Origin of the sequence: Paenibacillus sp. p3-SID1389, from assembly GCF_025151705.1 — a bacterium.
GTDB lineage: Bacteria > Bacillota > Bacilli > Paenibacillales > Paenibacillaceae > Fontibacillus > Fontibacillus phoenicis.
On the sequence record NZ_JALXVO010000010.1, the window covers coordinates 55,917 to 106,018 of the forward strand.

Genomic DNA, 50,102 nt, shown 5'->3' on the forward strand with positions numbered 1-50,102 from the left:
CGGCCTGGATATCGCCATCGTTGATGCCTCGGCCTCCTGCCATATGCCAGACGTGCTCGAGATGCCGTACCGTCCGCCGCTGTTTGGATCGGGCGAACCTGGCGAGAAGCCGTACACGTACCGGCTGGGCGGACCAACCTGCCTATCCGGGGACAATATCGGCGACTACTCGTTTGATGAGCCGCTGAAGCCCGGCGACCGTCTGGTGTTCGGCGACATGGCCATCTATTCGATGGTGAAGAACACCACCTTCAACGGCATGCCGTTGCCGGCACTCGTGTTGCAGCACAAGGACGGCGACTGCGAAATTTTGCATGAGTTTGGTTATGAAGATTTCAAAATGCGGTTGGCGTAAGGCGCCTCGATCGCTTAATCGGGGACTGCCCGGTCAGTGGACTGACGGGTGGTCTCTTTTTTTGTCCAAAACCATAATCCTGCACACCATTTCCATAGAAATACACCTTTATTTGGAAACGAATCCTCCTTACGATGGAAGTGCAGTACTTATACCGATCCTTGGGAAGAGGGGGAATGCGCCTTTTTGTGATATCGCTTACATTGGTATATTGAACAGAATTCGTAAACCGTGCCGCGGGGCTCACCACGACAACTCTGCCAGATGTAAGAAAGGGAGAAATCTTGAATCTGAAAGGAGAATGAATGACGTGAAAAGCCAAAGACGCATCATCGCATGGATATGTATCGTCGCTATGTTCGCCACAACCTTCTTTACTTCAATGGGGTGGTCCGCACCGGTTCAAGCGGCAGGAGGGGCGAACCTGGCTGCGGGCAAACCCACGACAGAATCCGGGCACGCCGATGTGTATCCCGCCTCCAACGTCACAGATGGCGATGCCAATACGTATTGGGAAAGCACGAATCAAGCTTTTCCCGGGTGGGTGCAAATCGATCTCGGCAGCACGGTTCAAATTGATCAGGTCGTTTTGAAGCTGCCTTCCAGTTGGGAAAGCCGGACACAAACTTTATCCGTGCAAGGCAGCACCAACGGGTCGAGCTTCACCGATCTGAAGGCTTCCGCCAGCTATACCTTTGACCCGGCTTCGGCCAATACGGTGACGATCAACTTTACAGCAGCCAGCGTTCGGTACGTGCGGATTCACATTACGGCCAATACCGTCTGGCCGGCGGGTCAACTCTCCGAAGTGGAGGTGTACGGCGCTGCACCAGCCGCGCCTTCCGTGATTCCGGGCAAGATTGAGGCGGAAAATTACTCCGCGATGAACGGCATTCAGACCGAACCTACCACGGATACGGGCGGCGGCCTGAACGTCGGCTGGATTCATGTCGGAGATTGGCTGGACTATAACGTCAACGTCGTTAGTGCGGGCACCTATACCGTCGAGTACCGGGTTGCGAGCAATGCAAGTACAGGCGAAATCCAGCTGAAGTCCGGTGGAACGACGCTGGCTACAACGACGGTGCCCAACACCGGAGGGTGGCAAAATTGGCAGACCGTGACGGCCACCGTGACGTTAAATGCCGGAACGCAAACTCTTCGCGTCTATGCCAGCGGTTATGATTTTAATATGAACTGGATCCAATTTACCCAGGGAAGCTCCGCAGATACGCAGCCGCCGACGGCTCCGACCAACCTGGCCTTCACTCAACCGACCTCCGGCTCGATCAAGCTGACTTGGAACGCCGCAACGGATAACGTAGGCGTAACCGGGTACGACATCTACGCCAACGGTCAGCTTCGCGACAGCGTCAACGGATCGACGCTGACTTATACAGACTCGCAGCCGGCGAATGTTACCGTCTCTTACTATGTCGTCGCCAAGGATGCGGCCGGTAACGTTTCGCCGCCAAGCAATACCGTGACGCGGAACGGCTCCGGAGGAGAAGCCGGAACCAATCTCGCCATCGGCAAGACGATTACCGCGTCCTCCTCAACGTATATTTTTGTTGCCGCCAATGCCAACGATAACGACGTCTCGACCTATTGGGAGGGCAACGGCCATCCGAGTACGCTCACTGTAGATCTGGGTGCCAATGCCAACATTACGTCGATTGTCCTGAAGCTGAACCCTTCCAGCGAATGGGCAACACGTACCCAAACCATCCAAGTGCTGGGCCATGATCAAAATTCCACAACCTTTACGAACCTGGTCTCAGCCGCTTCCTATACGTTTAATCCTACTACACAGAACACGGTCACCATCCCCGTCAGCGCCACGGTAAGCCAAGTGCAGCTGCGGTTTACGGCCAATTCCGGGGCCCCCGGCGGGCAAGTGGCGGAGTTCCAGATCTTTGGAACACCTGCACCCAATCCGGATCTGACCGTAACCAATCTCTCCTGGTCGCCGGCCTCTCCGGATGAGACCCAAGCCGTTACACTCAACGCGGTGGTCCGTAATGCGGGGACCGTGGCATCCGGCGCTACGAATGTGAACTTCTACTTAGGAAGCACCCTTGTTGGTACGGCTCCCGTTAGTGCGCTTGCCCCTGGTGCAACGGCGAACGTCTCCACCACAATTGATGCAAAAGACGCTGGTTCTTACGCCGTGATCGCCAAGGTGGATGAGGACAACGCGGTTTTTGAAACCGATGAAGCGAACAACACCTACACGCATCCCACGCCGCTCACGATCAACCAGGTACAAAGCTCCGACCTGATCGCAACCGCGGCTTGGACGCCTTCGAATCCGAGCGCAGGCAATACCGTCACCTTTACCGTGAACCTGAAAAACCAAGGCACGATCGCTTCCGCCGGCGGAGCGCACCCGATCACCTTAGAACTGAAGAACAGCTCGGGGACAACCGTACGAACGCTAAACGGTTCCTATAGCGGGACGCTTGCTCCGGGAGCATCCGTCAGTGTGACGATGGGAACGTGGACTGCAGTGGACGGCAGCTACACGGTAACGACAACGGTAGCTGACGATGCCAACGAGGTCGCAGTGAAGCGGAACAACAACAGCAGCACTGTCAGCTTATATTCCGGTCGAGGGGCTAACATGCCATTTACCGTGCTGGAGGCCGAAGCTCCTTCGAACAGCACCAATGGAACGCGGCTGGCGCCGAACTTTACGCCGGGTGATTTTGCCGGTGAAGCCTCCGGACGTTCGGCCGTTTATCTGGATGCCACAGGCGAGTACGTGGAGTTTACGCTGACTCAGCCGGCCAATGCGTTTGTGCTCCGGAATGCCGTAGCTGAGAATACCAACGGTACGATCAGTATCTATGTGAACGGCGTGGATAAAGGCAATTTTACCGTGACCTCCAAATTCTCTTACGTGTACGCCACACCTTCCACGCTTGGAGAACTAGGGTACAATAACTCCGGCTCTAAGGCTTACTGGCTGTACGAAGACTCCCAGCTCTTGCTCGACCAAGTCTATCCGGCTGGCACGAAAATCCGAATCCAGAAGGATGCTGGGGACGTTCCCTGGATTTACGTAGATATGATCGAGACGGAGAACGTAGCGCCGCCAGCCTCAAATCCGGATCCTAGCAAATATGTTGAAGTTTCGACGACGAAATCGATTGAACAAGCGCTGAACGAGTTCCGCCAGGATCCGTCCAAGAAAGGGATTTTCATTCCGGCTGGGGAGTGGACGATTTCGTCGAAGATTTTCCTGTACGGCCGGGCAACGGAAATCATTGGAGCCGGTCCTTGGCACACCAAGCTGGTTGCACCGCAAAATCAAACGAACACCGACGTTGGGTTTAACATCAGCTCCACCGCAAACGGATCCACCATCAAGGACTTGTCCGCCTGGGGGAACTACGTCTACCGTCAGGACGGTCCAGGCAAGTTCATTGACGGGAACGGCATGCAGAACGTCAGCATTGAGAACATTTGGGCCGAGCATTTCGTTTGCCTGTATTGGGGCGTGAACTCTTCCTACAATACCTTCAAGAATAACCGGATTAAAAATATGTTCGCCGACGGCATCAACATGACCAACGGCTCTTCCTACAACGTGATCGACAACAACTATGCCCGCGGCACGGGCGACGACGCATTTGCCTTGTTTAGCGCAATTGACGCCGGCGGCTCGTACAATGTGGGGAACAAGTACACGAACCTCACCGCCGTCAACGTACGCCGGGCTGCCGCCTTCGCCGTCTACGGCGGCCAGAACAACCTGTTCCAGAACCTGTATGGCGCGGATACGCTCACTTACCCCGGCGTCACCATCAGCAGCTTAAGCTTCGGCTATAATACGCTGGGCTTCGGAGACCAAGATACCGTCATCGACGGCGTCACGCTGGACCGTACCGGCGGTGATTTCTGGACCAGCGTCGGAGCGGACGACAAGATTAACGATTATCAGAACTTCGGGGCGATCTGGTTCTTCGGCGGAGACCGGGACTTCAAGAATATCCTGGTGAAGAACGTGGACATCAATAATCCGGTGTACTTCGGCTTGATGTTCCAATCCAAATCGCCGGAGAATCTGCCGATGCAGAACGTACGGCTAGAAAACATCACGATCAACAACCCAACCCGCTACGGGATTAAGCTGGTCGTGAGAGCGGAACAAGGCCAAGGACCTGTTGTTGGCGAAGCCCGCTTCACCAATGTTAGGGTCAACAATCCGGGAATCACGGCCATCTATGGCGAGAACCAGACGCCGAATTTCAATGTGATTCGGGTTTCGGGCAATAACTGGTGATCCCAAAAAAGCACACAAAGGCGGTACCTGTCCAATGACGGGTGCCGCCTCTGTGCTGAAGGAACGGGATAATTATGAAAAAGTCGATCAGGAGAGAGATTCCTGACTTAAATCGGCAGCAGCTTCATGCGATCCTGCGCTTTCAGGCCTTCCACCATGTCGTACCACGCTTGCGGCTTGTTCGGCAGCACCGTGTAATACCGCTCCAGGAATTGCACGATCAGCGCCGTTTCCAGGCTGTCATCGTTGCCGTCCATCGGCAGGAAGCAAAGATCCAGCCCGCTGACCGCTTCTCCGTCATTGTTCCAGGACGGATGCACGTACGGAAAGTCCAGGCGCATGTACCCGAGGTGGGACAACACTTCGCGGCGTACGTATGGATCCATCGGCTTCACGCCGCCGAATTCGTGATGCTCCACCCGGTAAGGATTGTAGATTTCCGCGAACATCCCGCGCAGCTTCTTCCCGTTCGCCTCCGCCAAAGCGTGCAAATCGCGCAGCCGGCGATCCGCCAGGAACCGACCAATGCCAAGCCCGGCTTGGCCGATAATCGTGAAGTCGGTCATCGCCACGTTGAAGTCCTCATAATAACGGTACTCCGTCGCCCCAACAACCTGACCTTCGTGCACCGCGACGAAGACGCGAATGCCGGGGTCTTCCAGCGGCTCTTTCCATAGATCAAATTCCAGCACTTCCTCCGGCGGGAATACGTTTTGCATCAGCTGATGCATCGATTTGAACAAAGGATCCTGAATATTCGTGATTCGGATATATTCCATAACCTTATAACGCCTCCTATTCAAAATTGCGCTGGAGAAACGGATTTCTCCATTCCATCAATGCGGCGTAATTCCGCGATTCCTCATCTTCCAGATAATCACGCACGACCGTGACCGGCGTACGGCCGCAGCGCAGCAGGAAGGTGATCACCGGATCCTTCAGCTCACCTCTCACAACGGCGTTCAGATATTGCTCTGCCGTCATTTCCGCCGCGTACTTATGGTAGCCCGGCATTCTGCCGCCGCCCAGCAAACGCTGGAGGCCTTGGTGCACCACCAGCTCATACATGGACAACATCAGCCATTTGCCTAGGCCCCATTGCCGGTAGGACGGCCGGACGCTGATATCCACGACGTACAGCGTGTTCCCATCGGGGCGGTGGTTGCGGATGTACCCGTTATCGGTGATGTCCGCCCAAGAATGCTCCGGCTTGCCGGGGTCGAAATCGACCTTAAGCCCGGTCATGGAGCCTGCCAGCTCCCCGTTGACTTCGACGCATAACGCGCCTTCCGGGAACAACCGCACATGGTTGCTTAGCTGTTCCTCGTTCCACCATAATTCCGAAGGAAAAGGAGGCGGGAAGCTCTCCTGCTGAATGCGGATCAACCCCGGAAAATCCTTCTCTTCGTAGTTCCGAATCACGGCCGGCACCGGCCGACCCTGATCATTAAACACGTACCATTCTTTACGATACATCGCGTCTCTCCTCCATGGGCAGCCTGCGTTCTGCTTGGTTTAGTTCCAGTCGGTGTACAGATCGGTCCGACGATCTCGCCAGGTGGTGACGGAGCCTTTCTCCCGAACCTGATAGAGCAGCTCCAAATCCAGATCGGCGGTAACGATCATATCGTCATTGATCTCGCCTTCCACCAAAATGCCGCGCGGCGGAAACGGTACGTCGTTTGGCGTGATGACCGCCGCCTGCCCGAAGTTGCCCCGCATGAAGTCCACCGTCGGCAGCGATCCGACCGTCCCCGTGGTGACGATGTACACCTGGTTCTCGACCGCTCTCGCATGGCAGCAGTAACGAACTCGATGGAAGCCATGGCGGTCGTCCGTGCAGGATGGACAGAAAATGACGTCCGCGCCTTTCGCTTTGGCCATCCGGACGATCTCCGGAAACTCGATGTCATAACAAGTCAACATGGCGATTTTGCCCTTGTCGGTTTCAAACACTTCCAGGCCGTCGCCCGGCGTCATGTTCCATTCCGTCACTTCGGTAGGCGTAATGTGCAGCTTGGCTTGCTCCGCGATTCGCCCATCTCGATAAAACAGATGCGCCACGTTGTACAACCGGTCGCCTTTGCGCAGCACATGCGTGCCGCCGATGATATGCATTCCGGTCTGCCGAGCCAATCCGCTAAACAGAGTGCGGTATTGCTCTGTAAAATCCGGCAGCTCCTGGATGGTCAACGCTCTGCCGTCCGGCGAGCCGATCGACATCAGCTGCGTGGTAAAAAACTCGGGGAACAGCACGAAATCCGAGCTGAACTCCTCCGCGGTTTTGATATAGTGTTCGGCCTGACGGGCGAACTCGTCAAAGCTGCCAATCGTATGCAGATGATATTGGACAGCGGATACTCTTAATTTCATGGGGCTCCCCTTCCTTTTCTTGTTCCGTCTTCGTAAATTTCATCATAAAGTCATTAAGAATGCAATTCCGTCGCCCTGCCGTGAGCCCATCTCATAGATGAACCGGGAGACCGCCTCCCAACACGATCTCTTGTTCCGTCACGACGGATTCATAAGCCAAAATCCGCACCCCTTGCCGGGAGGCCTCTTCCAAGGCGTCCGCAAAGGCCGGATCCATGTCCCGGTAAGGCGTAAATTCGCGGCATCCCTGCATTTGCACCACAAAAAGCACCGTCCCGGTGTATCCTTCCTGAACGGCCTTAGCCAACTCCAACACATGTTTGGTTCCCCGCGCCGTTGGGGCATCTGGGAACATAGCGATACATTCCTGCTGGAGCGTGACGCCTTTGACCTCGATGAACCCTCGTTCCTCGTCTTTTTCGTAGTAGAGATCAAACCGGGAATCGCCGTAGGTGACTTCCCGCTTCACGCAACTGACCAGCCCGATCTCCGCGATCCGCCCTGCCTTCAGTGCCTCGAACGCTACCGGATTTGGCGCTTGCGAATCGACGTTCACCCAGCCTCCGTCCTTGGCAGCCGCAATCAAGGAATATTTCGTCTTCCGCTCAGGCCGATCAGAAACCTCCAGCAGAACCTCTGTATCCGTTAGCAGGAGCTCCTTCAGCCGACCGGTATTTTTCACATGCACCTGTTCCAAGGCACCGTCCACCACAACCTCGGCGATAAACCGGTTCACCCGCCGCTGGAGCTGTCCGTGTACGATGTTCCCATACTTCATCTTTCTTCACTTCCCTTAGGGATTACCAAGCCGCGATCATGCCGTCCGTCCGGGATTCCGTCCCGCCGGCCAGCACGCCGGTTTGCGGATCCCGCCAAATGATTTGGCCGCGTCCGAAGCCTCCTCCGTCCAGCATCACTTCGATGGCATGCCCCTTTTGCCGGAGCGCCTCGATGAGCTCGCCCGGAAACTCCGGCTCTACCTGCACCTTCTTGCCGCCAACCCATTGCCAACGCGGGACATCCAGTGCCGCTTGAGGATTCAGCCGGTAATCCACCGTATTCATGATAACCTGCATATGGCCTTGTGGCTGCATGTAGCCGCCCATCACCCCAAACGGTCCGACCGCTTCTCCATCCTTGGTCAGAAACCCGGGGATGATCGTGTGATACGTCCGTTTCCCCGGCTTCACGAAGTTTGGATGCCGTTCATCCAACGAGAAGTCGGCCCCGCGATTTTGCAGACTAATTCCCGTCCCGGGGATCACGATACCCGAGCCAAAACCCATATAGTTGCTTTGAATATAGGACACCATATTGCCTTCCTCATCAGCCGCAGCCAAATAGACGGTCCCGCCCTTCGGCAGATCCATGGGTTTCGGGTCAAGCGCCGTGTCGCAGATCTCTTGGGTCCGTAACGAGGCGTATTCCCGGGACAACAGATATTCGGTCGAGACCGGCATATCCGCCGGCTCCGTGATCCAGGCCTGGCCATCCGTAAACGCGAGCTTGAGCGCCTCGATCTGACGATGCACTGTCTCCGCGGAGAGCCACTCGGGCTGCCCCAGCTGCTCATAGATATTTAAGGCCATCAACGCGACCATCCCCTGCCCGTTCGGCGGAATCTCCCAAACCTCATAGCCCCGGTAATTCGCCGAAATCGGTTCAACCCACTCCGGCCGGTAGGCAGACAAATCGGATTTTCTTAAAAAACCGCCATGCTCTACCATAAAGTCGTCGATCCGCTGGGCCAGCTCCCCTTCGTAAAAATCCCGCGCCTCACTGACAGCAATCCGGCGCAAACTCTCCGCATGACCTTTCGAACTCCACACTTCCCCAATCTCAGGGGCGCGGCCTTGCGGAGCGAAGGTGTGGAACCAGGCTTCAAACTCCGGTCCCTCCTGTTTGCGGTACGCCTGGTAAGCCCGCGCCCAATATTTGCCCAAGATCGGCGTCAGGGGGTACCCTTCCTCGGCATACCGGATCGCCGGCTTCAAGCTCTCCGTCAAAGGACGTCTGCCGAACTTCTCGGCCAGCTCCGCCCAAGCCGCGGGGACTCCGGGGACCGTGATCGGCACCAGCCCCAGCTTGGGCATTTGCTCATGTCCCCGCCGCTTCACGGCCTCGGCCGTCAGCAGGGCCGGCGCCGGCCCGGAGGCGTTCAAGCCGTGGAGCTTCCCCTTCGTCCAGACGAGGGCAAACGCATCCCCGCCAATCCCGTTGGAGGTCGGTTCGACGACCGTCAGCGCCGCCGCAGCCGCAATCGCGGCATCAATGGCGTTCCCCCCTTGCTGCAGGATCTCAAGCCCGGCCTGTGCCGCCAATGGCTGGGACGTAGCTACCATTCCTTTTTTCGCGAATACGGTATAACGCTTGGACGCAAACGGGTGATGCAAGTAATCCATTGACCTCACTCCTTTGGCTTAGGGTTCATGCAGAAGTGTCTAGGTGCAATGTAGTCTTATCTCATGCTGGTATAATAACATAGAACATTTCGCAGGAATAGAACGGTACAAAAAAGACCCCCATAGCACCATCAGACGAACGTCCTCCAGGTAGGCCGCGTCCACACTCACCATATCCTTGTATCCGTTCAGAGTCACATTTTCCTTAGTTATCGGCAGCTGTTCAAGGGAAATTTGGATATACGGCTTACCCCAATGATTCTTCACATCGGTAAAGCTTACCGTATCGCGCCTAGGACTTTGCCTTCGGGCATACGGCTTGCAAACGCCGCCAGGATGTCCTTGTCGTCGGATTTGCCGGTCAAGGTGATCTTGAAGCTGATATCCTCGGGTTTCAGGTTGTTTGCGGCAAGCAAGTCCATCAGCCCCGAAATCAGACCTAATCGCCGCCAGCTTTGTTATCGTTGGCCATCGATCCGCATCAAGGAACAACTTGTAAAGGGCATTCCACCACAAACCGTGGTATAATAGCCTCTGGCATAAACGATAGGAATGAAAGTTCCTCGTTTGATGCGGGTGGGAGAGGGATATTTTGAAAGTGTGATTTCATCATGAAAGGAGTTTTTAAGCTTAAGCAACACCAAACGAACGTGAGAAGAGAGCTTGTCGCTGGATTGACCTCGTTCTTCTCTATCGTGTACATTATCGCCGTCAACGCCAACATCCTGAAGGATGCAGGAATTCCGCTGGAGGCCGGGATTATGGCCACCGTGCTGTCTTCGCTTGTCGGCTGTTTGCTGGTCGCGTTCGTTGCGAACGCACCGTTAATTCTCGTCCCCGGCATGGGGATCAACGCCTTGTTTACTTATACGATTGTAGGTTCGATGGGACTCAGCTACCAAGAAGCCTTGGGCGCAACGGTGCTTGCGGGCATCCTGTTCGTCGTGGTTGCCTTTACGGGCTTGTCTTCCCTGATCTCCAGGGCCATTCCGGCTTCCCTGAAGGAATCGATTTCCGTGGGAATCGGACTGTTCATTGCCTTCATCGGCTTGCAGAAGAGCGGCATTGTCACCGGCAACACCAGTCACTTTGTGGCGCTCGGCGACTTATCGGCGCCGCTGGTTCTAGCTTCGATCATCAACCTGATCGTTACGCTGTTCCTGTTCTTGAAGAAGGTTCCGGGGAATTTTCTGATCAGCATTATTTTAGGGACACTGGTGGCTTGGTTGTTCGGAATCGTTGACTTGGGATCGTTCGCATCCGCATCGCTGTCGTTTCAAAGCTACAGTGACGTCTGGATGAGCGCAGACCTCCGCCATATCGCCAGCGTACCGTTCTTGACGGCTTGTTTCTCACTGGTGCTGGTGCTGGTCTTCGAAAATATCGGGCTTGTCCACTCGCAAGTGGATGGCATGCTGAATGCTCCGGAGAAGAACGGGAAATCGATGAAAGCCGTATCGATTTCCGCAATGGCTTGCGGCCTCTTGGGCACTAGCCCAACGGTTTCGACGGTCGAGACAGCTGCCGGCATTACCGCAGGCGGAAGAACCGGGTTAACTTCGGTGACGACCGGGCTGTTGTTCCTGGGCGCACTGTTCTTTATGCCCTTGATCAAAATGATCCCGGACGCCGCAATCGCCCCGATCTTGATCATCATCGGCGGACTGATGCTGACGAATATTACGAAGATCGATTTCAGCGATTTTTCCGAGGCGTTCCCTGCGTTTCTTGTGATTCTGATGATCCCTTTAACGTATAGCATTGTTGACGGCATTGCTTTTGGCTTTATCGCTTATCCGCTGCTCAAGATGTTTTCGAAGAAGCGGGAACAGCTGTCGATCTCCATGTTCGTCATCTCGTTCCTGTTCCTGGCTAACTTCCTGCTGCAGTCGGTTTTATAAAATAATCATTCATGAAAAAAAGTCGATCAGGATATACTCCTGACCGACTTTTTCTATTTATGTTATGGCCTCATCGGCTCATTAATCATGTTCCCGCAAAACGGGCGAACGCCGCGATACAATCCAGCGTACCTTTCGGGGAGGCAAAAGCTGCAAAATCGCGGTTATACAAGCGGAACGGTTCGCTGACCAGATCGGTTCGGCCTCCAGCTGTTATATTGTCAACAATTAAATTGTAAAAAATATATATTCTTTTTGAATCATCTGCTATGATGAAGGCAAACCCTATAAATAAAGCCAATCGAGGTGCATCGTCTTGGAAACGAATGAGCAAAACTTGAAATTGGGGGAACATCTTTGTTTTTCGCTATACGCTTGCTCCCGGGCCATCCTTCGGATGTACCGCCCTTATTTAGATGAGCTGGAACTGACCTATCCGCAGTATCTGGTCTTGGTCACCTTATGGGAGAAGGAGAAGAGCACTATTAAAGAGCTCGGAGAAGCTTTGGATCTAGACACCGGCACCTTAACGCCTTTGCTCAAGCGGATGGAAGCTGCCGGACTCATTGAACGACAACGCGATTCCATAGACGAGCGCGTGGTAAATGTGCTGATCACGCCGAAGGGGAAGGCGCTGCAAGCGAAAGCGGCCTGCGTTCCGCAGTCACTGATTGACGCCACGGATATGAATCTCGAGGAGATCAACCAGCTCAATGACAGCATCAATCTGCTGCTGCAGCAAGTGAATGCCGCCGCTAGAAAATAAAAGGTCAAACTAGAGATTGAATATGGATATAAGCCATCAGCTCAGCGATTCCTTGATATTGGATCCTGAGCTTTTCATTGAGCTTCTCAAGCGCAACCTGGAAGGAACGATCGATTTTGGACAACCGGAACATGTCCAGGTCCTGCAATAGCTCCCGCAGATTCTCGATATAATATACCGTTCTGCGCAAACTGCTGATCACCAGAATCTTCCGCAATTCAGTCACCGAATAGATCCGATACCCGCTGACCGGATGCCGGGTCGAGGTAATCAGCCCCTCCTTCTCCCAGTGCCGAATAGCGGAAGGATTTACTCCCGCCAGCTCCGCCACCTTCCCGATCGTCATCGCATTTGTCAGCTTCCGGTTCTTATACATCCTGAAGTCCGCATGGCGAACCATCGTTAACAACTCCTCCACCCGCTGCTTCTCATCTTCAACCTGGGACAGTTGATGATTAATCAGCCACAGAGCTTCCATGACGCGGCCGGCCTTGATTTTCCGCATCACTTCATAGACGACGGGAATTTCATAACCCGCTAACAAGGACCGGATGGCGACAAAGGCTTGGTAATGCACCTTCGTATAGATTCTATGGTGGCCTGCCGTTCTCAAGACCTCCGGAATCAACCCTTGTTTCTCATATCTTCTCAACGTTGTTGTGCTAATATTCAACCGCTCAGCGATTTGTCCAGGCGTATAAGTCTCTTCCATAACCTCACCCCTTACTTTAAGTAAAACCTTCAAGTGCTACGTTAATTTGTTGGTCTAAAATCACTATAACATCGGGGATTCCATGCGACAAAACCGAAAGATTGCATGAATGTTATATCCTGTAGGTATCACATGTAAGGGAGCGATCTGAATGAGTCAAATCAAGCTTGTCACTCTATCCGACGGTTCAACGTTAGAGGTCGGCCTGACCGGGAAACCCAGTGGCCCTATCCTCATGTTGCCCATCGCCAAAAAATCCGTCACCGGCCAAGAAGCGGAAAGTCTTAAAATGTGGGGCGTCGACCCCGAGCTAGGAAAACATTTCGTGGAGGGCTTGTCTGATTTGTTCCAGGTGCTGCATTTTGATTATGAAGGCCATAGGTTTCAGCATTACCAGCCCGATCGGTTGACAGCGGAGTATATCGTACTTGATTTCTTGCATATCGCTGATCAAATGGGAGTCGATACGTTCAGCTACTACGGCTATTCCTGGTTAGCCTTAGCCGGCCTGCAGCTGGCGCTCCGGACAAATCGACTGGAGAGCTTAATCATGGGAGGATTCCCGCCTTATGAAGGCCCTGGCTGGCTACTAACTTGTTGAAATAAACAAAGGTCGCCGCCCTCAATGCCCCTTCTCACGCCTCTTTCCCACCATTATCCCTTTCGTTCAGTGCTTGCTTGCATGACCTGATGCAACGGGATAATCCTCAAGGGAGGGCGCAAAAAATAAAGAGCTAACCGCAGATTGACCACGGCTTAGCTCTTTTCTAATCACCTAGATAAAATTATGATACTGAAGCTTCTTGCTTGGTTCCCGATAATCCAAGGGCCAGCGCAGTTGATTGTTGTAGAGTACGGAAGAGTTCCGGGTTCTCCGACAGCGACAAGCCGTACGAAGGAATCATCTCTTTGATCTTCGGCTTCCAAGCTTCGAGGTGCTGCGGGAAGCATTTCTCAATAACCTCCAGCATGACGTGCACCGCAGTCGAAGCTCCCGGGGAAGCGCCAAGCAAGGCGGCAATCGAGCCATCCGCAGCGCTGACAACCTCGGTGCCGAATTGCAACGTGCCTTTTCCGCCTTCCACCGTATCCTTGATGACCTGCACCCGCTGACCGGCGACGATCAGATCCCAATCCTCGCTCTTGGCCCCTGGGACAAAATCCCGCAGTTCCTCCATCCGTTGTTCCTTCGACAACATAAGCTGCCCAATCAGGTATTTGGTTAACGCGATCTCTTTGACCCCCGCCGCCAGCATCGTCAGAAGGTTATGCGGCTTAACAGAGGTGATCAGATCAAACATGGATCCAGTCTTGAGGAACTTCGGCGAAAAACCGGCAAACGGTCCGAACAACAGCGATTTCTTGTTGTCGATGAACCGGGTGTCCAGATGGGGAACGGACATCGGCGGTGCTCCCACCGAAGCTTTGCCGTAAACTTTGGCATGATGCTGTTCCACCACTTCCGGATTGTTGCACACCATAAACAATCCGCTGACCGGGAAGCCTCCAATCCGCTTGCCTTCCGGGATGCCGGATTTTTGCAGCAAATGCAAGCTCCCGCCGCCGGCACCGATGAAGACGAATTTGGCGGTATGGCGCTTGGTGGCCCCGCTGTTCAAGTCTTTTACCTTCAATTCCCACAACCCGTCCGGCGTCCGTTTCAGCTTCTTCACGCTGTGCTTGTAGCGGATGTCCACGCCTTTATCCTTCAAATGATTCAGCAACATCCGCGTCAAGGCGCCGAAGTTGACGTCCGTACCCGAATCGATCTTCGTCGCCGCAATCGGCTCGTCAGTCTTCCGATCCTTCATCATCAGAGGAACCCATTCTCTGAGTTTCCCCGGGTCCTGGGTGAACTCCATCCCTTGGAACAGCGGATGGGCAGACATCGCTTCATAACGTCTTCTCAGAAATTTGACGTTCTGCTCCCCGCGCACATAGCTCATATGAGGCAGCGGCATAATGAAATCCTGCGGATTTCGGATCAGTTGGCGCTGAACCAGATAAGCCCAGAACTGTCTGGATACCTGGAACTGTTCATTCACCTTAATTGCTTTGCTAATATCAACGGTTCCGTCCGACCGCTCGGTGGTATAATTCAATTCGCACAGAGCCGCATGACCGGTTCCCGCATTATTCCACTCGTTTGAGCTTTCCTCCCCTGCCCGCGCAAGTTGTTCAAACACCGTGATGTTCCAGTCCGGCGCCAATTCCTTCAGCAGGGTCCCCAACGTCGCACTCATAATTCCGGCACCAATCAAAATAACATCTGTACTTGTTTGTCCGTGATTCATGTTTACCGTCCCTTATGACCTTATTTTGCTGAAAGGATGTAAGCGCTCTCGATTTGTCCTCGCTTCAAACTTCGAGACGAGCTGGCCCACACCTTTTCCGTAATTATTGATCTAATTCAAGTGTAACAACAATAGTGAGGGATTGAAATATTTATTTCTTAGATATTAATAATTGATTTTTTTAAGCCATCCAAAAAGAACTTATCGGTTAAATCCTCCAATTTTATTCTTTTTCGATATATACACCTCATTTATTAATAAATATTTATTGATTATCAATAAAAAACATGCTAAATTAACCTCACACTAATCCTACGCGAGGTGCTGTTGTGATATGAAACGTGAACAAGGCTCTACCCTGTTCTTAAGGGGCGTCGTATTCCTGATGGGCATCGCGATCCTTGCCGTCTACGTCTTCGGGGTCCCTGAGGTTGCCAAAGAAATGGTGGAATATTATCCGCCATACATCTATCTGACCCTGCTTATTCCGATGTATGCTTCGGCCATTCCGTTCTTCTTTGCGCTTTACCAGACGCTGAAGCTGCTAAGCTATATCGATAAAAATACGGCTTTCTCCGAAGCCTCGGTGAAGGCTTTAAAGAGCATTCGAAACTGCGCGATCGCCATCTGTATCTTGTATGCGGTCATTTTGCCGATTCTGTTGATTATTGCGGAGAAGGATGACGCACCGGGACTCGCCGCGATCGGACTGGTCATCTGTTTCGCTTCGCTCGTCATCGCCGTCTTTGCCGCCGTGCTTCAAAGGCTCTTAAGAAATGCCATCGACATCAAATCGGAAAACGATTTAACGATCTGAGGTGAGGAATCCATGGCCGTAATTATCAATCTTGATGTCATGCTGGCAAAACGGAAAATGAGCGTCACGGAGCTTTCGGAGAAAGTGGGCATTACGATGGCGAATCTGTCGATTCTGAAAAACGGGAAGGCCAAGGCCATTCGTTTCTCCACGCTGGAGGCGATATGCAAGGCGCTGGATTGCCAGCCCGGAGATATTTTGGAGTATCGAGATGATGAAGAGTAGCTCAAATTCGATACAAAATAAAAGGGTGTCCTCTATGGGCGTACAATTGGGATATGCTCTGCAACAGTTGGTTCGCTTTGGTTGGCAACAAGCGTTGTCCTGCGTTTTTCCCGTCGTCATCTTCGCTTCGCTGGCTTTCACGCAGTGGTTTCCTCTCCCCTGGCTGCCCCGCTATGACTGGCTGCTGATCATCTGCCTCGCCATGCAGGTATGGATGGTTCGTTCTGGACTGGAAACCCGCGACGAATTGAAGGTTATTACCGTATTCCACTTGATCGGCTTGGCGCTGGAGTTGTTTAAGGTGCATATGGGGTCTTGGTCGTATCCCGAGGAGGGTTGGACGAAGGTGAACGGCGTTCCCCTCTACAGCGGGTTTATGTATGCGAGTGTGGCCAGTTATCTGTGCCAGGCCTGGCGGCGCCTGAAGGTGGATCTCGTTCGCTTTCCCCCGCTCTGGCTGGTCGTCCCGCTTGCTGCCTCCATTTACCTGAATTTCTTCACTCATCATTATTGGATCGATGTTCGGTGGTGGCTGTCGGCGCTGGTGCTGATCGTCTTCTGGCGGACTTGGGTCACCTATGAGGTCGGCGGCAAGCCTTACCGGATGCCGTTAACCCTTTCGTTTGTACTGATCGGGTTCTTCATTTGGATCGCGGAGAATGTCGCCACCTTCTTTAGCGCCTGGAGGTATCCAAACCAATCCGACGGCTGGCATCTCGTCCATCTTGGCAAGATCAGCTCTTGGCTGCTGCTGGTCATTATCAGTTTCCTGATTGTGGCGGCATTAAAGCGGGTGAAGGGGCGGAAGACACAATGAAGGGGATGTCCCAAAAGTCATCGTAGATGACGGAGGGACGTCCCCTTTCTTGTTTCTCTTGCTTATATAAGGTTTAAGCGGAGGCCCCGAGCGCCTCCTCCGTTGCGGAAACCGGCTTGACGAGCGCTTTCTTCTCCCAAGCCCGGCTTCTCCAGCGAAGCAGCATGATCAGTCCGCGCAGCCATTCATCCACGGCAAATGCAATCCATATCCCAAGGAGTCCAATCTCCAGGTGAATGCCCAGCAGGTAGGCCAGCGGAACCGAGACGCCCCACATCGAGCATACGCCCATCAGGACGGGGAACCGCGCATCCCCGGCGGCGCGCAGCGAATTGATGATGACCATATTGAAGGTCCGGCCAGGTTCAAGCACGATCGACAGCAGGAAGATGCTAGCTCCGGTTGCGATAATCGCAGGATCTTCGGTGAACAAACCGATGAGGTCATGGCGGAAGATCGAAGCCGCACCAACAATGGCCAAGGTGAGCAGGAAGCTGATTCGTACGCTTTTCATCAGTCGCTTATAGGCGGCCTTCATCTCCCCTGCTCCAACCATTTGACCGACGATAATCTCTGTCCCTGCCCCAATCGACGCGGCCAGTGCCATAAAATAGTTGGAAATGTTCATCACGTAAACATGCGTATTTAGGGCGGTAATGCTAATCATGTTCACGAAACCCATGATCATCAGGTACTGCGATTGCCAAGCCAGATGCTCTCCCGCCGCCGGCAGCCCAACGCTTAGAATCTGCTTCGCATAAGTCCCGTTCCAAGTCACATAGTCCTTCCCGTGAATCGGAGCAGGAACCCGGCGATACAAAATGAAGAACAGAACAATGATGCCGACAAAACGGCTGACGACGGTCGAGATCGCCGCACCGGTCACGCCCATTTCCGGAAAGCCGAGGTTCCCGAAGATCAGCAGATAGTTGCCGGTGACGTGGAGAAGATTCACGCCCAGCGTTACATACATGACGCTTTTGGTATTGCCGCTCGAACGGATGACCGACGATACTGCGTAAGACAGCGCCTCGATCCACATAAAGCCGCCGATGATCTTCAGATAATGGCTGGCGATGCCAATCTGTTCCTCATTCAGGTTGAGCAACCGCAGGAGCGGCTCTCCAAAGCCAACGAGGACCAGGCTGACGAAGATCCCGAAGATCAGGTTCATCGAAATCGCAAGCGCCGAGACGCGGCTCGCTTCTTTCTCTCGCCCAGCACCGATATACTGGGAGACGGCCACACTCGTCCCGATGCCAACAAATCCAAACATCAGAATGCAGAAATAGATAATCTCATTCGCTAAGCCCACCGCCCCGGTAGCTGTATCGGAAATTCGGCTGAGCATAAACACGTCGACGGTGCCAAGCATCATCCGTAACACCGAATCGATAAAGATCGGCCAGGTCACGGCAAATAGGCTAAGTTTCTTCCATGATGGTATACGTTCAGTTAAAGTCACGTTTTTACAAGCTCCTACTAGGTGAATTCTTTGTCGCCTTCCCTAGTGTAGCTCTCATCAACTCATCCGTCTATGGGAAAAATTATGTTTAGACAAGTTGCCCTAAAGAAAAAAGGTACCCCGTCGGGTGCCAGTTTCGTTTCTTAGGATTTGCTTGGACGACCAGTCAAAGACATCCTTCAAAATCAATACGGCCCGTTGACGAGGAGGCAAAGTCTGCAGAAGCGCGATGAAGCAGAGTTGCAGGGTATCCTTGCGGATGAGCGCCTCCTCGGGATTCTCACCAAAATCAGGGGCCAGCCAAATCCAAGTGGAATCGGGCAACGTCTCCCGAGGTTCCACGATGGAGCTCGCCGGATCGGACAGATCGACGGGAAGCACCCGACGTTTCGCTTGCCTCAGTTTATCCAGACAGAGGTTGGAGGCGATCCGATAGATCCATGTCTTCGGCGAGGATTCCTGCCGGAACGAGCTCCAGCTGGAAAAAAGTGAGGAACCTTTAATTATATTCTTTTCCCCCTCCCGAATCCCTTTCAGAGGAAGGTCCCCTTCCACAAATTATTTAAAATTTTCGTTACTTGGTTGCTCTCCCAAAAAAAGAGCACCTCACCCGAAATCTGGTGCCTACTCATCAGATGACCGGATTGTTAGAATGAAAGCGTTCTCTCATGTAAGTAAGTATTTTCCTTGGTGTGCATAGGTTGGGAGGATGAGAATAATAAAGGGAGGGTATTTATGAAACGGACTCACTTTGCAGAAAGGCGGCTCGCTCGAAACGTATTCAGCTTCTCCTGGCGGTCATCATGGCAGTTGGCGTCAGTTTCGTGCCGACGCCGAAGGCTCAGGCAGCAGGGACAACGATTACTTCGATGAGCTACTTCTCACCGGCAGACGGGCCGGTCATCACCAAGTCGGGGGTCGGACAAGCGAGCTACGGCTTTGTTATGCCTATTTTTAATGGCGGTTCGGCTACCTGGAGCGATGTGGTGCAGGATTTAGGCGTCAAAGTGAAAGTTAATGGCAACTGGGTCGACATCGACAGTGTCAGCAGCTTTGTCTACAACCAGAACTGGGGGCACTGGAGTGACAGCGGCTTTAACGGTTATTGGTTCGTCCTTTCCGCAACCACAGAGATTCAACTGTACTCCAGAGCAAACGGGGTTACGCTTAATTACACTCTCGTCTTTCAAAATATCAACAAAACCACGATCACGGCGATGACACCAACGCAAGGTCCGGTTATTACCGCAGGATTTACGGGCGGGGCTGGCTTCACCTATCCCGTATTCAATAACGATCCGGCCATTCCTTATGCCGCGGTTGCCGACGATTTGAAGGTGTATGTGAAGCCGGTGAACAGCAGCACCTGGATCGACATCGACAACAATCCGGCCAGCGGCTGGATCTATGACCAGAACTTCGGCCAATTTACCGAGGGCGGCGGCGGTTACTGGTTTAACGTCACGGAATCCATCAACGTGAAATTGGAATCGAAAACTTCGTCAGCGAACCTCGTGTATACGATTATTTTTAATGAACCGGTAAGAAATTCGTACACCCTGACGCCTTATGAGGGAACCACATTCACCGCGAATGAAAGCGGCGCTATTGGGCTGCCGCTGCCGAAAATTGACGGAGGTGCCCCAATCGCTTCGGAGTTGGAGAACTTCGTTTATCAAATCAATGTCAACGGCCAGTGGGCGGACCTCGCGGATTCCAGCCAAAGCGGATTCGTCTATTCCGCGAATGGTTACAATAACCTGTCCAGCGCCAATCAATGGGGCTATTGGGCCGACTATATTTATGGCCTGTGGTTCCAGCCGATCCAGCAGGATATGCAAATCCGTATCGGATATCCTCTAAACGGGGAAAAGGGCGGTAACGTTGGCAACAACTACGTCACTTATACCTTCATCGGCAATCCGAACGCCCCGCGGCCGGATGATTCCGACCAAGCGGATATTCCGCTCAGCACGCCAAGCAACCCGAACATTGATGGTCTGACGCTCATCTGGCAAGACGAATTTGACGGCTCTCAGCTGGATACGAGCAAATGGAATTATGAATTGGGCTACTACCTGAATGACGATCCCGGCACTTGGGGTTGGGGCAATGCGGAGCTGCAGCATTACACGAACAGCCCGCAAAATGTCTTCGTTCAAGACGGGAAACTCAACATCCGGGCCTTAAACGATCCGAAATCGTTCCCGCAGGATCCGAACCGCTATGCGCAATACTCTTCCGGTAAAGTAAACACCAAGGATCACTTCTCGTTCAAATACGGCCGTGTGGATTTCCGTGCGAAGCTGCCTACGGGGAACGGCATTTGGCCGGCGCTGTGGATGCTGCCGCAGGATCAAGCTTACGGAACCTGGGCCGCTTCCGGCGAAATCGACGTGATGGAAGCCAGAGGGCGTCTGCCCGGCAAGACTTCCGGCGCGATTCATTTCGGCGGACAATGGCCGGCCAATACACATCTCTCGGGCGAATACAACTTCCCGTCCGGGCAAACCATCGCCAATGACTTCCATGTCTACTCCGTCGTTTGGGAAGAGGACAACATCAAATGGTACGTGGACGGCAAGTTCTTCTTCAAAACAACCCGGGATCAATGGTATTCCACGGCCGCGCCAAACAACCCGAACGCGCCTTTCGATCAGTCGTTCTATCTCATCATGAACCTGGCGATCGGCGGAAACTTCGACGGCGGCATCGCTCCAGGCCCCGGCGATATCCCGGCCACGATGCAAGTCGATTATGTGCGTGTCTATGGCAATGGCGGCGGCGGTCAGAATCCCGGAAACCCGGGAGATCCGGGCACACCCTCCACGATTGTGATCGGCGATCAGGTGAAGGGGCTGAAGAAAACCGGCGATAACCTGCTGTTCTATGTCAACGGAGCTACTTTTGCGGATCTGCACTATAAGATCAATGACGGTGTGCAACTCAATGTCGCCATGACCCCGGCGGGGAATGGCAACTATACCTATGCGGTAAACAACCTGAGCCAAGGGGATGTGGTGGAGTATTTCTTCACCTATAACCCTGGGCAAGGGGCGCTGGATACTCCATGGCAAACCTACATTCATGGGGTTACACAAGGAACGCCGGAATAAACCGGTGAGACTGCTCAATAGCCAATCATCAATACTAGGGCTCCCTATCCGGGGCCCTGGTTCTCTTTTTGCATGCGTACGAAGTTCGTCGAATACAATAAATGGGATTTGGGGGATTATCTAAACAGTGAGCCGCCTTATATTTCGAGCCGCTTACGCTTTGATGTCACGCCCAAGGGGCAATTTCTGGGTCTACCTGTCAATGGCAGAAGTGTGTTGCTCTATGAAAATGTCATTTACAAGTACGAAGACGGGAAAATCAAGCAGGTGTGGTCCGTCATCGACAAAGCGGCGATTGAAGCTCAAATTTTTGATCCCGCTCCCTTGTCGCGGAAGATGAAAAAGGCCGCTCACGTTGAACGGCCTTCCTTTCAGCTTTTTTTAATACTCGCCCTTAATCACGAAGAACGAGCCCCGGATCGTACCAGCCAATTTCGACTTCTGTCGGGCAAACTTAAACTTCTTCTCCTCCAGTTCCTTAGGGACCTCCATCCCTTCAGACAGCTTAAATCCCACGGCCCGCTTCTTCGGATCGTCCAAGGTGTACATGACGTTAACCCCTAAGCCATCCTCATAGAAGACGAACGCCCACCGGATGTTTTCCACTTGAAAAAACGACGTTTCTAACGGCTTCGCCGAGAACTCGATCCCCCGTTCTTCTTTTAATATCCGGTTCACATAATCCAGGGTTTCCTGGCTTTCGCTGGCCGGTTCAACCGTAAACACATGCTTATATTTGTTCATAAAATAACGCGCCTCATTGGCTCGCAGCCCGGCTAACGCCTCTGCTGCAGGAGAGGATTCTAAACCGATGGTGGATACATTTTTGAAATCAACGACATAGGACATGCTTAACCCTCCTCTTCTTCTCTATTTCCTTACGACGGGGATCCACATTTCTCTCACGACGCGACCATTCTCTTGCTCCATCAATACCGAGGCGTTTGGCCCACCAACATAAGCGACATGATTCAATTCCGGCAGGACTTGGCCAAAAGCGATCCCCGCCAGCTGATTACTGAATTCATCCGCCGTTGTGCCTTCCCCTTTGACAATCAGGTACTCCCCCTTCGGGAATTGAATGACCCGAGAGTCTTCCGAGTCCGGCAGCGTTTCGCGGCTCAATACGCCGACGTAATACATCATTTTGTTATTGACCGCTTCATTTACGGCAAAGACGTAGTCGTTCTCCGCGATCGCTTTAAGCTGATCGAGTCGGCCGTCCTCGGTGACGGCTTGCCAGAAGCTCGACTTTTCCTTGTTGATGCCGGCGAAATCCGTGTAATGACTTTTTAATTCCGTACCCAGCCCAAATACCGTAAAGCTATCCTTCTCTTCCAAAACATAATTTGCCATGTTTCAAAACCTACTCTCATTTAAAATTTGTTTTCTGTTCTTGATGGGTTTATCATAACTTTAAATCATGTCAAAAAATGAACCTGTTTAGGAGTCCCGATGAAAAAAGTTGAACGGATTAACACCATCATGCGCTATATCAACAACCGGTCCCAACAGATAGAACACGCTGTCCCGAGGGCAGCTCGAAAACGAGTCGCCGTCCAAATCCGAGTAGGGATTGGGGACGGCGATATTTTTTAGGTGGCTGTGAGAAACCCATTGTATAGTTAAGCCCAGCTTCCTTATGCTATACTATATTTTCCGTATCCAGTTGAAAATGGGTGATACGGGGTATTCTTATAGTGATTGCCGCTTAGGGAGGATATGACAGCATGACGGATTTAACCAAACAACAAGTGGTGGAGAGCGTTCCGCAACGAGGATTTTTTGGACATCCCAAGGGATTGTTCACTCTGTTCTTCACGGAGTTTTGGGAGCGGTTCTCCTATTATGGAATGAAAGCCATTCTGACCTACTACATGTATTACGAATTGAGTCGAGGCGGACTTGGCATGGAGGAGAGCGTGGCTCTCGCCATTATGTCCATTTACGGCTCCCTGGTGTACATGTCCGGCATTATTGGCGGTTGGTTCGCGGATCGGATCTTCGGTGAGTCGAAAGCGGTATTTTACGGCGGCATCCTCATTATGTTGGGGCACATCGCCTTGGCGATCCCGGAAAGCGTCCCCTTATTTTTTGTGTCCATGGTGCTCATCGTCTTGGGGACAGGCTTGCTGAAGCCCAACGTATCGAGTGTGGTCGGCGAGCTTTACAGCGAGCATGACCAGCGCCGGGATGCAGGCTTTAGCATCTTCTATATGGGGATCAACCTGGGGGCGTTTATCGCTCCGCTGATCGTAGGTACCGTCGGCCTGGATTACAATTTCCACCTGGGCTTCGGCATTGCCGCCGTGGGGATGTTCCTTGGACTTGCTATTTTTGTCTTAACTCGAAAAAGAAATCTCGGCCTCGCCGGCACGATCGTTCCTAGCCCGCTTTCACCGGCGGAACGCAGGAAAGTGTTCCTGCAAATCGGCCTCGGCGTATTGCTTCTTGCGGTGATCGTCGCCATTACCATCCCGCCCGGTTGGTTAACCTTCGATTCGTTTATCGTGATCATCGGCATCCTGGGGCTCTTGGTCCCCACTGCCTATTTTGTGGCCATGTACCGCAGTCCACGAACGAGCAAGGTGGAGCGCTCCAGACTGATCGCGTATATTCCGCTGTTTATTGCGGCAATCATGTTCTGGGCGATTCAAGAACAAGGGTCTACCATCCTGGCGAACTATGCAGATAAGCGGACGCAATTGGATTATGCCGGATTTCATATTTCGCCGGCTTGGTTCCAATCGTTAAACCCTTTATTTATTATTACCCTGGCCCCTGTCTTTGCCTGGTTCTGGCTCAAGCTGGGCAAGCGGCAGCCTTCGATTCCAAAGAAATTCGCTTTGGGCTTGTTGTTCGCCGGCTTATCATTCCTGGTGATCCTTTTGCCGGCTTACTTTGGCGGCGAGAATTCCTTGGTGAATCCGCTATGGCTCGTGCTGAGTTATTTCATCGTTGTGCTGGGAGAGTTGTGCTTGTCTCCGGTAGGGCTGTCGGCGACGACCAAATTGGCGCCTTCCGCCTTCTCCGCCCAGACCATGAGCTTATGGTTCTTGTCCAGTGCGGCAGCCCAATCAATCAATGCGCAAGTGGTTAAATTCTATTCGCCTGCCACAGAAATGGCGTACTTTGGGGTCATTGGAGGAGCGGCCATTGTCCTCGGCATCCTGCTCTTCGCTTTCTCCTCGAAAATTCAGGGGTTTATGAAGGGAATCCATTAAAAATAAACCACGCAAAATTACAAAAACGGCGATTCTCCAAGAACGGAGGATCGCCGTTTGCGTGCATTGACCTACCCCAATCCCTTCACGCTCGTCCGTATGTTCAAAAACATAATGAGGGCGAAAAGACATAAATCCGATCACTTGCTCTCGATCCAGTACCAGCAAAAACGCTTGTTCCTTTAACCTTTCAAAGTATCACTTCAGTAAAGTGGTTGCCGCTGCGCCAGCGGTCAGATCGGACTGGTAGGTATGCTCACGAGCGGATAAGGGCGGGATAAATTCATGATCGTAACGGCACAGCAAGTCCCATACCCCTTCCAGGAGAGCGGGGTCCGTCAGCAAAGTGGGTTCACTCCTCTAGAGTTCCTAAGATGTATTTATCTATCATACTTTATCCTTTGAAACCTTTGGCGATTAAACATCGTTTGAATTTCATCCTCCGCGGCTGCAGACCATCTGTAACAACAAATAGAGCTATCCCTAGAGGGATAGCCCTTGACCTTCATTATAACATTCTGGAGGCGGACACGCTGGAATGCGCCGGATGCGACTTCAACGCCTCAGCCGTTTCAAAGGAATGGATGCAATCCAGAGCAAGCAGCTTATCGAATACCCGAAGCAGATCCTTTGAGCGCGGCTTATGCAGCTTGATTCGCAGCGTTCGTACGCCTTCATCTTCTTGATCATCGTTAGGAGCGTCTAAGGACATATGCACAATGAGCAGTCCCTCCTGCTCGAACAATTCCGCAACCTTAGCGACGCCGCCCTCCTTATTCAGGATCCGAACGGTCACTTCATTTCGGCTGCGTTTGTTATGGAAGCTCTTCTCAAACTTATTGAGCAGCACCAGAATAATAATGACCAGTACTGTCACAAGCACCGCTCCAAAAAAGAAGCCCGCCCCTACACATAAGCCAATCGCTGCCACAACCCAAATGGAGGCCGCCGTCGTTAACCCTGAAATACTGGAGCCGTTGCGAATGATAGCCCCCGCGCCCAGGAAGCCGATGCCGGATACCACTTGAGCAGCCAGCCGCGCCGGGTCCATCCGAACGTTATATTCGTTGGAAAAGTCGCCAAACCCATAAATGGACAGCAGCATAATCATCGTTGACCCTACGCAGACCAGAATATGCGTACGGAAACCGGCTGCATGGTTATGCCATTCCCGTTCTAACCCAATCAAGCCGCCTAACAGAAGCGAAATCACGATTCGCAGCGATAAGTCCACATAGGAAATATTCCACAAACCCGCGTCAATCAGCTTCATCGCAAAGACATCCCCTTATCTACTCGTGATGGTCACTACAACGGTGACACCTCGGCGATCACGGGATAATGATCCGAAGGATATCGTCCTTCATATAGCTCTCGATCGACCCTAACGTTCTGGATCTGCAAGTCAGGGGATACGAAGATATAATCAATCGGCTCTCCGGATTCGCCACCTAAAAAGTGATGAACCGTCGCCCCCACTTCCTTCTTCTCTTGCTGCAGAACGGAATAAGCATTTCGATATCCCTCCTGCTCCAATCCCGTAATGACAGCGTTTGCCGGTTCAACGTTAAAATCGCCCGTTAACACGACCGGAAGACCCGTCTGCGTACGAAATTCCTTCATTCGCTCTCGAATTAATTCCATACCTTTCTGTTGAGCTTCTTCACTAATATGGTCTAAATGCGTATTAAACGCAGCAAATTCAGCGCCCGTCTGCGACTTAAACGTCACCCAAGTGCACATGCGCGGGTGGGAAGTGCTCCAGCTTCTCGCACCTAACTCCTCCGGGGTTTCCGATAAACTGAAATGCCCCGCCTTTCCTACAGTCCAATTCTTCTTTTTATACAGAATGGCAGCATATTCGCCTTTGTTCCCGCCTTCCCGGCCTTCTCCAATCCAAGCATATTCCGGAAGTAACGGCTCCAAGTCCGTAAGCATGTCATGTAGACCCTCTTGAATGCCAATGATGTCCGCATCATGGCGTTTAATCACTTCAGCCACCGCCTTCGTACGATACGGCCATGCATTCTCCCCGTCTGACGCCACATTCAGTCTTAAGTTAAAAGTCATAATTTTCGCAAACATTGATTTCCTCCACTTCTGGGAACATCCACGCCAGATTCTAGTGATGCTTATTTATCTTTATTACCTCTACCGTAAACAAAGTACATCGTAATTCCAGACATGATCATCAACACGACAGAATAAACCAGTGACATCGCACGCGCCGCAACCCCTGCTTCTGCGTCCGTACTGCTCTTGATCACAATTCCCAGTGTCTGATACACGGGGTGATATAAGAAAACGGTCAAATCGTAGTCGTCCAATATTTTAATAAAGTTTAACGCAAGGACAGCGAGGGTGGACGGCAAGATGATCGGCAGCAGTACCTTTCTGAAGGTATAAAACGATTTGGCCCCCAGGTTCTTGGAAGCATCCTCTAAGTTGCTGTCCAAACTAAAGAAAGAGGCTTTGACCATTCGCATCGTAAACGGGATGTGGATGATGACATAACCAATCAATAGCATCCAAAGCGTACCGGTAAGTACCGTGTTCCCCGTCACTAAGCGCGGCACATTATAAGTGACCACCAAGCCAATGGCAATCAGCGTGGACGGCAGAACCCATGGAATCAGCAAGGAGTATTCCAGCGCTGCTGCCAGCTTGCTATTCTTGTGTTTGTGCAGGATTCTGGATGCAAATAATGCAAGGGCCACCACTACTACTGACGCTGCCGCAGCATACAAAATACTTACCAAGTAAGGCTTAAACGCGCTCATCGTGGTAAACAATCTGCCGTAATTCTCCAGCGTAAAGCTATCGAAATGAATCGTCGATGTAGCAATGCTTTGGGAATCGGTAAATGAGAAGATGACAATTAAGGTTACCGGAATTAAGTAAATCACAAATAACACATACCCGATCAAGTGAGTGATGAAGTTACCGAACTTATGATTAATCTTTTGTTTGACCAATACGGATTTGACTTTAGACACGGACATATAATTGCCTTGTTTCTCAAACCGGATCATGATCGATAGCAAGATAATCGTTGCTAGGCCTAGAACAAGGGCCAGTAATGCGGCCAGATCCTTAGACGTTGAACTCTTCGAGAACGTCAAGATCATAGGCGTAATCGTCTGGAATTCCGTACCGCCGAGAATAAGCGGAGCCGACATCGCCCCAAGTCCTGTAAGGAAGGTGAGGATCGTCAGAGCAAAGATCGTTGGCTTTAATACGGGCAGCACAACCCGCCGCAAAATATAAAAGGTAGACGCCCCCATGCCTCTAGCGGCTTCAATGGTTTGAAAATCCACCTTGCGGATGGCGTTCCCCAAAAACAAGATGTGATTCGAGGTACAGGCGAACGTCATTACAAAGAGAACAGCCCAGTACCCATGAAACCAGCCTGTGTTAAAAGCCGGAAAGAGAGCGGATAACACTTTCGTGATAAATCCATTTTCGCCATAAGCAAACTTGTAACTCGATGCTACAACAACCCCGTGGTACAACAAGGTGGTAAAGAAACCTAGCTTTAAAATTTTCGCTCCCTTAATCTGAAAATACTCCGTTAGCAGGACTAACGTAATCCCAACAACATTCACCGTAATCACTAGGGAGATCGCTAATATAAAACTGTTGGATAAGCTGGACATCGCACGTTTCGATGACAAGAGCTTGTGAACGGCATCCAGCGAGAAGCTTCCATTTTTGAAGAAGATCTCATAATAAATGTTCAGGTTCGGGTAAATGAGAAAAGCGATAATGAACCAGGCCAGCAGGACATATAATAGAAGCTGTCCATAATGAATGGATCGGAATCTGTGCTTTAACGTTTGTACGCTCAATTCCCTCCCTCCGTCCGATCATATTGCATAATATCCGCAGGTCGAATGTACACTTCGGTTTCCGTTCCGACCTCATACCCCACATGACCGCTTTCCTTTTCGATCGTCTTTAGCAAACTGCCGCCCGCCATTTCCAGCACATACTTGCTATAGAGTCCGTAAAATTCCCGATCCACGACCTTCGCCTTCAGGCGCACAACATCGCTGCCTGACACGGGCGATAGATTCACCTTCTCATTGCGGATATAGGCAACTTTGTTCCGTGGAACGAACTCCTTTAAGGGGCTGTTAGCGATCAATCCCGGATCCAACTTATTAATGTCGCCGATAAAATTACATACAAACTCGGTTTTAGATGAATTGTAGATCTCATAAGGCGTACCCACTTGTTCCAGAATCCCATTATTGAAAACGGCGATCCGGTCGGATAACGTTAACGCTTCCTCCTGATCATGGGTCACATAGATGGTTGTGATGCCAAACTGCTTTTGCAATTCCTTCAATTCATTTCTGAGCTGGACGCGCAGCTTCGCATCCAGATTCGACAACGGCTCATCCAAGGCCAAAATCGACGGCTTTAATACGAGTGCTCTGGCAATCGCTACACGCTGCTGCTGCCCGCCCGATAAATCCGATACACGCTTATGCAATTGTTCTTCCTTTAAGTCGACCTTACGCGCAATGTCTCGGACCTCCTGGTCGATCTCGGACTTTGATGCTTTCTTGACGCGCTTGCCGAAGGCAATATTTTCGTATACCGTCATCGTCGGAAATAACGCATAACTTTGGAACACCATACCGATTCCGCGTTTTTCAATCGGAGCATGTGTAATCTCTTTGTCGTTTAATAGAATGCTGCCGCCAGATGGGGTGATGAAACCGGCAAGACTTCGAAGAATGGTAGTTTTACCACAGCCTGAAGGGCCTAAAAAGGTGAAAAATTCCCCCTCGTTGATTTTCAGATTAAAGTTCTTAATGGCATGGAAATCTCCAAAATGAATTTGTATATCCTGAAATGTGATCATCACGTTCACCTTTTCTATTTAGGTTGTTGTAAGAAAGAACTGCATAGCCTGAACTAGCGCTATGCAGTTCCCCATCCATGCTGTTTAGTTCATGATTTGCAATTCAATTTTCTCTGCCCAGGCATCCAGATGTTCTGCAATGAAGCCCCAATCCAACGGCTGCGCCTTCAACTCGGCAAACATAGCTTTAGCTGAATCCGGAGCTTGTTCGGCTGCTTCTGCGATAACGGGCATTGCATTAAATTCCTTCGCAAAGGCTCCTTGCATTTCAGCGCTGCCAAACCACTCCACAAACCGTTCTGCCGTATCCTGCTTCTTCGTGCCATTAACAATGGCGATATGTTCGACAACCATAGGGACACCAATTTCAGGAATGACATAACCTGTTTTGACGCCGTATTCTTGTTCTCGCTTGGCGCGTTCGCCGGATACGATCGTTCCGATGGGAACTTTTCCGCTGGCCATATTCGCATACAGCTCCTCGCCTTCAATGACCGGAAGCCCATTATCGTAGAGTTGCTTTAACGCGTCCCAACCTGCATCAGAAATGCCCAGGTCTCCATTGGCGTCTTGATGGGGCGACAAAATCCCTGCGACAACCAGACGCATGGTAGCTCTATCAAGTCGGGTAGGCGCTTCATATTTCCCTTTAAACGCTTCGTTGGTATATAAGTCAGTCCAATCTTTCGGAGCCGTCTCCGGGGTATACATGTCCGCATTATAGCCAATCAGAATCGCTTGTTTTACGAGGCCATGATAGTAGCCTTCCAGATCGTTTAAGCCCTCGTCAACTTGCGAAGCCCACTGCGGGACGTATTTCGTTAGAACTTCCTCTTTCTTCAGATTTTCATAGAAAATATTATTTAAGCCGAATACCACGTCAGCAATCGGGTTATTCTTCTCTGCAATCAAGCGATTGGTTAAATCCGCACCGCCTGCACCCACGATTTCAATATCAAATCCCGCTTTTTTCGCTTGCTCCGTCCACCACTCACCGCGGCCGTCCGAATTTGAATTGGTATATACGATCAATTTCTCATTTTTGACCTGGCTCCCCGAATTTTCGCCGGATTCCGCCGAGTTTCCGCCGGCATTTCCACTATTATTACTTCCGCAGGCCGTGATGACTAAACAGCTAAGCACCACCATTGCCAACGCTTTCATCATTTTCGACATCTCATACTCTCTCCTTATCAAGTGATAATAAGTGGCTTCGATCGAAGACCGATTTCCTTTCAACAATGTTCGTTTGTATTTTGATCGTGAGATGTTGTTCCTTCGAATGATTGATACGCTTCATGAGCAGATCTACGGCTGCTGCGGCAAGCCGATCTGTATCTTGACGAACTGTAGTTAATGGGATGGGTGTTAATGCTGAAAGATAAGTATTCGAAAATCCAACGATAGACAGCTTCTCCGGGACGGATATGTTCATATGAAGTGCAGAAAACAAAGTAGAAATGGCGACTTGGTCGTCCGCACACATGATCGCCGTCATTTGCGGATTGCTTCTAATAAATTCCCCTTGTTCGGCATCATACTCATGAAAGCGGCCCGGTTCACAGCGTTCCGTTCTAAAATGAATATATTCGCTCTTCACCGGAATCCCATGATCAAGCAAAGCTTGAATGTACCCCTGATATCTTTCCTCTCGACTTGTGATGTTCTCAAAAATGTTAGACGAATACCCAATGTCCCGATGACCCTTCGCAATCAAATACTGTGCCATTTCATAGGAGCCTTGAAAATGGTCGTGATAGACGCAATCAAACGGAATCTCACGAAAAATCCGGTCGATGATCACACTTGGAATTTGTTCCGTTTTTAATCGAAGCACTTGATCACTGCAGGTTCGACTTCCCCAAGGAAATAAGATGATTCCGCTGATCCCTGCAGCCACAAGCTCCCGTAAGCATCGGTCTTGGTCGTCTTGGTCGCTGCTAATTTTTAAAATGAGCTCAAATTGATGTTTACGTAACTCATGCTCGACTGCCGAAATGATTCTTGACGTATAATCGGACATGTGGGGAATGATGAGCGCAACTTGTTGATTGACTTTCTTCTCAACCGCAGGTTGTACCGGTTCCTGCAGTCTTTCACTGCTCCCTTCATACCGATTGCCTGAGAGGAACGTGCCTCGTCTCGGCAGACGATAAACTACCCCCTGCTCCACCAGTTGTTCCAAGGCCAATTTACTCGTCATTCGGCTGACGCCAAACAACTTGGCCAGTTCACCCTCTGAGGGTACAGGATCATGCGCTTGAAGTCCCCGGGTCTCGATGATCTCCAGTACTTTCTCCGCGACCTGCAAATACAGCTGTTGTTTCTCCTTCTTGGAAGTGCTTTCAGAACTCATGTCCGGACATTCCTTTATTATTTTTTAGTTGGTAAACCGCGCGTGATCTACCAAGCCATTAGCTTAAGCTGACATAACCATACAATATGTCACTGACACATTCAATGATATTGAGCAAAAGAATTTTGCGGGAAATTATTGCCATTTTGCAAAAATACAACTCTACTATTGTTCGAAAGCCTAGTTTGTTGAAATATGCTAGGGACAAAGTTTTACGATCAGTGACATATTTCAAAGGTAAAAAAAGTACCCTGCACGAAACACTTTGGTTTAAGTGTCCCGTGCAGGGTACCCGGTAATGTGGGATCCCCTTCACTTTTACTGTACGGGTTTACTTAGCGGCGCAGGAGTTCCCTTCTCCGGCTTCTCACTTTCATGACTGGTATCATAATAAGTTTTCATATTCCGTAGCACCGGGAACAGGTGCATCCAGAGCGCGGCCACAACGAGCGTCCCGATTCCGCCGATGACGGTGGCAACCACTGCACCAAGCCAATTGGCCATGGTGCCGGATTCGAATTCGCCGAGCTGGTTCGAGGTTCCGATAAACAGCATGTTGACAGCGTTGACACGCCCCTGCATTACACGAGGCGTATTTAACTGAACCAGCGTAGAACGAATGACGACACTGACCACATCCGATGCGCCGATCAGGAACAGGGCTACCAAAGATAATATGAGATTTTTGGAGACGGCGAACAGCACGGTAGCCAAGCCAAAGATCGCCAGCGAGCTGAACAAATACTTGCTGATCGAATTCTGAATCGAATACCGCGTAAGAACAAGTGACATCAGCAAAGCGCCAACTGCCGGAGCTGTCCGAAGCAATCCGAGTCCCCATGACCCTGCAGGATGTCTTCGGCGAAGATTGGCAGCAGCGCCGTAGCCCCGCCGAGCATAACGGTGAACAGATCAAGCGAGATCGTGCCTAGAAATCGCTTGATGGGTGTATCATAACCATGAATCATGTCAAAAGAGCCCAAATTGCGTTAACGAACTGTAAAAGCTACCGTTAATTTTGGACAATTTCATGGTTTTGTCCAAATTAGCGGTAAATCCTGCTGTTATTTTGATCGAAATCAGCAATTTGGCGAGGAAACATAAAATTTAACGGTAGGTTTTACTTGTAATTGGTGCGGAGAGATCTAACTTGCGAAATTAACGGTAGGTTTTGGAGCTAAATTTAGTTTATCGGAGGTTCGCGGCGGGCTTGCGGAGGAAAAAAGCGACAGAAAAGAGGGGATAAAGAAGTACCACTTCATTCGGCTATTACTACTGTTGGCGAAAAAGTAAAATTATATCTTCGAGGAATTGTAGGTTTAGGTGATGTAATTATTCGAATTATTACTACTCGTGACTCAGAATTATTGAAATCTCAACTTGCTGAACAAGACTTTTTAAATAGATGGAAAAGTAAGCATACAACTACTCCGACGTTGAAATCAAAATATGTACATGAACGTAATGCCCATTTGAAAAGACTAATTCATCAAGTATATTAGTACAGTAGCCTTGCATGAGTTAAATGCTAACATATTCTGATAAAAATTTATCCCTATTTTGTGATACGGTTCGCCACGGCTTCTACGAGGGCAAGTTTTCGGCCATCCCATGTGGGATGGCCTTTTTCATCATACAACTATCAGATTCGCTCTCCATGACACACTTATACTTAACAGTAAATAATCAATCATCATTCCGACAATACGAGGTCAAGCCAGGATTGGGCCTCACGGTACAGAACGGGGTTGTTTTCTGGCGTATAGTAAGCCAGTATGGCCACTGCCTGGGATACAACCCATCCGCGGGCTCTCGTCCAGGTCGCGTCATCCGTCGGAAGATATTTGCGGAATGCGTCACGTGCCTCCGGCGAGTGTAACTTCCATGCGACCATGACATCGCATGCAGGATCACCCACGCCCATCGTATCCCAATCGATCACACCGGTAATTCGTTGATTACGCACGAGCCAGTTGCGCATATCAAGGTCGCCGTGATGCCAAACTGGCGGGCCGCTCCACGGAGGCGCAGCAAGCGCGGATTCCCACACCTTAGACACCGCCGCAACGTCGCCATCAAACCGTGCCAACCAGTATCGGAACCCCTCATCCCGCTCCGCCAAAGGAACACCGCGTCCCAGCGGCCCACCCGATGAATCGATTTGCTGCAGCGCTGCAACGAACCCCGCAAGATCACGCGCTGCCTGCATCGCGTCAATCTCCTCAATCGGCACCGACTCGCCCTCAACCCAGGTGTAAATATACCAATACCAAGGATATTCGCTGCTCGGATGCCCTAGAGCGATGGGTACAGGGACTTCTAGCGGAACCAACGGAGCAAGCTTGGGCAGCCAAGTAAACTCGCGGCTTTCTGGTGTCGCAGGCCCTTCCCGCCGCGCGAGCCGAACCGAATATTGGTTACCTAATCGAAAGATGGCGTTCACGGTGCCAGCTGGCTCGACCCGCCGCAGGGATAGATCTGACCATTGGGGAAACTGGGCAACCAGCAGACGGCGAACCAGCGCCTCATCCATTTCTATTTCGTCAGCATTTTTTCAGCCATGCGTCCCTACCTCCTTGGGGTTTTCCAAGAATTAAGGTATCAAAGAAATCACGAAATAAACAGATCATATCCAGTTATAGTTAAAAACCACCGCGTATTCTAATCAAAAAAAAAGCCAGCCTCATCATGTGAGACCAGCTACACTTTCTTGATGATATTCCCCCCACTTGACCATCATCTCTAAAACAGGGAGGAACGTCTTACCATGTTCGCTAAGTGAGTACTCCACTTTCGGGGGAACATGATTATAGACTGTTCGAATAACCAGTTTATCTCGTTCCAGGTCTCTTAGTTGTTCTGTAAGCATCTTACGCGTAATTTTAGAAATGGAGCGCTCGAGTTCATTAAATCGCTTGGGTCCTCTGAAACCGTCCGCCTGCTTGCAAAGCAACAACACCCTGCACGCGCACTAGTTCGAGACTTATCTCGTACGCCGCGTGAGTTCTCCGAGAATGGGATTGATATCGCCGTTGGCAACTTCGATCGTCCTGAAACTCTTGATGCAGCCATGCATGGCATTGAGACGGTCGTTTTAATTAGTCCTGCTGTACCGGACCAGGAAATCGCCGTGATTGACAGTGCTGTTCGCAACGGAATAAAACATATTATAAAGATCACGAATCATAAGGCTACGGCAGATTCCCCTGTTGATCGACGGCGTGGCCATGCGCGAGTTGAGGCGCATCTGAAGGCGACGGGGATCGACTATACTTTGCTTGCGCCGAATCTCTACATGCAGAATCTCTTCGCTGTCGCGCAGATGATTAAACAAACGAGAGGCTTCGTAATGTCTGCCGGTGATGGCAAGTTCGCCATGATCGATGCTCGCTACGTGGCCGCCACGGCCGCAACTATTGCCGTATCACGATCCACGCATGCAGGCCGTACTTATCTGCTCACCGGACCCGAATTGATTACTTATCACGATGTCGCACGTAAACTGTCTGACGCTCTGGGGTATACCGTCGAATACCGGTGAATCTCTCCCGCCGAGCATCAGAAAGCGATGATTCAGGCAGGGATTCCCGAGCCTGTTGCCACATCCAACGCCCAATTATTCGGTTTGATTGCCGAAGATGACGCCGCATGGATATCCGATGATGTGAAACGAGTTACGGGGATGTCCCCTCGTAATCTGGACCTCTTTCTCGCCGAGAACCTTCCCGCCTTCAAATAAGCGCAAAAACAGCACCAACTTAAAAGAAAAAAGGAGCGATCACCACGCGATCCGCTCCTAAAAACCTAGGGAGTTATTCTCTGCTCGATCCCATCGAGTAATAAGAGAATTCCCGAGTCAAAGAGTTCATCAGAACCAATTAAATTAAACATCCCTTCTTCGTACATCCGACGAAGCAGGTTGAATTGCGAGAAATCCCCGTGAATATCCTCCTTATTCCCTAACGATATCTGTACCATCCGTTGTTCATATTCTTCAACGACGAAGTTGATGACATAGTTAAGCAAATGGGTGATATATGAAAATTTTTGTTTATCCGTCAAGGAAGTAGGTTCGATCATCTGCAAGAGGCATTCGAGCAGTTCCATAAAATCAGCCTCTGGCTTCGACTTCATCAGAAGTTGACCCGAGCAGGGATACTGCTGGAGTTTCTTCCGAATCACCATGGCGCTGGTTTGAAGCCTCTCCCGCCAGTCACCTTGCTTGGGAAGATCACCTATGATCTCTCTTGAAACCAGGTTGGCTAAGGTTTGAATAAGGACCTGCTTACTCTCGAAGTACCAATAGATCGTAGGGGCTTGAACATTTAGCTCTTTACAAAGGCTTCTTATGGTAAAGTTTTCGATTCCTTGGTCGGAGAGAAGCCGCCACGAAGCTGCGATGATCTTCTCCTCGCTGATATGTGGCCTGCGTTGAGGCATAACAGACAATCCAACTCCATTCCATAGATTCTTATACAACTTATTATACTCGATTTAGAAAGGAGCCTAGTCAAGGATAAACGTAAAAACAAACCCCTATTCCTCCAACTCTACATCTTCCTCAGGCAACGGCTTCTGGTTGAACATGCTTTCCCCTGCTTTCGAGGAGAGGCGAACATCCCGCATCCCACGTTCAATCGCAGCCACCTCATAATCACGTAACGCTGACAAAAGTTCCTTTTTCCCGTCTTTGACGTTGATTAATTCTTTCGATAGCTCATAGGCATCAAAAAGTGCCGCGTTCCCGCCAATTCCAGCCGGTGTCATCGGATGCAAGGCGTCCCCCAGCAATACCAAAGAGGTGGTTTCTTTCCAAGGCTTATATGGCAAAACATTACGCAAGTGATAAACAGCCGTTTTCTCTGGCTCTGCGAGTTCCAACATCCGTTTGACTTGGGGATGCCAATGTTTGGTTTTCTCTTGAGCAAGGGACAACAATTCCGAACCATTCAATTGGAAAAGCTGCTCGTCAGGCATCCCAAACCACTCAGGCGAGCACGCAAACACAGCATACAAGTAATCCTGTTGTGGAGTAATTTTCACATTCAGGGACATGGATTCCGGCAATCGTTCCATATTCGGCTTGAAGGCCATTTCTTCAAGAAGCAGGGAAACCGGAGCCTCTCCTTCCGGGCTAAAAAGGCCTCTCATGCTGCCGTCCCCAATGAGCTGATCGAGTTCTTTTCTCCGAGTATCATCCAGAAATACTTTTGTATAAAGAGCTCTTCCCAAGGTATCAAAAATTTTCACCCCAGGTTTATACTGTTGGCGAACCTTCGATCCTCCCCCGTCAGCGCCAACAAGGACATCCGCATCGATATACTCTCCATTCTCAAACCAAGCTCTCAAGCGGCCGTTTTCCAACGTTTCATAATGGGTAAACCGATATCCGTAACGGATATGGTCATTGAGTTCACCAAGCAACACTTCTCTGAAAGTAAAACGATTGACGCCAGGCGTGATTTTCGCCTTGTTGTACATTGGGTGCTGTTCTTCCATCAGCTCGAGAGAAATTGGATTTAAGAAAATCGGGTGTTCCGGTCCCATGACGGAGGTTTCCATAAAGAGATCGTAAAGCTTCTCAGGCAGACAAAACCGCAGCGCACTCATTCCGTTGTCATTGATTTTGATACGATAACCGGTTTGAAGAAATTGTCCTTCCTGCTCGCGTTCACAAACTACAAAGTCAATGTGATGCTTCTTCAGACTTTGCGCTAATGCAAGTCCTCCGAGACCGCCGCCGACAATAACTGCAGAGAGTGATGTCATACGAGTCCTTCTTTCTATAACTTAGTTATATTTATATAACACCGTTATATTAAACCCGTTCTCCTCTGTTTGTCAATAGTTGTGTTCCTGGTATACTTCCCATCACCATGAGCATGATGATAAATATCGAAGTGACTCTTTTCACTGTATTTTTCATATCAGTCCTCCTCATCAACAAAAACAGACATCATATGCTAAAAAAATCAATCAATATAATACCACGGTTGAAAATCTATATATTGAAATGTAAAGAAAACTTTAAGTTTGTGCCTGCCTTCGCCTTATTTATGATACGGTTCACCGTATCTATTGATATGGTAAACTGAATAAAGCTGAAATACAAAGCTGAGGGGCCCGGAATGTATCCAAGGCCCCTCATGCTCATATCTTTACCACAGCTTCAGCTTGCTGAATTTGCTTGGTCAAATTAGCTATCTCTGCTTCTCTGTCCCACATTACACTTGAACGTCCTGCTATTATCATTTCTGATTTTAACAATACCTCATCTTTATTATACATATACCTGAATTGCAGCGGTTCACCTGTTTCTTCATCTTTGCAGTACATATCAACGATGATCATTTGATCTCGTTTGTACAGGGAAATCTCATCATAATTTGCTTCGCTAATATTGTTCGCCAACACAAAAGGAGGAACCCCCTTATTGGCAAGAACATGTGCTAACTTCACTTTTAATTCCTGCACATTAAGCAATTGTTACCCTCCTTTCGGTTAATAAACTCATTCTAAAGTCTTTCCGCTAAATACGCCACATATTTTTCTGCCAGTGGCCTTGCTTGCTTGAAGTCGGCGATAGACCATTGTTTTCTTGGATACCCAATTGCTTTTAGCAACTGGTCATTAATTATTTTGACGCATAGGCCGTCTAAAGCCAGATTCGTATCGCGATAGTATCCCAACTTGATAGCAATCTCTTCTGCTTTCCCTTTAGGATTTAGACCCTTTGCAGTTAATATTTCCGCAATCCCGTTTTCAATGTATGTTTTTAACTCTTGTCGCCGCTCTTTTAATTCAAGGTCAGGTCTTTTTGACTTCGCAATATCTTCAAACGTAGACCCTTCAATAAGCTTGATCATTTCGTCAGTAATCGGAATGCCCTTTGACCTTAACGCGTCTAATGCTTCTTCCGTTTTATTTCTGCTCTGACGAATAGCCTCTTCATATGCTTCCAATATGGTTTCATCGCCTATAAATGTCTTAAGTTCTTCTCTGAAGGTTCCCGACTGCCTAGCTTCCCCAACGTCAGGTTCTGAATGACCGTCACTTTCAGACCCTCCACCTTCATTTTCCTCAAATATTTTTTCCAACCGGTCAATGATCTCTGCTTTTTGTTGTTCTTTACTGTAGTATTCCCAAAGCTCATCTAGACCAAGTGCATTGTGATATACGAGATGAGCAACATTATCTATCGCGGGTTCCTTCGCATCCGGAATTGAGCGTAGTGCTCTTCCTGCAAATTGTGCATACGCTGATAAGCTCTTAAACGGGCGGAATATCGCAGCAACAGAGATATACGGGTGGTCATATCCTTCACCAAGCATACCTACGTTTACAATCACTTGTGTGCGATCATTGTGAAAATCGATTCTTTCCCGGTCCTGCTCTGAAGGTTCCATGTCACTGTGTACAATGGATGCGGGACATCCAACAGCTTCGTATAGCTGCTTAATCTCCCTAGCATGTTCAATGGAACAAGCTACAGCGATAATCTTGTGAGGTACTCCTGTCGCCTCCCTCTTCTCCGTCATAATTTGAAGGCTTCTTCTTACAACCGCTTCGCTGCACTGAGTCGAATACGCTACCGTTCTCTCCACCCAGTCACTGTCTTTTAATTTTAATACTTCTTCCAATGTAACTTCTTCTTCGTAACCTTGTACTTTGAAAGTCAATTGATCTGGAATGTACTCTTTTTTAACAAGCTGCTTCACATAACCTTTTATCATCGCTCGACTTAGCGGATATGAGTAAACGTCCTCAGCATAGATTTCCTTCTTATCCGATCTAAAAGGAGTGCCAGTTATTTTAACGATTTTTGCCGAATTGAAGTACTCTTCCATCTCTACCCATGATGCTGCTGGAGAATGATGTGCCTCGTCGATAATAATCATATCGAAGAAATCCCGCGGCACCTTCTGCAACAATGAACTTGCATTGTGGGACTGAAGTCGATGAATATTGGTAATCACAATTTTTGCTTGTTCCAGCGTTCGAGGATCACCTTCGTATTCAATAACTTCAGGTAAATTCGATGGAACATTAATGACCTTTCGATTCCACCAAAAATTATGTTCATATCTTGGGTCAAGACTATCAGTAACAGTATTGCGGATTGTCCGATTTGGAGTAACGATTAGCACCCTATTTTGTGCTATGCCGTATGGCAGGATGGCCATTAAACCCGTTTTACCAACTCCTGTTGGTAGAGTAACTAACGCCGGCTTGTGATCAACTGGTGACTCAAAATATTCCTTCACTCTCAAGTACCCCTGCACTTGTGGCTCTCGTAGATTAGGATTTCCCTCAATATGAGCAAATGTATTTTGGAAGTACATATAAGCCCCCCTCCGGCCATTTGTTATATTACACATTTCCACATTATCCCTTGAATTCCTGCCATCTTAGATTGATAACCCAAAAGAAAAGCCGGTGTTCAGCAACGATTGAACCCCGGCTCAATGCTAAATTATTACCCCTTTACAATTTCCAATAGCTTCTCATAACTGTTTACCACATCATACTTCAACTGCCCTGTATTCAGCTTAGCAAAGTGCTTGCGTGCACATTCAATCTTCGTCTTCTCCACTTCACGCAGTTCCATCGAGTCCATAGACCCCTTTGTTTCTGCGATGAAGTAGATATGCTTGACATCGCCTTCTTTGAACACAATCGCCCAGTCCGGGTTGTAGTCGCCAACTGGAGTAGGAATATAGAATCCTCGCGGCAGCTTAGCATAAACCTGTACCTCTTTGCTCGTATCAAGCTCTTTAGCAAATGCCCGCTCAATCTTGGAATCTGTTACGACGTAATCATAAATATGCTTTTCAACAGAGATGGCGTTCAGACCCAGTTGTCCCTTCAAGTTGTTCTTCGTAAACACATCCGTATGGAACGTATCATTAATTACATCGTAAGTTATGGATTCAATAATCGTGGTAGCCTTCTGTTCGTTAATAAGCTTGGACGCCCGAATAATAAACTCCTCCGGATTCTTCCGGAACAACAGGAAGGTAGACGGTTTAATACCCTTCAAGATGGCGACAATTGTCTTCCGGGTCAGCCGCGTTTCATCCATCATCTTGCCGATCAAGTCGTACTTGATCTTTGATATAGCAGGCCCGTTCACGTACTCCGTTTGCGTTTCCCGTGTTACAAATGCCTCGCCTTGCTTGAGTTGCTCCCGAGACTCTATTTCCTTCATTTCGCCGTGTTTAATTGCGTAGCGGATGTCTGGCACCTGCAAATTCATGTCTAATGCCAGGATACACTTCCGTACCAACTCATCGGAATCAAATCGAACGGTATAGACAGATTTTTTGTTGATCCGGTTCCACAACTCCTTGAACTCTTGCTTATAGAAGTTGTTGTTAACCTTCACCGAAACGATATTGCGATTCCGATCATTCTCCGCCATATCTGCCTTGCCTTCTACGTAGATGGATTTAACCAGTTCGATGAGCGATTCTTGAAATTCACGCAGTTCATCGGGCAGCTTGACCGTTTGATCGTTAACGGCGGCAAAGTAGTCGTCCGTCAAACGAAATTCATCATCGACATAGCCATTTTTTATAAAGGCAAATTGCAGCTTGTTTGCCAGCTTCTCATCGATACTTAATTGTTCGCCGCGGGCATTGGTAAGCACTTTATTCAGGAAGAAATCCACGTTAGCCTTACGTGGCCGATCCGACAATGTAGCGGCAATCTCGCTTTGTAGCTGCTTGGCAAACTCTTCGTAGGACTCGCTTGCAACAACGGTAAGTGAATTAATTTCGTGAACATCAATACCGGGGATGCTGGAGTCGATCCGTTCACCGTATTTATTCACGCACAGTCGCAGTCCACGCCCAACTTCCTGCCGTTTCTTGATCGTGGAGTCGCTATGTTTGAGCGTACATATCTGGAATACGTTCGGGTTGTCCCAGCCTTCCTTTAACGCCGAGTGCGAGAAAATAAACCGTGTCGGTTCCTCGAAGCTGAGAAGCCGTTCCTTATCCCGCATGATCAAGTCGTAGGCATCAACATCATCAGAATCCGTCTCTCTTGCGGACACTTTGGAATCAACAAACCTGTTGCTTTTCTTGTCAATGGAGAAGTAGCCTTTATGCGTACTCTTTACCTGAATCGAATTCAAATATTGAATGTATGGGTCATCCGCAAACAACGACAGCTGTTCATTTAGAAGCTCCATATATTCTTCTTCAAAAATGTCAGCGTACTCTCCATTCTTCTCGTTGCCGTCTTTATCATATTGCCGGTACTTGGCGACTTCATCAATAAAGAAGAGTGAGAGCACTTTGATTCCTTTATGGAATAGCACCCGCTCCTTTTCGAAGTGAGATTTCAACGTCTCTCGAATCTGAATTCGGCGGAAATGAAGCTCGCTGACATCGCCCTGTACATCACCGGCGTACAGCGTAACACCATTGATGAAACTGATGCTGTTATTCTGTCCGTTAATTTCCGATACTTTATAGCCTTTATATTGCTCCAGATGATCGGACAACTGATAGAGGTCATCGCCCGTCACGATTTTCTTGGAGACTTTGGTTAATCCTGTCTTGGTTCGTTTTTCATATTCAAGACGGGCTACAGGAGCGTGCTTATCACTGACATCTACGCCTTCAAGATATAAATAGCTGTTGATTCCACTGGTTCCTTTTACAGAGATGCCTTTGACGCTGATCTTCTTGACCAGCTTCATGTTATACGCATCCAGAGCATCGAGGCGATAAACCTTGTTATAGTCCTCCCGGTGTGTTGCCGAATACCGCAGCGTAAACAACGGTTTGAAATCTTTAAGTGCTTCCTTCGTCTTCTGACCTTCCACCGATTGAGGCTCGTCGATTATCAATATTGGATTTGTGCTGGCGATAACATCAATCGGACGCCGAGAGTTAAAGTCATCCAGCTCCATGGAAATTCTTCGTGCATCTTTACCCCTCGCATTAAACGCTTGTGAGTTGATGATCATGACATTGATCCCAGCGTCGCTGGCAAACTTCTCGATTTGATGCAATTGCTTTGAATTATAGACAAAATACCTAGCCTTTGACCCGTATTCAGACATGAAATGGTCTTCGGTGATCTGAAACGTCTTCAGCACACCCTCCCGAATGGCGATCGACGGGACAACGATGATGAATTTGCTCCAGCCGTATTTTTTATACAGTTCGTACATCGTCCGAATATAGGTGTAGGTTTTTCCCGTACCGGTTTCCATCTCAACTGTAAGGTTGTATTTGCCTTCAAGCCGTTCGGACAATTTCAAGCCATTTTGCCGTTGTATGGCCTGAATATTACTCAACACTTCCTGATCAATAAGTTTAATAGGATTGTTCTTGAAGCCATAATCAGACTCACCGCTTGTGGTTTGAAACAAATCTCCCATTTCCACGCTTTTCTGCCTGCGTCCTTTATCAAGCGTAAACCGAGAGGATTCGTTCGGCTGCCCTTGGAACACGTCTACAATACTCTTGACCGCATCCAATTGAAATTGTTGATGTTTGAATTTGATTTTCATCGCTGCTCACCTTCCTTACAGCACTTGAATTTCGGTGCTCGGAGAGAGCAGCTTGAACAGTTCTTCCACATTGATGCGGGCCGAATCATCCCGGAACGAACTATCGCGGAATACAACCCTGAGCGGTTGATCCGCCGCGATTTTCTTAATGACCGATTCTGGAACCTCTTCATCGAAGCAAGCGATTAAGGAATTCTCGGCAACGTAGTGGACGGTTTTGCCTTCGATTTCCTTGGTCTCCATTGGCAGGGAAAGCTCTAACCCGCATTCCAGCATCACCTGGATGAGCAAATCCTCGCCTGTACGGTCTTCCTTAATGTTGGATGACAGATCGTCCAGATTCATCTGACCCAACTTGTCCGGCGTGTAGTACACGTCCTTCATGTTGCTGGAGTCTACACGGAACACGCGAAAACCGTAATCGATGTCTGCCCCTGTTTCTTCTTTGATCTTTTTCGCGGCACGGCGAATACGTTCTTTGCCGATTTCACAGATGTTTTTGTATCCAGACTTGTATGCATCTGATGTTTCGTCCGTGCTTTCAGGCAATTGAACCATGATGAATTTTCTGTTACCACCATCTTCTGCGTTTATCTGCATAACCGCATGAGCTGTAGTGGCCGAACCTGAAAAGAAATCAAGTACTATCTCTTCATTTTTTCCGTTGGTGGACAATTCCAAAATTCTTTTAATTAAACCTACTGGCTTAGGTGTATCGAAGGGAACTGCGTTATCAAACAAATCTTTAAGGCATTTATTTCCGTCTCTTGTTGTTCCAACTTCCTTCCCAAACCAGATCGTCTCTGGAGCCCTGCCTTCCAAATCATCTAGGTATATCTTGCGTATGATTTTAGTTTCATCTTGGTTAAAAATGATTTCGCCGGTGCTAATTTTTTTCTCTACTGTTTCCTTACTCCACCTCCAGCCGTTTGCAGGTGGGCTTATTATTTTCCCAGAGGGAGTTACGATATCATATATCAGATTTGGTCTATAGAGTGCATTCCTAACGTCTCCTGATCTCCAAGGGCCTCTTGGATCATTATCAGGGTTTGAATAAGCTTTGTTGTGTTCCTCTGTTCTATCCAAAGACTCCAAAGAGTAGTCCATTGATTTTGCATAAATGAGTATATAATTATGGTGAACTGAAAATTTCCCCAAGTAACCTTTCGGTTGTATACTGTGTTGCCATATTACGTTTGCAATAAAGTTATCCATTCCATATATTTCATCACACATTTTTTTCATGTTGTCTACTTCTTTATCATCGATACTGATAAAAATAACTCCATCATCTCTTAGCAAATTTCGAGCTATTTTCAATCTCGGGTACATCATGGATAACCAGTCGCTATGGAAACGTCCATTTGATTCTAAGTTTTGAACAAGTCTATTTCCGTTTTGATCCACCTGGCCGGACTCTTCGATATACTCATCCAAAGATAACTTAAAAGTATCCTTATAAATGAAATCCTTACCTGTATTGTAGGGCGGGTCTATATAAATACATTTTACTTTGTTCAAGTACGATTCTTGCAATAGTTTTAACGCTTCGAGGTTGTCACCTTCGATGTACATATTTTGGGTACTATCCCAATCAACACTATCAGTTTTGATAGGTCTTAATGTCTTATCAATAGGTGTATTCGCGTTGAGAATAGCCTCTTTCTTCCCTGGCCATGTCAGTTGATACCGTTCTTTTTCACCTTCAACCAGGACATCGGAAAGTTCCTGTTTCAACAAATCAAAATCGACCGCTCGTTTGATTTTTCCTTTTTCATCTCTGGCTTCGGTAATCACGTTGGGGAACAACTCTGCAATCTTGTCGATATTGACTTGAGTCAAATCAACCGATTTCATTGTCAATTTGTTCATTGGTTTGACCTCCAGTTACTTAATCAAGAAGTTGATTCAGTTCTTTTCTCTTGCGTTGTAGTTCCATGTTTAATTCGACTTTGCGGTTGAATTGTTTTTCAGCCCGAATCTTGGACTCTAGCCGGTGGCATTCTTGCGTCAGCTTGTCAATTTGGGCTTGCCGCTCCAAAACGGCTGTAAGCTCGATTTCCGGCTTCACCTTAATGGGAAGCAGTTGACGGATGATGTTCTCGTAAACAGCCTTTAGATTGAGTCCTTGGAGAATGTCGAGTTTGATACTTTCGATCGGCTGCCAGTCCGTCTCATGGTAAGAACGGACGACAGACCGATTTTCGTCGGTCTGATTTCGTTCTTTATACGCGATGGCAAGCTTGCCCTGCCCCTCATACATCAGTACATGCAAGATAGGATAGGGAATCGCCTTATCTATGCTCCGTAGCAATTCAAGGGAGTAAGATTGCTCCTTCAAATGAACTTCAAATATCTGAATTTCTTCAATATTCTCTTTCGGTTCAAGACGAATCGTGTCCTTGGATAGCTTGTGCTTCCAGATGATCGATTCGACTTGTTCGGTAAACAGTTCTTTGAGGTGATGATTTGCTTGCAACTTCTCATAAAATTTGTTCTTCGGAATTTTACGGTTTACAAGCGTGCTTGAAGGCAATTGAAACATCACGCATTCACCTGCCTGATAACGACAAAGGTGATGAGTTCAAAGTCCTCAAGCCCTTTAATCGAGTCGATTAGTGCCGTCGTCCCGCCGCTACTGAACAAGCTGTCCAGATCGTTTTCTTCTTTCACCTGTACAATCGAGCGGATGGTTTCTTGGAGCAGCAAGGAATACATGTCCATCTTCTTGCCGTCTTTCGTCGCTTGATTGAAGCTGCGGCAAGCATCCATCATTGGTTCGGATTGGCCTCTGCACATAGCTCGCAGGATATCAAGTGTCTTTTTGACATCCATATGATTGGTGACGACTTCACCATCTTCGCTCATGTAGACGAGATAGAAGGGATGCAGCCGGTTCTGCTTGTCGGGATTCAGTTCCTCATTGACGTTGCGAAGAACAAAGATGACGCCGGGCTTTGCTCCCTTCTCTTCGTCAGCAGCCACAACCGCATGCAGTCCGCTCGGAACGGAATCAAGTTCTCCGTTCTCCTTGACATAGTTCACCAAGTCCATGCGAAAATCGTTCAGGCCCAAATCGGTGATGGAGACGCCCGTGTTCATATCATCCAGATCGACGACTTCCTTCTGCAAACGATGAAGCTGCTGCTTCCGATATTCCAGATCGCTGGATTGATTGAACAGGACGTTATCATCGCCAGTCGCCGTCATATCCATGATGACCATCCGATTCTCGACCCGCTCTTTTAACTGAATGTATTCATCCAGCGTCATGTTGGGCCAGAAGTTCACCAATTGAATCTCCTTGTTCTGCGACCCGATCCGGTCTATCCGACCGAATCGCTGAATAATTCGCACCGGATTCCAGTGAATGTCATAGTTGATGAGATAGTCACAATCTTGCAAGTTTTGCCCTTCGGATATGCAGTCGGAAGCGATAAGCAGATCAATCTCGCCTTTGACATCCGGCATGGTCAGTTTCTTCTCCTTGGATCGAGGCGAGAAGCAAGTCAGCAATGTGCTGATATCATTCCGCAAACCGGTGGTGTTTTTGTTCTCGTCGCTGCCGACGATTTTGGCCGTATCGATATTGTACTTGGCCTTCATATACTCCGACAAATGCGTGTACAAGTACGCTGCGGTATCCGTGAATGCACTGAAAATGATGACCTTGCGGTTACCGGGATTGATCGGGTGATTGATTTTGTGATCAATCACCTGCTTCAATGTGTTTAGCTTCGCATCGTGTTCAGGCGTTACTTTCCGCATTTCAGACAGCAAGGCAGAAAGAATGTTGTGGTCGTTCATCAAATCTTCTTTCCAGCGAAGAACATCCATATCGGACAAATTGATCTTGATCGTATCCCCGATGCTGAAATCATCGTCCAGCCAATCGTCATCGTCAAGATTGGCATCCTCAATATCGGTATAACCTACAGCATCGGACTTCCCGCTTCGCTCGAATGCTTCGATTTGCTGAAGCGTCTGATCGATTTTGGAGACAATCTTGGAAAGGGTCAATCGGAACGACTCCACCGAACTTTCCAGGCGTTTCAGCAGGTTGATCCGCATCAAAATCTGCAAACTGCCTTCGCGATCCATCTGCCTGAAGTTCCCGCTCCCGCCCCTTACGCTGGTGTCATACAACTCTTCATAGAAACGCAGTCGGCTCGGTTGAATATATTTGAATGGTGCATAGATGCCGAGATTGATTCTGGATAACTCTATAAAAATTTCATTATACCCGATAACATCCGCTCTGTCGGTCAAATCGCAAAACTTCGAGAGAGGCGGCAGCCGTCTGGGGAACTCGCCGATCTCCTCCGCTTTGTAATACTTCTGGATATGCTTGCGTGACCGAGCGATCGTCAAGCTGTCCAGCAGCTCAAAAAAGTCGAAGTCGAGCATACCAAGAAGCGTCTCCGTTGTACGTTCAGCAACATCCATCTTAGACCACTGGTTAAACGCGGACTGGGCTCGTTTGAAGATGTCGTTAATCCCCCGCTCCGTGCCCAACTTGCTGTTGATTTCCTCTGGATTTCCTTCATAAGCCAAGGCAAGCTGGTTGCGAAGATCTATGAACTTGTTGTTCACCGGAGTAGCGGAGAGCATGAGCACTTTCGTTTTCACGCCGCTTTTTAACACTTTCCGCATCAGCTTCTGATACCGCGTCTCTTTATCTTTCTTGGCTTCGTTGTTACGGAAATTATGCGACTCATCAATGACGAGCAGATCGTAATTACCCCAGTTCAACCGATCAAGGGGGATTTTATTCGATTCCCCTCTTTCCCGCGATATGTCCGTATGGTAGAGTACATCATAGCGGAATCGGTCAGCATACAAAATATTGTTGGTTACATTCTGTTTATAGGTAAGCCAGTTGTCGCCGAGTTTTTTGGGACATAGCAACAACACGGACTTGTTGCGAAGTTCATAGTATTTGATGATACCAAGAGCCGTAAATGTTTTTCCCAGACCAACGCTGTCTGCAAGGATGCATCCGTTGTACTTTTCCAGTTTATTGATCGCACCAAGAACCGCGTCTTTCTGGAAATGATAGAGACGTTTCCAGATTTCCGTCTCTTTGAATCCAGTTGCTTCGTTGGGCAATATGTCTTCTGTGATGTCTGATAGGAACTCGTTGAAGATATTGTACAAAATGACGTAGTAAATGAACTCCGGAGAGTTCTCTTTATACACCGATGAAATATGCTCCACAACTTGGTTCGTGACATCTTCAAGCTTGCTTTTGTCATTCCATACCTGATCGAACAGATCGAAATACATTTTGGTAAACGGAGCTTCTGTGAACTTGTTCACCATCTTGGAGAGAGCATTGCCCTTTTCATAACCAAGATCAACGGTCGTAAAGCCATCGATTGGCATATAGGTGATCGGCTCGTTTGCATTCTGCAAATTCAGCATGCCTTGCATCGAGCCGGAAGTACGGTTCGATTTGAACGTGACTTTTTTACGAATCCAGTCACTGCATTCTTTTGCAATCGCTTTGAGTGTCAATTCGTTTTTGAGCCGGATTTCAAATTCGGTGCCGTACAAGCTTTTTTCCCGGTTCCGTTTCGGAATATAAAATTCCCGCTTCTCCTTCTTTATACTATCCGCAATAAAGGTGGGAGAGGTGAAGATGAACCGGACTTCTTCCACCTGATTCAGTTCTCTCATTAAGGCTTCGTATGCATAAATGGAGAAGCATGATGCAGCAATCAATACCTTGCTTCCTTTACGAACCTCTAGTTTCAAATTTTCGCCGAGAAGATTGTCGATATTATTGATGATTTCCATAGTTCACCTCTTGTTCCGCCCGAAACCACGCAACTTTTCCTATTCGACATCCCCCGTTGAAATTCCTTGTTTGAAGTAGTTCTGATTTCCTATTTGAGGAAATATATTGTTCGATGTTATGATCGAGTGGTCCCCTCGCATCGATGGAAAGAATTCACGACTAAATACGACTGACTTTCAAACAACTGCTAATGTTTATTCCCACGTTACGAAGAAGCTTGCTGATGAAGCAGTAAGCAAGCTCGAAAAATTTCGTCCCCAATCCGTCTCCAATCCAGATTATTTATGATATTTAATCCCTTTATTTATAGTAACTACGCGGTATATCTGTTCCGCCAACACCAGGCGCATGAGCTGGTGGGGCAGCGTCATGCGCCCGAACGACAGCCGCTGCTGCGCGCGGCGGAGCACCGCATCGGCGAGCCCGTGGCTGCCGCCGATGACGAACACGACATGGCTCGTCCCGTAGGTGCCGAGCCGGTCCAAACACGCGGCCAGCTCCTCCGAGCTCCAGAGCTGGCCGTCAATCGCGAGCGCGATAACATGCGCGTCGCTCTTGATCTGCGCGAGGATGCGTTCGCCCTCGCGCTCCTTGACGCCGATGAGCTCCGCCTCGCTCATCGTCTCCGGCGCTTTCTCGTCGGGGACCTCCACGACTTGAAATTTCACGTAAGGCGCCAGGCGCTTGGCGTACTCCGCAATGCCCTGGACCAGATATTTTTCCTTCAATTTGCCGACCGCCACGATTTGAATCTGCACCGTAACATCCTCCGTTATCGTCCGTCCGAAGTG

42 protein-coding genes and 4 pseudogenes (1 of these 46 only partly in view) are annotated in these 50,102 nt (G+C 49.3%); 12 read left to right on the forward strand and 34 right to left on the reverse strand.

All coding sequences use genetic code 11. The annotated features are described in order from the left end of the window. On the forward strand, window positions 1-355 hold the end of the coding sequence (gene nspC, locus M3G15_RS06480) for a carboxynorspermidine decarboxylase (RefSeq protein WP_260070418.1). Its footprint begins 773 nt before the window's first position; the window shows 355 of its 1,128 coding nt (coding positions 774-1,128); the start codon falls outside the window, past its left edge; it ends in the stop codon at window positions 353-355. 301 nt (window positions 356-656) lie between these two features. Beyond that, on the forward strand, window positions 657-4,643 hold the full coding sequence (locus M3G15_RS06485; protein WP_260070419.1) for a carbohydrate-binding protein: 3,987 nt from the start codon (window positions 657-659) through the stop codon (window positions 4,641-4,643). Window positions 4,644-4,750: 107 nt separating this feature from the next. On the opposite strand, the gene M3G15_RS06490 is transcribed toward M3G15_RS06485, so the two are convergent. From M3G15_RS06490 to M3G15_RS06515, 6 genes are all read right to left on the reverse strand, one after another. Beyond that, window positions 4,751-5,422, reverse strand: a complete 672-nt coding sequence (locus tag M3G15_RS06490; protein ID WP_009223435.1) for a GNAT family N-acetyltransferase — start codon at window positions 5,420-5,422, stop codon at window positions 4,751-4,753. A 16-nt stretch (window positions 5,423-5,438) separates the two neighbouring features. Beyond that, a complete protein-coding gene (locus M3G15_RS06495; RefSeq protein ID WP_009223434.1) occupies window positions 5,439-6,119 on the reverse strand; it encodes a GNAT family N-acetyltransferase in 681 nt (226 codons plus the stop codon). A 39-nt stretch (window positions 6,120-6,158) separates the two neighbouring features. Next, complete coding sequence (locus tag M3G15_RS06500) at window positions 6,159-7,016, reverse strand: carbon-nitrogen hydrolase family protein (RefSeq protein WP_260070420.1); 858 nt, start codon at window positions 7,014-7,016, stop codon at window positions 6,159-6,161. Between the two features lie 91 nt (window positions 7,017-7,107). Continuing rightward, window positions 7,108-7,794, reverse strand: a complete 687-nt coding sequence (sfsA, locus tag M3G15_RS06505) for a DNA/RNA nuclease SfsA (RefSeq protein WP_260070421.1) — start codon at window positions 7,792-7,794, stop codon at window positions 7,108-7,110. 22 nt (window positions 7,795-7,816) lie between these two features. Next, on the reverse strand, window positions 7,817-9,418 hold the full coding sequence (locus M3G15_RS06510; protein ID WP_260070422.1) for a gamma-glutamyltransferase family protein: 1,602 nt from the start codon (window positions 9,416-9,418) through the stop codon (window positions 7,817-7,819). 278 nt (window positions 9,419-9,696) lie between these two features. After that, window positions 9,697-9,834 (reverse strand): hypothetical protein, encoded by a 138-nt coding sequence (locus M3G15_RS06515; RefSeq protein WP_260070423.1) that lies wholly within the window; start codon window positions 9,832-9,834, stop codon window positions 9,697-9,699. A 195-nt stretch (window positions 9,835-10,029) separates the two neighbouring features. On the opposite strand from M3G15_RS06515, the gene M3G15_RS06520 reads away from it, so the two are divergent. Further along, on the forward strand, window positions 10,030-11,319 hold the full coding sequence (locus M3G15_RS06520; RefSeq protein ID WP_009223428.1) for an NCS2 family permease: 1,290 nt from the start codon (window positions 10,030-10,032) through the stop codon (window positions 11,317-11,319). Between the two features lie 100 nt (window positions 11,320-11,419). Here M3G15_RS06520 and M3G15_RS06525 read toward each other — a convergent pair. Beyond that, window positions 11,420-11,530: pseudogene (locus M3G15_RS06525) on the reverse strand (alpha/beta hydrolase); the annotation flags it as partial. Between the two features lie 105 nt (window positions 11,531-11,635). Here M3G15_RS06525 and M3G15_RS06530 point away from each other — a divergent pair. Next, the gene (locus tag M3G15_RS06530; RefSeq protein WP_009223426.1) at window positions 11,636-12,085 is read left to right on the forward strand and encodes a MarR family winged helix-turn-helix transcriptional regulator; all 450 of its coding nucleotides are present in this window, start codon (window positions 11,636-11,638) and stop codon (window positions 12,083-12,085) included. Between the two features lie 4 nt (window positions 12,086-12,089). On the opposite strand, the gene M3G15_RS06535 is transcribed toward M3G15_RS06530, so the two are convergent. Then, window positions 12,090-12,797, reverse strand: coding sequence for a MerR family DNA-binding transcriptional regulator (locus M3G15_RS06535; protein WP_260070424.1), 708 nt, complete (start codon window positions 12,795-12,797; stop codon window positions 12,090-12,092). Between the two features lie 151 nt (window positions 12,798-12,948). Here M3G15_RS06535 and M3G15_RS06540 point away from each other — a divergent pair. Continuing rightward, window positions 12,949-13,377, forward strand: a pseudogene (locus M3G15_RS06540) (alpha/beta hydrolase); the annotation flags it as partial. Between the two features lie 205 nt (window positions 13,378-13,582). Here M3G15_RS06540 and M3G15_RS06545 read toward each other — a convergent pair. After that, window positions 13,583-15,091: a malate:quinone oxidoreductase gene (locus tag M3G15_RS06545; RefSeq protein WP_260070425.1), complete on the reverse strand. Its 1,509-nt coding sequence runs from the start codon at window positions 15,089-15,091 to the stop codon at window positions 13,583-13,585. A gap of 334 nt (window positions 15,092-15,425) precedes the next feature. Here M3G15_RS06545 and M3G15_RS06550 point away from each other — a divergent pair, with 334 nt between their 5' ends. The 3 genes from M3G15_RS06550 to M3G15_RS06560 are packed head-to-tail and all read left to right on the forward strand — an operon-like array spanning window position 15,426 to window position 16,950. Next, entirely contained in the window at window positions 15,426-15,908 is a 483-nt protein-coding gene (locus tag M3G15_RS06550) for a DUF2975 domain-containing protein (RefSeq protein WP_260070426.1), read from the forward strand. 12 nt (window positions 15,909-15,920) lie between these two features. Further along, window positions 15,921-16,133 carry a helix-turn-helix domain-containing protein gene (locus tag M3G15_RS06555; RefSeq protein ID WP_009223422.1) on the forward strand — a complete coding sequence of 71 codons (213 nt, stop codon included), beginning with the start codon at window positions 15,921-15,923 and terminating at the stop codon, window positions 16,131-16,133. 34 nt (window positions 16,134-16,167) lie between these two features. Further along, window positions 16,168-16,950, forward strand: coding sequence for a DUF817 domain-containing protein (locus M3G15_RS06560; protein ID WP_036644092.1), 783 nt, complete (start codon window positions 16,168-16,170; stop codon window positions 16,948-16,950). A gap of 73 nt (window positions 16,951-17,023) precedes the next feature. Here the strand turns inward: M3G15_RS06560 and M3G15_RS06565 are convergent, their stop codons facing one another. The 3 genes and pseudogenes from M3G15_RS06565 to M3G15_RS06575 all read right to left on the reverse strand — a co-directional run. After that, a complete protein-coding gene (locus M3G15_RS06565) occupies window positions 17,024-18,415 on the reverse strand; it encodes an MATE family efflux transporter (protein ID WP_260070427.1) in 1,392 nt (463 codons plus the stop codon). 102 nt (window positions 18,416-18,517) lie between these two features. Next, window positions 18,518-18,796, reverse strand: a complete 279-nt coding sequence (locus M3G15_RS06570; protein ID WP_232282230.1) for a sigma factor-like helix-turn-helix DNA-binding protein — start codon at window positions 18,794-18,796, stop codon at window positions 18,518-18,520. A 12-nt stretch (window positions 18,797-18,808) separates the two neighbouring features. Next, window positions 18,809-18,970: pseudogene (locus M3G15_RS06575) on the reverse strand (sigma factor); the annotation flags it as partial. Window positions 18,971-19,218: 248 nt separating this feature from the next. Here M3G15_RS06575 and M3G15_RS06580 point away from each other — a divergent pair. Then, window positions 19,219-21,531 carry a glycoside hydrolase family 16 protein gene (locus tag M3G15_RS06580; RefSeq protein ID WP_260070428.1) on the forward strand — a complete coding sequence of 771 codons (2,313 nt, stop codon included), beginning with the start codon at window positions 19,219-19,221 and terminating at the stop codon, window positions 21,529-21,531. A gap of 72 nt (window positions 21,532-21,603) precedes the next feature. Continuing rightward, window positions 21,604-21,828: pseudogene (locus tag M3G15_RS21635) on the forward strand (ester cyclase); the annotation flags it as partial. An 84-nt stretch (window positions 21,829-21,912) separates the two neighbouring features. On the opposite strand, the gene M3G15_RS06585 reads toward M3G15_RS21635, so the two are convergent. Next, a complete protein-coding gene (locus M3G15_RS06585; protein WP_260070429.1) occupies window positions 21,913-22,380 on the reverse strand; it encodes a phage tail protein in 468 nt (155 codons plus the stop codon). A gap of 21 nt (window positions 22,381-22,401) precedes the next feature. After that, the gene (locus M3G15_RS06590) at window positions 22,402-22,887 is read right to left on the reverse strand and encodes a GyrI-like domain-containing protein (RefSeq protein WP_260070430.1); all 486 of its coding nucleotides are present in this window, start codon (window positions 22,885-22,887) and stop codon (window positions 22,402-22,404) included. Between the two features lie 374 nt (window positions 22,888-23,261). Between M3G15_RS06590 and M3G15_RS06595 the strand changes: the two genes are divergently transcribed. Continuing rightward, window positions 23,262-24,755, forward strand: coding sequence for a peptide MFS transporter (locus M3G15_RS06595; RefSeq protein WP_260070431.1), 1,494 nt, complete (start codon window positions 23,262-23,264; stop codon window positions 24,753-24,755). A 198-nt stretch (window positions 24,756-24,953) separates the two neighbouring features. Here M3G15_RS06595 and M3G15_RS06600 read toward each other — a convergent pair whose 3' ends face one another. From M3G15_RS06600 to M3G15_RS21640, 11 genes are all read right to left on the reverse strand, one after another. After that, complete coding sequence (locus M3G15_RS06600) at window positions 24,954-25,100, reverse strand: hypothetical protein (RefSeq protein ID WP_260070432.1); 147 nt, start codon at window positions 25,098-25,100, stop codon at window positions 24,954-24,956. Window positions 25,101-25,263: 163 nt separating this feature from the next. Further along, window positions 25,264-26,028 (reverse strand): MgtC/SapB family protein, encoded by a 765-nt coding sequence (locus M3G15_RS06605; RefSeq protein ID WP_009223408.1) that lies wholly within the window; start codon window positions 26,026-26,028, stop codon window positions 25,264-25,266. 35 nt (window positions 26,029-26,063) lie between these two features. Continuing rightward, window positions 26,064-26,840 carry an endonuclease/exonuclease/phosphatase family protein gene (locus tag M3G15_RS06610; protein ID WP_009223407.1) on the reverse strand — a complete coding sequence of 259 codons (777 nt, stop codon included), beginning with the start codon at window positions 26,838-26,840 and terminating at the stop codon, window positions 26,064-26,066. Between the two features lie 47 nt (window positions 26,841-26,887). Next, window positions 26,888-28,603 (reverse strand): ABC transporter permease, encoded by a 1,716-nt coding sequence (locus tag M3G15_RS06615; RefSeq protein ID WP_260070433.1) that lies wholly within the window; start codon window positions 28,601-28,603, stop codon window positions 26,888-26,890. After that, window positions 28,600-29,628, reverse strand: coding sequence for an ABC transporter ATP-binding protein (locus M3G15_RS06620; RefSeq protein WP_260070434.1), 1,029 nt, complete (start codon window positions 29,626-29,628; stop codon window positions 28,600-28,602). The genes M3G15_RS06615 and M3G15_RS06620 overlap by 4 nt, the downstream gene beginning before the upstream one ends. 84 nt (window positions 29,629-29,712) lie before the next feature. Beyond that, window positions 29,713-30,804: an extracellular solute-binding protein gene (locus tag M3G15_RS06625; protein ID WP_085278915.1), complete on the reverse strand. Its 1,092-nt coding sequence runs from the start codon at window positions 30,802-30,804 to the stop codon at window positions 29,713-29,715. A gap of 1 nt (window position 30,805) precedes the next feature. After that, complete coding sequence (locus M3G15_RS06630; protein WP_260070435.1) at window positions 30,806-31,984, reverse strand: GntR family transcriptional regulator; 1,179 nt, start codon at window positions 31,982-31,984, stop codon at window positions 30,806-30,808. 318 nt (window positions 31,985-32,302) lie between these two features. Then, window positions 32,303-32,776 carry an MFS transporter gene (locus tag M3G15_RS06635; protein WP_260070436.1) on the reverse strand — a complete coding sequence of 158 codons (474 nt, stop codon included), beginning with the start codon at window positions 32,774-32,776 and terminating at the stop codon, window positions 32,303-32,305. Continuing rightward, the gene (locus M3G15_RS06640) at window positions 32,776-32,952 is read right to left on the reverse strand and encodes a hypothetical protein (protein WP_260070437.1); all 177 of its coding nucleotides are present in this window, start codon (window positions 32,950-32,952) and stop codon (window positions 32,776-32,778) included. Before M3G15_RS06640 ends, M3G15_RS06635 begins: the two co-directional genes overlap by 1 nt. Before the next feature lie 725 nt (window positions 32,953-33,677). Continuing rightward, entirely contained in the window at window positions 33,678-34,517 is an 840-nt protein-coding gene (locus tag M3G15_RS06645) for an aminoglycoside phosphotransferase family protein (RefSeq protein ID WP_260070438.1), read from the reverse strand. A 153-nt stretch (window positions 34,518-34,670) separates the two neighbouring features. Further along, window positions 34,671-34,853 (reverse strand): winged helix-turn-helix transcriptional regulator, encoded by a 183-nt coding sequence (locus tag M3G15_RS21640; protein WP_232282215.1) that lies wholly within the window; start codon window positions 34,851-34,853, stop codon window positions 34,671-34,673. On the opposite strand from M3G15_RS21640, the gene M3G15_RS06650 reads away from it, so the two are divergent. Beyond that, complete coding sequence (locus tag M3G15_RS06650) at window positions 34,839-35,525, forward strand: NmrA family NAD(P)-binding protein (RefSeq protein WP_009223399.1); 687 nt, start codon at window positions 34,839-34,841, stop codon at window positions 35,523-35,525. The two genes, M3G15_RS21640 and M3G15_RS06650, sit on opposite strands and share 15 nt — an antisense overlap. Window positions 35,526-35,788: 263 nt before the next feature. Here M3G15_RS06650 and M3G15_RS06655 read toward each other — a convergent pair whose 3' ends face one another. The 9 genes from M3G15_RS06655 to rlmH form a co-directional block, all read right to left on the reverse strand. Next, window positions 35,789-36,424, reverse strand: a complete 636-nt coding sequence (locus M3G15_RS06655; protein ID WP_009223398.1) for a TetR/AcrR family transcriptional regulator C-terminal domain-containing protein — start codon at window positions 36,422-36,424, stop codon at window positions 35,789-35,791. A gap of 96 nt (window positions 36,425-36,520) precedes the next feature. Continuing rightward, on the reverse strand, window positions 36,521-37,753 hold the full coding sequence (locus M3G15_RS06660) for an FAD-dependent oxidoreductase (RefSeq protein WP_260070439.1): 1,233 nt from the start codon (window positions 37,751-37,753) through the stop codon (window positions 36,521-36,523). A gap of 381 nt (window positions 37,754-38,134) precedes the next feature. Beyond that, window positions 38,135-38,467: a hypothetical protein gene (locus M3G15_RS06665; RefSeq protein ID WP_260070440.1), complete on the reverse strand. Its 333-nt coding sequence runs from the start codon at window positions 38,465-38,467 to the stop codon at window positions 38,135-38,137. A gap of 32 nt (window positions 38,468-38,499) precedes the next feature. Beyond that, the gene (locus tag M3G15_RS06670; protein ID WP_260070441.1) at window positions 38,500-40,326 is read right to left on the reverse strand and encodes a DEAD/DEAH box helicase; all 1,827 of its coding nucleotides are present in this window, start codon (window positions 40,324-40,326) and stop codon (window positions 38,500-38,502) included. Between the two features lie 134 nt (window positions 40,327-40,460). Beyond that, a complete protein-coding gene (locus M3G15_RS06675; RefSeq protein ID WP_260070442.1) occupies window positions 40,461-43,511 on the reverse strand; it encodes a type III restriction-modification system endonuclease in 3,051 nt (1,016 codons plus the stop codon). 15 nt (window positions 43,512-43,526) lie between these two features. Next, a complete protein-coding gene (locus M3G15_RS06680) occupies window positions 43,527-45,383 on the reverse strand; it encodes a site-specific DNA-methyltransferase (protein ID WP_260070443.1) in 1,857 nt (618 codons plus the stop codon). Between the two features lie 19 nt (window positions 45,384-45,402). After that, window positions 45,403-46,056 (reverse strand): DUF4391 domain-containing protein, encoded by a 654-nt coding sequence (locus tag M3G15_RS06685; protein ID WP_260070444.1) that lies wholly within the window; start codon window positions 46,054-46,056, stop codon window positions 45,403-45,405. Continuing rightward, entirely contained in the window at window positions 46,056-49,310 is a 3,255-nt protein-coding gene (locus M3G15_RS06690; protein WP_260070445.1) for a helicase-related protein, read from the reverse strand. The genes M3G15_RS06685 and M3G15_RS06690 overlap by 1 nt, the downstream gene beginning before the upstream one ends. Before the next feature lie 279 nt (window positions 49,311-49,589). Then, window positions 49,590-50,069: a 23S rRNA (pseudouridine(1915)-N(3))-methyltransferase RlmH gene (rlmH, locus tag M3G15_RS06695; protein ID WP_260070450.1), complete on the reverse strand. Its 480-nt coding sequence runs from the start codon at window positions 50,067-50,069 to the stop codon at window positions 49,590-49,592. Window positions 50,070-50,102: the final 33 nt, after the last annotated feature.

Coding starts and splice junctions, on each gene's coding strand:
- M3G15_RS06485 (WP_260070419.1), top strand. CDS start 657: ATGAATGACGTGAAAAGCCAAAGACGCATCATCGCATGGATATGTATC.
- M3G15_RS06490 (WP_009223435.1), bottom strand. CDS start 5,422: ATGGAATATATCCGAATCACGAATATTCAGGATCCTTTGTTCAAATCG.
- M3G15_RS06495 (WP_009223434.1), bottom strand. CDS start 6,119: ATGTATCGTAAAGAATGGTACGTGTTTAATGATCAGGGTCGGCCGGTG.
- M3G15_RS06500 (WP_260070420.1), bottom strand. CDS start 7,016: ATGAAATTAAGAGTATCCGCTGTCCAATATCATCTGCATACGATTGGC.
- sfsA (WP_260070421.1), bottom strand. CDS start 7,794: ATGAAGTATGGGAACATCGTACACGGACAGCTCCAGCGGCGGGTGAAC.
- M3G15_RS06510 (WP_260070422.1), bottom strand. CDS start 9,418: ATGGATTACTTGCATCACCCGTTTGCGTCCAAGCGTTATACCGTATTC.
- M3G15_RS06520 (WP_009223428.1), top strand. CDS start 10,030: ATGAAAGGAGTTTTTAAGCTTAAGCAACACCAAACGAACGTGAGAAGA.
- M3G15_RS06535 (WP_260070424.1), bottom strand. CDS start 12,797: ATGGAAGAGACTTATACGCCTGGACAAATCGCTGAGCGGTTGAATATT.
- M3G15_RS06545 (WP_260070425.1), bottom strand. CDS start 15,091: ATGAATCACGGACAAACAAGTACAGATGTTATTTTGATTGGTGCCGGA.
- M3G15_RS06550 (WP_260070426.1), top strand. CDS start 15,426: ATGAAACGTGAACAAGGCTCTACCCTGTTCTTAAGGGGCGTCGTATTC.
- M3G15_RS06555 (WP_009223422.1), top strand. CDS start 15,921: ATGGCCGTAATTATCAATCTTGATGTCATGCTGGCAAAACGGAAAATG.
- M3G15_RS06560 (WP_036644092.1), top strand. CDS start 16,168: ATGGGCGTACAATTGGGATATGCTCTGCAACAGTTGGTTCGCTTTGGT.
- M3G15_RS06580 (WP_260070428.1), top strand. CDS start 19,219: ATGGCAGTTGGCGTCAGTTTCGTGCCGACGCCGAAGGCTCAGGCAGCA.
- M3G15_RS06585 (WP_260070429.1), bottom strand. CDS start 22,380: ATGTCCTATGTCGTTGATTTCAAAAATGTATCCACCATCGGTTTAGAA.
- M3G15_RS06590 (WP_260070430.1), bottom strand. CDS start 22,887: ATGGCAAATTATGTTTTGGAAGAGAAGGATAGCTTTACGGTATTTGGG.
- M3G15_RS06595 (WP_260070431.1), top strand. CDS start 23,262: ATGACGGATTTAACCAAACAACAAGTGGTGGAGAGCGTTCCGCAACGA.
- M3G15_RS06605 (WP_009223408.1), bottom strand. CDS start 26,028: ATGAAGCTGATTGACGCGGGTTTGTGGAATATTTCCTATGTGGACTTA.
- M3G15_RS06610 (WP_009223407.1), bottom strand. CDS start 26,840: ATGTTTGCGAAAATTATGACTTTTAACTTAAGACTGAATGTGGCGTCA.
- M3G15_RS06620 (WP_260070434.1), bottom strand. CDS start 29,628: ATGATCACATTTCAGGATATACAAATTCATTTTGGAGATTTCCATGCC.
- M3G15_RS06625 (WP_085278915.1), bottom strand. CDS start 30,804: ATGTCGAAAATGATGAAAGCGTTGGCAATGGTGGTGCTTAGCTGTTTA.
- M3G15_RS06630 (WP_260070435.1), bottom strand. CDS start 31,984: ATGAGTTCTGAAAGCACTTCCAAGAAGGAGAAACAACAGCTGTATTTG.
- M3G15_RS06635 (WP_260070436.1), bottom strand. CDS start 32,776: ATGTCACTTGTTCTTACGCGGTATTCGATTCAGAATTCGATCAGCAAG.
- M3G15_RS06640 (WP_260070437.1), bottom strand. CDS start 32,952: ATGATTCATGGTTATGATACACCCATCAAGCGATTTCTAGGCACGATC.
- M3G15_RS06645 (WP_260070438.1), bottom strand. CDS start 34,517: ATGGATGAGGCGCTGGTTCGCCGTCTGCTGGTTGCCCAGTTTCCCCAA.
- M3G15_RS21640 (WP_232282215.1), bottom strand. CDS start 34,853: ATGCTTACAGAACAACTAAGAGACCTGGAACGAGATAAACTGGTTATT.
- M3G15_RS06655 (WP_009223398.1), bottom strand. CDS start 36,424: ATGCCTCAACGCAGGCCACATATCAGCGAGGAGAAGATCATCGCAGCT.
- M3G15_RS06660 (WP_260070439.1), bottom strand. CDS start 37,753: ATGACATCACTCTCTGCAGTTATTGTCGGCGGCGGTCTCGGAGGACTT.
- M3G15_RS06670 (WP_260070441.1), bottom strand. CDS start 40,326: ATGTACTTCCAAAATACATTTGCTCATATTGAGGGAAATCCTAATCTA.
- M3G15_RS06675 (WP_260070442.1), bottom strand. CDS start 43,511: ATGAAAATCAAATTCAAACATCAACAATTTCAATTGGATGCGGTCAAG.
- M3G15_RS06680 (WP_260070443.1), bottom strand. CDS start 45,383: ATGAACAAATTGACAATGAAATCGGTTGATTTGACTCAAGTCAATATC.
- M3G15_RS06685 (WP_260070444.1), bottom strand. CDS start 46,056: ATGTTTCAATTGCCTTCAAGCACGCTTGTAAACCGTAAAATTCCGAAG.
- M3G15_RS06690 (WP_260070445.1), bottom strand. CDS start 49,310: ATGGAAATCATCAATAATATCGACAATCTTCTCGGCGAAAATTTGAAA.